The 57,671-nt window shown below is 69.8% G+C and carries 38 protein-coding genes and 1 pseudogene (2 of these 39 cut by a window edge); 21 read left to right on the forward strand and 18 right to left on the reverse strand.

Going from position 1 to position 57,671, the window contains the following annotated elements; all coding sequences use genetic code 11:
• The 3 genes in view from EIZ45_RS10865 to EIZ45_RS10870 are tightly spaced (at most 22 nt apart) and all read left to right on the forward strand, a layout consistent with a single transcriptional unit that may run on beyond the window.
• A protein-coding gene (locus EIZ45_RS10865) for a DUF2334 domain-containing protein (RefSeq protein WP_240690839.1) crosses the window boundary here: on the forward strand, positions 1-377 show its end. 1,306 nt of this gene lie to the left of the window's left edge; 377 of the gene's 1,683 nt are visible here — the last part of the coding sequence; the start codon falls outside the window, past its left edge; it ends in the stop codon at positions 375-377.
• 22 nt (positions 378-399) lie between these two features.
• Positions 400-573: a hypothetical protein gene (locus EIZ45_RS46065; RefSeq protein ID WP_167756405.1), complete on the forward strand. Its 174-nt coding sequence runs from the start codon at positions 400-402 to the stop codon at positions 571-573.
• Positions 570-1,838, forward strand: coding sequence for a glycosyltransferase family 2 protein (locus EIZ45_RS10870; protein WP_134667405.1), 1,269 nt, complete (start codon positions 570-572; stop codon positions 1,836-1,838). Before EIZ45_RS46065 ends, EIZ45_RS10870 begins: the two co-directional genes overlap by 4 nt.
• Positions 1,839-1,844: 6 nt before the next feature.
• Here the strand turns inward: EIZ45_RS10870 and EIZ45_RS10875 are convergent, their stop codons facing one another.
• From EIZ45_RS10875 to pdhA, 3 genes are read right to left on the reverse strand one after another with little or no spacing between them, the layout of a single operon-like run.
• Positions 1,845-3,080: a dihydrolipoamide acetyltransferase family protein gene (locus tag EIZ45_RS10875; RefSeq protein ID WP_134667404.1), complete on the reverse strand. Its 1,236-nt coding sequence runs from the start codon at positions 3,078-3,080 to the stop codon at positions 1,845-1,847.
• Entirely contained in the window at positions 3,080-4,096 is a 1,017-nt protein-coding gene (locus EIZ45_RS10880; RefSeq protein ID WP_167756406.1) for an alpha-ketoacid dehydrogenase subunit beta, read from the reverse strand. The genes EIZ45_RS10875 and EIZ45_RS10880 overlap by 1 nt, the downstream gene beginning before the upstream one ends.
• Positions 4,093-5,193 carry a pyruvate dehydrogenase (acetyl-transferring) E1 component subunit alpha gene (gene pdhA / locus EIZ45_RS10885; protein ID WP_134667403.1) on the reverse strand — a complete coding sequence of 367 codons (1,101 nt, stop codon included), beginning with the start codon at positions 5,191-5,193 and terminating at the stop codon, positions 4,093-4,095. The genes EIZ45_RS10880 and pdhA overlap by 4 nt, the downstream gene beginning before the upstream one ends.
• Positions 5,194-5,333: 140 nt before the next feature.
• Between pdhA and EIZ45_RS10890 the strand changes: the two genes are divergently transcribed.
• Entirely contained in the window at positions 5,334-5,786 is a 453-nt protein-coding gene (locus EIZ45_RS10890) for an Lrp/AsnC family transcriptional regulator (RefSeq protein WP_240690838.1), read from the forward strand.
• A gap of 7 nt (positions 5,787-5,793) precedes the next feature.
• Here EIZ45_RS10890 and EIZ45_RS10895 read toward each other — a convergent pair whose 3' ends face one another.
• The gene (locus EIZ45_RS10895; RefSeq protein WP_106961461.1) at positions 5,794-6,282 is read right to left on the reverse strand and encodes a GNAT family N-acetyltransferase; all 489 of its coding nucleotides are present in this window, start codon (positions 6,280-6,282) and stop codon (positions 5,794-5,796) included.
• 37 nt (positions 6,283-6,319) lie between these two features.
• A complete protein-coding gene (locus EIZ45_RS10900; RefSeq protein ID WP_134667402.1) occupies positions 6,320-7,042 on the reverse strand; it encodes a VOC family protein in 723 nt (240 codons plus the stop codon).
• A 151-nt stretch (positions 7,043-7,193) separates the two neighbouring features.
• Between EIZ45_RS10900 and EIZ45_RS10905 the strand changes: the two genes are divergently transcribed.
• From EIZ45_RS10905 to EIZ45_RS46760, 5 genes are all read left to right on the forward strand, one after another.
• Complete coding sequence (locus EIZ45_RS10905) at positions 7,194-7,880, forward strand: GNAT family N-acetyltransferase (protein WP_134667401.1); 687 nt, start codon at positions 7,194-7,196, stop codon at positions 7,878-7,880.
• A gap of 254 nt (positions 7,881-8,134) precedes the next feature.
• A complete protein-coding gene (locus EIZ45_RS10910; RefSeq protein ID WP_134667400.1) occupies positions 8,135-8,905 on the forward strand; it encodes a thioesterase II family protein in 771 nt (256 codons plus the stop codon).
• Positions 8,898-10,466: an acyl-CoA carboxylase subunit beta gene (locus tag EIZ45_RS10915; protein WP_134667399.1), complete on the forward strand. Its 1,569-nt coding sequence runs from the start codon at positions 8,898-8,900 to the stop codon at positions 10,464-10,466. The genes EIZ45_RS10910 and EIZ45_RS10915 overlap by 8 nt, the downstream gene beginning before the upstream one ends.
• 249 nt (positions 10,467-10,715) lie before the next feature.
• Positions 10,716-10,991 carry a hypothetical protein gene (locus tag EIZ45_RS46755; RefSeq protein WP_167756407.1) on the forward strand — a complete coding sequence of 92 codons (276 nt, stop codon included), beginning with the start codon at positions 10,716-10,718 and terminating at the stop codon, positions 10,989-10,991.
• Positions 10,991-11,167, forward strand: coding sequence for an acyl-CoA carboxylase epsilon subunit (locus EIZ45_RS46760; protein ID WP_255443133.1), 177 nt, complete (start codon positions 10,991-10,993; stop codon positions 11,165-11,167). Before EIZ45_RS46755 ends, EIZ45_RS46760 begins: the two co-directional genes overlap by 1 nt.
• 342 nt (positions 11,168-11,509) lie before the next feature.
• On the opposite strand, the gene EIZ45_RS10925 is transcribed toward EIZ45_RS46760, so the two are convergent.
• The 3 genes from EIZ45_RS10925 to EIZ45_RS10935 are packed head-to-tail and all read right to left on the reverse strand — an operon-like array spanning position 11,510 to position 14,564.
• Positions 11,510-12,163, reverse strand: a complete 654-nt coding sequence (locus tag EIZ45_RS10925; protein ID WP_037810579.1) for a response regulator transcription factor — start codon at positions 12,161-12,163, stop codon at positions 11,510-11,512.
• Positions 12,164-12,186: 23 nt separating this feature from the next.
• Positions 12,187-13,302 (reverse strand): sensor domain-containing protein, encoded by a 1,116-nt coding sequence (locus EIZ45_RS10930; RefSeq protein WP_043836793.1) that lies wholly within the window; start codon positions 13,300-13,302, stop codon positions 12,187-12,189.
• On the reverse strand, positions 13,293-14,564 hold the full coding sequence (locus EIZ45_RS10935; protein WP_134667397.1) for a nucleotide disphospho-sugar-binding domain-containing protein: 1,272 nt from the start codon (positions 14,562-14,564) through the stop codon (positions 13,293-13,295). Before EIZ45_RS10935 ends, EIZ45_RS10930 begins: the two co-directional genes overlap by 10 nt.
• A gap of 235 nt (positions 14,565-14,799) precedes the next feature.
• Here EIZ45_RS10935 and EIZ45_RS10940 point away from each other — a divergent pair, with 235 nt between their 5' ends.
• Positions 14,800-15,732 (forward strand): proline iminopeptidase-family hydrolase, encoded by a 933-nt coding sequence (locus EIZ45_RS10940; RefSeq protein WP_134667396.1) that lies wholly within the window; start codon positions 14,800-14,802, stop codon positions 15,730-15,732.
• Positions 15,725-16,684, forward strand: coding sequence for an ACP S-malonyltransferase (locus EIZ45_RS10945; protein ID WP_043836787.1), 960 nt, complete (start codon positions 15,725-15,727; stop codon positions 16,682-16,684). The genes EIZ45_RS10940 and EIZ45_RS10945 overlap by 8 nt, the downstream gene beginning before the upstream one ends.
• On the opposite strand, the gene EIZ45_RS10950 is transcribed toward EIZ45_RS10945, so the two are convergent.
• Positions 16,677-16,922 carry a phosphopantetheine-binding protein gene (locus EIZ45_RS10950; protein ID WP_037810574.1) on the reverse strand — a complete coding sequence of 82 codons (246 nt, stop codon included), beginning with the start codon at positions 16,920-16,922 and terminating at the stop codon, positions 16,677-16,679. The two genes, EIZ45_RS10945 and EIZ45_RS10950, sit on opposite strands and share 8 nt — an antisense overlap.
• Positions 16,923-17,156: 234 nt before the next feature.
• Between EIZ45_RS10950 and EIZ45_RS10955 the strand changes: the two genes are divergently transcribed.
• From EIZ45_RS10955 to EIZ45_RS10985, 7 genes and pseudogenes are all read left to right on the forward strand, one after another.
• Positions 17,157-18,653, forward strand: coding sequence for an AMP-binding protein (locus tag EIZ45_RS10955; protein ID WP_134667395.1), 1,497 nt, complete (start codon positions 17,157-17,159; stop codon positions 18,651-18,653).
• 199 nt (positions 18,654-18,852) lie between these two features.
• Complete coding sequence (locus tag EIZ45_RS10960; RefSeq protein ID WP_240690836.1) at positions 18,853-20,322, forward strand: AMP-binding protein; 1,470 nt, start codon at positions 18,853-18,855, stop codon at positions 20,320-20,322.
• Positions 20,319-21,533, forward strand: a complete 1,215-nt coding sequence (locus EIZ45_RS10965) for a decarboxylase (RefSeq protein ID WP_037810570.1) — start codon at positions 20,319-20,321, stop codon at positions 21,531-21,533. Before EIZ45_RS10960 ends, EIZ45_RS10965 begins: the two co-directional genes overlap by 4 nt.
• Entirely contained in the window at positions 21,530-22,006 is a 477-nt protein-coding gene (locus EIZ45_RS10970) for a cobalamin B12-binding domain-containing protein (RefSeq protein WP_037810569.1), read from the forward strand. The genes EIZ45_RS10965 and EIZ45_RS10970 overlap by 4 nt, the downstream gene beginning before the upstream one ends.
• Complete coding sequence (locus EIZ45_RS10975; protein WP_134667394.1) at positions 22,003-23,271, forward strand: methylaspartate mutase; 1,269 nt, start codon at positions 22,003-22,005, stop codon at positions 23,269-23,271. Before EIZ45_RS10970 ends, EIZ45_RS10975 begins: the two co-directional genes overlap by 4 nt.
• Entirely contained in the window at positions 23,268-24,464 is a 1,197-nt protein-coding gene (locus EIZ45_RS10980; protein WP_037810567.1) for a cytochrome P450, read from the forward strand. The genes EIZ45_RS10975 and EIZ45_RS10980 overlap by 4 nt, the downstream gene beginning before the upstream one ends.
• A 135-nt stretch (positions 24,465-24,599) precedes the next feature.
• Positions 24,600-40,340 (forward strand): annotated as a pseudogene (locus EIZ45_RS10985) (SDR family NAD(P)-dependent oxidoreductase); the annotation flags it as partial.
• A gap of 64 nt (positions 40,341-40,404) precedes the next feature.
• Here the strand turns inward: EIZ45_RS10985 and EIZ45_RS46765 are convergent.
• The 3 genes from EIZ45_RS46765 to EIZ45_RS11005 all read right to left on the reverse strand — a co-directional run bounded on the left by EIZ45_RS46765 (position 40,405) and on the right by EIZ45_RS11005 (position 43,094).
• A complete protein-coding gene (locus EIZ45_RS46765) occupies positions 40,405-40,893 on the reverse strand; it encodes a hypothetical protein (RefSeq protein WP_240690835.1) in 489 nt (162 codons plus the stop codon).
• 431 nt (positions 40,894-41,324) lie between these two features.
• On the reverse strand, positions 41,325-41,594 hold the full coding sequence (locus tag EIZ45_RS11000) for a hypothetical protein (protein ID WP_200864450.1): 270 nt from the start codon (positions 41,592-41,594) through the stop codon (positions 41,325-41,327).
• 231 nt (positions 41,595-41,825) lie between these two features.
• On the reverse strand, positions 41,826-43,094 hold the full coding sequence (locus EIZ45_RS11005; protein WP_134667392.1) for an HNH endonuclease signature motif containing protein: 1,269 nt from the start codon (positions 43,092-43,094) through the stop codon (positions 41,826-41,828).
• A 288-nt stretch (positions 43,095-43,382) separates the two neighbouring features.
• Between EIZ45_RS11005 and EIZ45_RS11010 the strand changes: the two genes are divergently transcribed.
• Both EIZ45_RS11010 and EIZ45_RS11015 read left to right on the forward strand, forming a co-directional pair.
• Complete coding sequence (locus tag EIZ45_RS11010; protein ID WP_134667391.1) at positions 43,383-45,971, forward strand: LuxR family transcriptional regulator; 2,589 nt, start codon at positions 43,383-43,385, stop codon at positions 45,969-45,971.
• Positions 45,968-46,168, forward strand: a complete 201-nt coding sequence (locus tag EIZ45_RS11015; protein ID WP_134667390.1) for a LuxR C-terminal-related transcriptional regulator — start codon at positions 45,968-45,970, stop codon at positions 46,166-46,168. Before EIZ45_RS11010 ends, EIZ45_RS11015 begins: the two co-directional genes overlap by 4 nt.
• A gap of 53 nt (positions 46,169-46,221) precedes the next feature.
• Here EIZ45_RS11015 and EIZ45_RS11020 read toward each other — a convergent pair whose 3' ends face one another.
• The 4 genes from EIZ45_RS11020 to EIZ45_RS11035 all read right to left on the reverse strand — a co-directional run bounded on the left by EIZ45_RS11020 (position 46,222) and on the right by EIZ45_RS11035 (position 50,836).
• Positions 46,222-47,181, reverse strand: coding sequence for an NAD(P)-dependent oxidoreductase (locus EIZ45_RS11020; RefSeq protein ID WP_037810563.1), 960 nt, complete (start codon positions 47,179-47,181; stop codon positions 46,222-46,224).
• Between the two features lie 15 nt (positions 47,182-47,196).
• Entirely contained in the window at positions 47,197-48,489 is a 1,293-nt protein-coding gene (locus tag EIZ45_RS11025) for a nucleotide sugar dehydrogenase (protein WP_134667389.1), read from the reverse strand.
• A gap of 64 nt (positions 48,490-48,553) precedes the next feature.
• Positions 48,554-49,237, reverse strand: a complete 684-nt coding sequence (locus EIZ45_RS11030) for a PIG-L deacetylase family protein (RefSeq protein ID WP_043836772.1) — start codon at positions 49,235-49,237, stop codon at positions 48,554-48,556.
• Positions 49,238-49,582: 345 nt separating this feature from the next.
• Positions 49,583-50,836 (reverse strand): nucleotide disphospho-sugar-binding domain-containing protein, encoded by a 1,254-nt coding sequence (locus tag EIZ45_RS11035; protein ID WP_051172841.1) that lies wholly within the window; start codon positions 50,834-50,836, stop codon positions 49,583-49,585.
• A gap of 221 nt (positions 50,837-51,057) precedes the next feature.
• On the opposite strand from EIZ45_RS11035, the gene EIZ45_RS11040 reads away from it, so the two are divergent.
• The gene (locus EIZ45_RS11040) at positions 51,058-56,394 is read left to right on the forward strand and encodes a type I polyketide synthase (protein WP_240690834.1); all 5,337 of its coding nucleotides are present in this window, start codon (positions 51,058-51,060) and stop codon (positions 56,392-56,394) included.
• Positions 56,395-56,494: 100 nt separating this feature from the next.
• Here the strand turns inward: EIZ45_RS11040 and EIZ45_RS11045 are convergent, their stop codons facing one another.
• Entirely contained in the window at positions 56,495-56,755 is a 261-nt protein-coding gene (locus EIZ45_RS11045; RefSeq protein ID WP_063697782.1) for a hypothetical protein, read from the reverse strand.
• A 109-nt stretch (positions 56,756-56,864) separates the two neighbouring features.
• Positions 56,865-57,671, reverse strand: the 3' portion of a protein-coding gene (locus EIZ45_RS11050) for a thioesterase II family protein (RefSeq protein ID WP_134667388.1). It continues 9 nt past the right edge of the window; only the last 807 of its 816 coding nucleotides appear in the window; its start codon lies beyond the right edge, outside the window; its stop codon occupies positions 56,865-56,867.

The raw sequence follows: 57,671 nt of genomic DNA on the forward strand, positions 1-57,671 counted from the left end.
CGGGCCGGGTCTTCCCGATGCGGTACGACCGGGGAAGCTACTACGCCGGCCAGTGCGACGGCGGCCATTGTGGACGGACCGACGTGTCCTATCGCGAGGTATACGGCCAGTTCTTCCCGTATCCGGTCCGCGACGTCTACGGGACTGTCGTGGTGCCGGAGAACGTCGGGAACGTGGCTCCGGCCAAGTTCAACCAGCACGCCGCCCGCACCGCCGACGACATCCTGGCCGACGCGAAAACCCATCGCGTGGTGACCGACAGCGTCGTCAGTTTCTACTATCACTCGTTTCTCGGCATCGGCGACCTCCGGAAGGTGGTCGAAGGCATCGAGGGGCTCGGCTATCGCTTCGTGTCCCCGGCCGCCGTCGCTGCTTGAGTTTGTTCTGGAAGGAAAAGAAATGTCTGTCACCCGGGTCGCTCCTGCCGTCGTGTCCGCCGCCGCGATCGGTGTCGCGCCGTTCCACGGGGTGCTGTGGTTTGTCCTGTCAGCGGCCGGATTCGTCGCGATGGCGTTCACCGTCCGTTCGGTCCGGCTGCGTGCCAGCGGTTCCCGGGGCCGGCACACGGCATGACGCAGCCGTGGTGGTTCGTGCTGCTGCTCTGCTGGTGGCCGGTCCACAACCTGGTACTGGCGGCCTTCGCCTGGCGCGCACCGCGGCCCGCGACTGAACGCGCGTCGCGTCCGTTGCTGTTCTGGATCGTTATTCCGGCGTTGAACGAAGAACGCGTTATCGCCAACACGGTGCGCAACGCGTTACGGCTGGGAACGCCCGAAACTCCGGTGCGAGTGCTGGTGATCGATGACGGATCTGATGACGCTACGCCAGAGGTCGTCGCGGGCATCGCTGATGATCGGTTGCATGTGCTGCGGCGTGACTTGCCGCAGGCGCGACGCGGAAAGGGCGAAGCGCTCAACGCGGGTTATCGCTACATCGACGCCATTGCCGAGCGGGAGGGCACGGTTTCCCAGACTGTCGTGGGCATCATCGACGGTGACGGGCGCGGCAGCGCGGGGCTGCTCACTGAGGTGGCGGCGATGCTGCGCAGCCGCGGCGTCGGTGCGGTGCAGTGTCGGGTGCGAATCCACAATAGACACCGGTTGCTGGCGTTGTTGCAGGACTTGGAATTCGGCGCGATCGCGGATGCTTCGCAGTCGTTGCGGGACGTGCTCGGCAGTGTCGGGATGGGCGGCAACGGGCAGTTCACGCGACTGTCCGTGTTGCGGAAGTTCGGGCCGTCTCCGTGGAGCGACTGCCTGGTCGAGGATCTTGAACTGGGCCTGCGGCTGCACCTGGCCGGAGTGCGGATCCGGTACACGCAACGGGCTTGGGTGACCCAGCAGGGGCTGGAAGACGCGCGCCGCCTGCTTCGGCAGCGGACCCGGTGGGCGCAAGGGAATCTTCAGTGTTCACGGCATTTGCGCAGTCTCGCGACCTCTCGATTCATTGCCGGGACCGGATTGTTCGACTTCCTGGTCTACCTGGTCGTGCCGTGGCTGACTGTTCCGCTGTCGTTGATCGCCGCGGGGCTGCTGGTGATCGTGCCGGCGGCGTTGCTGACCGGGAACACGTTCGGCGGGTTGGTCGCGGAGACCGGGAACCTGGCGCAGGCGGTGGCGTGGTGGCTGGCTGCCTTGCTGCTGCCCGGGATCATGTGGGCGATCGTCTACTTTGTCCGGTTGCGCGACGAACCCCTGCATCGGGCGTTGCTGGCCGGGTTGTGCTATCCGGCGTTCCTGTTGCTCGGCGTGCTGGCGACGTGGCGGGCGGTGTTCCGGATCGTCTTGAAGCGGAACGTGTGGGCGAAAACGGAAAGGCTGGCAGAGTTGCCAGCCTGACCGTCCTCAGAGAGTGCGCAGCAGTCGCACGGGGTTTTCGATGCAGTCGGCGACGAAGCGGAGGAATCCGCCCGCGGTGCCGCCGTCGCAGACGCGGTGGTCGAACGCCAGCGTCAGCTCGGTGATCTTGCGCGCGGTGACCTGACCGTCCACAATCCACGGCCGGTCGATGATGCGGCCGATGCCGAGGATCGCCACCTCCGGGTAGTTGATGATGGCGGCCGAACCGTCCACTCCGAACACGCCGTAGTTGTTCACGGTGAACGTGCCGCCGGTGAGGTCGGCAGGAGCGAGACGTCCGGCGCGGGCCTGTTCGGTGCGGTCGGCGAGCGCGGCGGAGAGGTCTTCCAGGGTGTGCTGGTGCGCGTTCTGGACGACCGGGACGACCAGACCGCGGTCGGTCTGCGCGGCGAATCCGAGGTGTACCGCGGACGGGATGACGATCTCGTCGCCTTCCAGATGCGCGTTCAGCTCGGGGAATCGGCGCAGCCCCGTGACGGCGAACCGGCCTATGAGCGCGAGCAGGCTGATCTTCGGGGCGTGCGGATCGCTGTTGAGCGCGGTGCGCAACTGAAGCAGTTCGGTCGCGTCGACATCCACCCAGACGGTCGCCTCGGGGATCTCGCGGCGGGAGCGGGCGAGTTTGTCGGCGACGGTTTTGCGCAGGCCGCGCAGGGGGATTCGTTGCTCGTCCGAGGTGGTGGCTGCTGGGGTTTCGGTGGCGGCGATCGCGCGTTCGACGTCGGCGCGGCTCACGATGCCGTCGGTGCCGGTTCCGGTGAGCGTGTGAAGGTCTACTCCGGACTCGCGGGCGAGGCGGCGGACCAGCGGCGACACGACACGAATACGGTCCGAAGTGGACTTTGGCGCAAGAACCGGTGCGGTCGTCGGCGCCTTGGTGCCGCGCGGCCGCCGCGCGCGCCGAGTGCGGGTTTGGCTGGTGCCGTATCCGATCAGGACGTTCCCGCTGCCCTCCGGCGTCACGACGCCGGGTTCGGTGAAGTCCGCGGCACTGTCCACTGTGATCAACGGGCTGCCGACAGTCAGTACTTCGCCCGCTGCTCCGTGCAGGGTCGCGACTCGGCCCGCGAACGGCACCGGAACCTCGACGCTCGCCTTCGCGGTCTCGACCTCCACGACGGTCTGGTCCACGGTGACGGTGTCGCCGACCGCGACGTGCCACGCGACGATCTCCGCCTCGGTCAGGCCTTCGCCGAGGTCCGGCAGTTTGAAGACGGCCATCACTTCTCCCCGTCGAGCGGTGCCGCGTCGTCCCACTGGAGGCGTTCGATCGCGTCCAGGATCCGGTCGACGCCCGGCAGGTGGTGCTGTTCCAGATTCGGTGCGGGATAAGGAATGTCGAATCCGGCGACGCGCAGCACCGGCGCTTCCAGGTAATGGAAACAGTGCTCGGAAAGCTGCGCGGCGACTTCGGCGCCGTAACCGCAGAATCGGCTCGCCTCGTGCACCACGATCGCGCGACCGGTGCGCTGCACGGACGCGGCGACTGTTTCCAGATCGAATGGCGCGAGGCTGCGAAGATCGATTACCTCGGCGTCGTAGCCTTCTTCGGCGGCCGCATCGGCAGCTTCGAGCGTGGTGCCGAGTGCGCCGCCGTAGGAAATGAGGGTGACGTCGCTGCCCGCGCGGCGAATCACCGCTTTGTCGAGACCGGGCGAACGGCGTTGCGGGTCAACGGTTCCCTTTTCCCAATACCGGCGCTTGGGTTCCAGGAAAATGACCGGGTCCGGGCTGTCGATCGCTTCGCGGAGCAGGGTGTAGGCGTCGTCCGGCGTGGCCGGGGTGACGACGCGCAGGCCGGCCGTGTGCGTGTAGTAGACCTCGGACGAGTCGCAGTGGTGCTCGACGCCGCCGATGCCGCCGCCGTAGGGCACGCGGATCACCACGGGCAGTTCGACCTGGCCCTTGGTGCGGTTGCGGAGTTTGGCGAGGTGGCTGGTGATCTGCTCGAACGCGGGGTAGGCGAACGCGTCGAACTGCATCTCGATCACCGGGCGCAGGCCGTTCATCGCCATCCCGATCGCGGTGCCGACGATGCCCGATTCGGCGAGCGGCGAGTCGAAGACGCGAGCGTCGCCGAAGCGCACGGCGAGTCCGTCGGTGACGCGGAAGACGCCGCCGAGCGTGCCGACGTCCTCGCCGAAGACGAGCACGCGTTCGTCCTCGGCCAGTGCGTCGGCGAGCGCGCGGTTGAGCGCCCCGGCGAGCGACAGCGTCGTGTCCAGAGTGGCGGTCATGCCTGGTCCTCGGTGTTCTCGTGCGCCAGTTCGGCGGCCTGCTGGCGCAACGCGGCGGTCGGTTCGGCGTAGACGTGCCGGAAGAGGTCCGCCGGGTCGAGCTCGGTGTCGACGTTCATCCGCTCGCGCAGCGCCGCTGCTTCTTCTTCGGCGCGTGCGTCGATCTCCTGCTGCACCTTGTCGTCGAGGAGGCCGCGGTCGGTGAGGTACTGCTTGAGGCGGCTGATCGGGTCGCGCGTGAGCCACTGCTCCACTTCGGCCTTCTCGCGGTAGCGCGTCGCGTCGTCGGCGTTGGTGTGCGACTCCATGCGATAGGTGACAGCTTCGATGAGCGTCGGTCCTTCGCCAGCCGCGGCGCGTGCGACAGCCTGCTCGACGACAGCGTGTACGGCGGCAGCGTCGTTGCCGTCAACGAGCACGGAGGGCATGCCGTAGCCGACGCCCTTGTACGCGAGCGAAGGAGCGGCGGTCTGCTTCTCGAGCGGGACGCTGATGGCGTAGCCGTTGTTCTGTACGAGGAAGACCACCGGTGCCTTCCAGACAGCGGCGAAGTTCAGCGCTTCGTGCGTGTCGCCTTCGCTGGTGGCACCGTCGCCGACGAGAACGAGCGAGACCGTGTCCTCGCCCTTCACACGCGCCGCGTGCGCGAAGCCGACCGCGTGCAGCGTGTTGGTGGCGAGAGGCGTGCACTGCGGGGCGACGTTGGCGCGGTACGGGTCGTAGCCGCAGTGCCAGTCGCCGCGCAGCAGCGTGAGCACCTCGACCGGGTCGACGCCGCGCGCGACGACGGCCATCGAGTCGCGGTAGGTGGGGAAAAGCCAGTCCTGCGGGCGAAGCGCGAGGATCGAGCCGATCTCGGCGGCCTCCTGCCCGCGCGCCGACGGGTACACCGCGAGCCGGCCCTGTTTGGTGAGCGCGGTGGCCTGGGTGTCGAAGCGGCGTCCGGAAACCATGCCGCGGTAGAGGCGGAGGAGGACGTCGTCCGCGGGCATCGCGAGCGCCGGGTCGGGCGCGGGCGTGCCGTCGGCGGTCACGAGGCCGAGCGGCTCGTCGCTGGGCAGGAAACAGGACGCGGCAGTGCGTTCCGTAGTGGTCACCGACAGCTCCCATCGACAAAGACGAGTAGGCCCTGATACTCGCTGTCGGGCGATCAGGGATCCAGACTTGACGGAGAACTGTGGAATGATGGCCTGGATGGCGGGTTGTAGTTGGACGATTGGCTTGCGAGGTAGCGCGGATGTCCCAGCCGAGTGGACAAATGGCAGCGGCGCTGGACGAGGTCGACCTGAAACTCATCGCTGAGCTGAAGAAAGACGGCCGTGCCTCGATGCGCGCCCTCGCCGAGCGCGCGCACATTTCGCGGGCCGGTTGCTACACGCGAGTGGAGCGGCTGCACCGCGAGGGCGTGATCACGGGGTACGCGGCGGTCACCGATCCGCGCCGGATGGGGCAGGGCCTGGCGGCGTACGTGTACTTGAAGGTCACGCAGAACTCGTGGCGCACGGTGAGCGCGGAGCTCAAGCACATCCCGGAAATCGAACACGGCGGCCTGGTGTCCGGCGACAACGACCTGATCCTGTTCGTGCGGACCCGCGACGCGGACAGCCTGCGGGACTTGGTGTTCGAACGGTTGCAGAACATGCCGGACGTGCTCTCGACGCACACCGTGCTGGTCTTCGACGAGCTGTGAGCCTTCGTCAGGCCGGTTTCACCAGGTAGACGGCGAGCTGGTAGACCCCGGTGGCTTCGAACGGCATCGGCGTGCGGCGGTATCCAGCGCGTTCGTAGAGGGCGATGTTGCGTTCGCTGGACGCACCGGTGAAGAGGACGAACTGCTTCGTCTCCGGCGGAGCGTGCCGCTCGGCGTGTTCGAGGAGGAGCCGCCCGAGGCCGCGCCCGGCGAGATCGGGCGCGACCATCAAACGGCCGATCTCCCAGCCGCCGTCCTCGACGGTGCGGGCGCGGACCGCCCCGACGAGCCGGTGTCCCTGTCGGACGATCCAGCTGCGCCAGGTCTTGATCGCCTCGCGGACCTCGGCGAGGTCCTCCCTCAGTGCGGGATGCTCCAGGGTGTTGTTGAGCAGGGCTTCCTGCACCCAGCAACACCGCTGGAGCACCATCAGCTCAGCGGCGTCGTCGGGGGTCGCGGGGAGCAGGGTCGCGCCGGGGAGGGTTTCGAGGTCCACCTGTTCTGTTCTAGCACCGGTTCAGGGGAGTCGGGGTTCACGAGCCAAGAACGAACTCCGTGCCGAACGGATCCTTGATGGTCACCATGCGTCCGTAGGGGCTGTCATGTGCCTCGACGACCTCTCCGCCGTGCTCGACCGCCCGTGCGCCTGCCGCGTCGGCGTCGGTGGCGAGGAGCAGGGTGCCCCAGGCCGGTGCCGCGGTGGACGGGTCGCCGAAGACGCCGCCGATTTCGTGGCCGTCCGGGCGGCGGAGGAAGGTGAAGTCGACGCCGGGCAGGTCGTCGTTGCCGTCGAGGGTGAAGGCGAAGACCTCGCAGTAGAAGTCGCGTGCTGGTTTGGGGGCTGGCGTGACGAGGTCGTTGCGCAGCAGAGTGCTGGGTTCGTTGACGAGGCGGGCACCGGGGAGCTCGCGGCCTTGCCAGAGCCCGAACCGCGCGCCGGTCGGATCTTCCGCGAGGGCGACGCGGGCGTGCTCTCCGTCGTCGTGGGGTTGGTCGAGGAGCTTGCCTCCCGCGTTGGTGACGGTTTTGGCGGTGCCGTCGCAGTCGTCGGTCGCGAAGTAGACGGTCCAGGCTGGTCGCGGGTCGGTTCCTTGGCGCAGGCCGGCGACGGGTAGGTCACGCAGCAGGCAGTGGTCGCCGTCGAAGGTCCAGCCGAGGACAGCGCCGTAGAAGCGCTGCGCGCGGTCCAGGTCTGGCACGGCGAGGTCGATCCAGGTCGGGGTGCCGAGCGGCTGGTTGCGGTCGACGGTGCTCATCGGGGTCCCTTCGTCGGTGATGGCGGCGACGCTAGGGCCGATCGCGGACAGCTGCGGTCCTCGGCCGCTCACCATGTGAGAGGCAGTGGCCGCGCCCGGCCCGGGGCACGCATTCTGGAGGGGCACCCCGGATCTGGAATGGCAGGCGAGAATGAGCACGTCCCCGCTCGAAAACCCCGCTTGGGCCGCGTTGAGCGGCCCGCACGCTTCGTTCGCGGAGCAGAAGGGGCAGGTGCTGCGGTATCCGGTGGATGTCTCTCCGTTCCTCGCCGTGCCGGACCAGCCGGACGAACACGTGTGGCACGACATCGCCGACCTCGTCGGACCGGGCGCGTCGACGGTCGTGGTCGGGAAGGTCGGGACGCCGCCGCCCGCGGGCTGGACGGTGGAGTCCGAGATCGCCGGTGTGCAGATGGACGGTTCGGCCGCCCCCGCTGCCGCCGACCCGGAAGCGGTGCGGCTGACCGAGGCGGACGTGCCGGAAATGCTCGACCTGGTGTCGCGGACGAAGCCCGGCCCGTTCCTGCCCCGGACGATCGCCCTGGGCGCCTACCTGGGCATCCGCCGCGACGGTGCACTGGTGGCGATGGCGGGCGAGCGGCTGCACGTGCCGGGGTGGACGGAGATCAGCGCGGTGTGCACCGACCCGGCGTTCCAAGGACAGGGCTTGGCGGCCCGGCTGGTCCTCGCGGTGGCCGCGGGGATCCGGGAGCGCGGCGAGCTGCCGTTCCTCCACGCGGCCGGGACGAATACCGGCGCGATCCGGTTGTACGAGAAGCTGGGGTTCCGGCTTGCTCGCGGGATGCAGTTCGGCGTCTATCGGGCTCCCTCGCTGTAGTTGGCGGTTCCGGCGGGCGGTGCAGTTGGTCGCGGTGGCCGACCTGCACCAGGTTGGCGTGCGTGATGCCAGCCATCGCTGACGGTTCTTCGGCGGAGACTCCTTTCGGCCTAGGGGCGGACCTGACTGTCCATTGTGGATCTAGGGGGAGTTAGGGGTCGTTGCGCGCGGTGGGCGCGGTTACCGTGGGTCGGCGAAGAAGGATCCGTGGCCGGGTCGTCCCGGCGCAGACGTCGGAAAGGCGGTGGGACGACATGACGGGTAGCGCGAATTCCGACGAGGACAGCTGGTTTCGCCGCTTCCACACGTCGCCCGAGGCGAAGGCAAGGCTGGTGTGCTTGCCGCACGCCGGAGGTTCGGCTCCGTTCTACTTCCCGGTTTCGCGGGCGCTGACGCCGGACATCGAGGTGCTGGCAGTGCAGTACCCGGGCCGCCAGGACCGGCGGCACGAACCGTTCCTGACCACCGTCGACGCGCTGGCCGACCGGATCGCCGAGCTGCTGCGCGGCCGCGACGACCTGCCGCTCGCGCTGTTCGGGCACAGCATGGGCGCGATGATCGCCTTCGAGGTGACCCGGCGGCTGGAGGCCGCAGGCACCGAGGTGCACACGCTTTTCGTCTCCGGACGCCGGGCCCCGACGCGGCTTCGCAACGAGAACGTGCACACCCGCACCGACGACGGCGTGATCGACGAACTGCGCCGGTTGAGCGGCACCGAAATGGACCTGCTCGGCGACGACGACGTCGTGCGGATGATCCTTCCCGTGGTGCGCAACGACTATCGCGCCGTGGAGACCTACCAGTACCAGCCGGGCGCACCGCTCGCCGCCCCGGTGGTCGCGTTCACCGGCACCGCCGACCCGGTCGCCTCGGTGGACGAGGTCCGGTCGTGGAGCGAGCACACTTCGGCGGACTTCGAGCTGGTCCCGCTCGCCGGCGGGCATTTCTTCCTGACCCGGCACCAGGACGTGATTCTCCGGCACTTGACCGATCGGCTTGTCGACAAGGGGCGTGCACATGTCTGAGGCACTGGCGGTCGGATTCGACAGCAAGCTCGAGGAACTGCGGGAGATCAAGGAGGCCGCGCGCCGCGGTCCGGACGACGTTGCGACCGCTCGGCAGCACGACCGCGGCAAGTTGACCGCGCACGAGCGCATCGAGCTGCTTCTCGACCCAGGTTCGTTCACCGAGATCGAGTCCTTGCGCCGGCACCGCGCGACGGCTTTCGGTCTCGAACACCGCAAACCGTACTCGGACGGCGTGGTGTGCGGCTGGGGAACGGTGTACGGACGCACGGTTTTCGTGTACGCCCACGACTTCCGCATCTTCGGCGGCGCGCTCGGCGAGGCGCACGCGCAGAAGATCCACAAGGTGATGGACCTCGCCGCGACGGCCGGGGCTCCGTTGGTGTCGCTGAACGATGGGGCCGGTGCGCGGATTCAGGAGGGCGTGACGGCGCTCGCCGGGTACGGCGGGATTTTCCAGCGCAACACCCGGTCTTCGGGAGTCATCCCGCAGATCTCGGTGATGCTCGGCCCGTGCGCGGGCGGTGCCGCTTATTCGCCCGCGTTGACGGATTTCGTCTTTATGGTGCGCGAAACCTCGCAGATGTTCATCACCGGCCCGGACGTGGTGCACGCGGTGACCGGTGAAGAGATCACCCAGAACGGTCTCGGCGGCGCGGACGTGCACGCCTCGACATCGGGGGTCGCCGCGTTCGTTTACGACGACGAGCCCAGCTGTCTCGAGGATGTGCGGTACCTGATTTCGTTGCTGCCGTCTAACAACAACGAGGTGCCGCCGGTGGAGCCGACGGCCGATCCGGTGGATCGCCGCACGGACAAGCTGCTCGATGTGGTGCCGACGGACGCGGCTCGCGCGTACGACATGTGTGCGGTGATCGAGGAAATCGTCGACGACGGCGAGTTTCTCCAGGTGCACGCCGGTTGGGCGACGAACGTAGTGTGCGCCTTGGCGCGCCTCGACGGGCACGTGGTCGGGATCGTGGCGAACCAGCCGGCGACGCTCGCGGGGGTGCTCGACATCGAGGCGAGCGAGAAGGCCGCGCGGTTCGTGCAAACCTGCGACGCGTTCAACATTCCGCTGGTGACGCTGGTCGACGTGCCGGGTTTCCTGCCCGGGGTGGACCAGGAACACGGCGGCATCATCCGGCACGGTGCGAAGCTGCTGTACTCCTACTGCAACGCGACGGTGCCGCGGGTGCAAGTGATCCTGCGGAAGGCTTATGGCGGCGCGTACATCGTGATGGACTCGCGTTCGATCGGCGCGGACGTTTCGCTCGCGTGGCCGACTAACGAGATCGCGGTGATGGGTGCCGAGGGCGCGGCGAACGTGATCTTCCGCCGCGAGATCAACGCTGCCGACGACCCGGAGGCGGTGCGGCGGCAGAAGATCAAGGAATACAAGACCGAGCTGATGCATCCGTACTACGCGGCTGAACGCGGACTGGTCGACGACGTGATCGAGCCCGGCCGGACGCGGGAGATGTTGATCCGGTCGCTGTCGATGTTGCGGGCCAAGCACGCCGACGTTCCGGCGCGCAAGCACGGGAACCCGCCGATGTGATGGCGGCCCGGGTCGCGCGGTTAGGGACGGGGGATGTGATGGGGGCGGCGGAGTTGGAGGTTCTTGCCTCGGTTGGCGAGTCGGGCGGTGCGCGGAAGGGGTCCGGCGGGGTGTCGGGTGGTTCTGGGTCGGCTGCTGGGACGCGCGGTGAATGGTGCGAGGGGATGGCAGTGGGTGCAGGTGCGGCCAGGACGAGGCTTCCTGCGGTGTCGCGGGGAGCTGCTGGCTCGGGGTTCGATTCTGCGCGTGATGGACGGCGTGATTCGCTGGCAGCGGCTGCGGATGTGGCGGCCGGGGAGCGCGATGGACGGCGTGCTGCGGTGGCGGCGGCTGCGGGTGTGGCTGGCGGGGAAGCTGTTGGGGTGCGTGGTGGACGGCCTGCCCCGGTGGCGGCGTCTGCGGGTGCGGCTGACCGGGAAGCTGCTGGGGTGCGTGGTGAACGGCGTGCCCCGGTGGCAGCGGCTGCGGGTGCGGCTGGCGGGGAAACTGCTGGGGCGCACGGTGAACAGCGCGCTGCGGCGGTAGTGCCCGCAGTACGTGTAGTGCGTGGGAATCCGGATGACGTTGAAGTGGCTGCGTTGATGGTGGCGTTGGCCGCTGCCGGTCAGGCTGCGGGGGCTGGGTGCGCGGAAATTGCTGTGCCGTCACCTCGGCGACCGTTGGCAAGGTTTGTTCCGGCGACGAGCTGGCGGGCGCGGTAGCTCGGCTCGTCCAGGGCGTGAGGGAGCGAGGCCCGTATCGGCGCAGGGCGATGCGGGCTTTTCGCAGTGCCGCGGTTCCGGCTTGGGTGGCCGCGCGGAATGCGGGTCTTCGAAACAGTCGGCTCGGGCGAAAAGCCAGTCTCGAAGGCAAGAGCGATCGGCGGCGGGTGACAGCAGTGCGCGTGGCAGCAGCGCCCGCATCACCAGCGCGAGTGCCAGAAGCCTTGCGCCACAACAGAATGACTACCTCGTCCACAACGGACGACAGGGGAACAGGTCCAAGATCCATATCCCCAAGTTACCGCCGCCGCTCGAACATCTGCACGGTATCGATCCGGTGAATCAGGCGTGCACTGCGGTGCTGTCCAGGTAGGTCAGGACGGCGCGGATGCGGCGGTTCTGGTCCCGGCTGGCTTCCAGGCCGAGCTTCGCGAAGATGTTGCTGATGTGGTTTTCCACTGCTCCCTGAGTCACCACCAAGGCCTTGGCGATGGCCGTGTTCGACAGGCCTTGTGCCATCTGGGCGAGCACCTCGGTTTCCCGCGCGGTCAATGCCTCCAACGGATCCCGGCTGCGGGAAAGCATTTGGGCGACCACGTCCGGGTCGATGGCTGAGCCGCCGTCGGCGACGCGGCGGACTGCTTCCAGGAAGTCCGCTACGTCGGCGACTCGTTCCTTCAGCAGGTAGCCGACACCGGACGTGCCTTCCGCGATCAGGTCTACCGCATAGCTTCCTTCGACGTACTGCGACACCACCAGCACCGGCAGGCCGGGGATTTCCTTGCGGGCGGCCAAAGCCGCGCGCAGGCCCTCGTCGGTGAAGGTCGGGGGCATGCGGACGTCGGCGATCACCAGGTCGGGGCGGTGGTCTCGGATGGCCACCAGCAGATCGTCGCCGTTGTCGACCGCGGCGGCGGTTTCGATGCCTACGTCCGCGAGCAGGCTTTGCACCCCGGCGCGCAACAGTACCGAGTCTTCCGCGATCACGACGCGCATTTTCCTTTCCTCCACAACAGGATTCACCAGCGGACGGGCAGATCGGCCCGCACGACGGTGGGGCCGCCGGCGGGGCTGACGACGGTGAGCACGCCGTCGATCGTGGCGGCGCGGTCGGCCAATCCGGCCAAGCCGCCGCCGGGTCGCATCGACGCGCCGCCGTGGCCGTTGTCGGTGATCTCGACGACCACGGTGTCGTCGTCGCGGGTCACTCGCACGGACGCGCGGTCGGCGCCGGAATGTTTGGTCACGTTGGTGAGCGTTTCGCTCACGATGAAATAAGTCGTCGTCTCGACGGGTGCGGGCGGACGGGGTTGTACGGTAACCTCGACCTCAATAGGGATAGGCATTCTTGCGGTAAGAGAAGACAACGCCGCGTCCAGGCCGCGATCCTGGAGCACCGGCGGGTAGATGCCGCGCGCGAGGTCGCGCAACTCCGAGACAGCGAGTTTGGCGTCGGCGTGCGCGGCTCCGATGAGTTCGCGGACCGCGGTCGGGTCGTCGAGGTCGAGCTTGAGCTGGGCGCGGCCCAGGCTCATCGCGACGGACACCAGCCGCTGCTGCGCGCCGTCGTGCAGGTCTCGTTCGATCCGGCGTCGTTCGGCCTCCACCGCGTCGACTCCGCGCGCTCGCGAGTTCTGCAGCTGCTGCGTGCGCGCTTCCAGTTGCGCGGTGCGGTTCGGGCCGAGGAACGACGTCGCCAGTTCGCCGTGCACCGCCCCGATGCGCGGTGCCACGAAAATACCGAAAGGAGGTACTGCGATGGATACGACGCCCGCCACGAATTCCACGATTCCCAGCGGAAAAGCGATGAGCACGAACGCGAACTCGTGCCAGGTGGCGGCGTCGAGCAACCGTGCTTGCCATACGGCGAGCATGCCCGGTCCGGCTGGCTGCCGACGGACCGGCTCGGCGACGGTGACGCCAAGCATCTGGCGTGCCCAGCGTCGTTCGAAGGCGCAATACGAACGCATCAGCGAGGTCGCGACCAGCAGGACGGGAATGCCGATCCAGAGCATCGTCGTCGCGACGCCGACCAGCATGGTCACCAGGATCAGCACGAACGCGACGAGCCGGATCGGGAGGCTCAGCACGAGAAACCCGATCGCCCGCATGGTCGGCGGCCGCGTCACGGGCATAGCGCCATCCGTTCCAGTTCCGGTACGAGGTCGTCGAGAGTGGGTGTCGCGAGCATCTCGTCGCGCACCTCGAGCGCACATTCGCGAAAGGACGGTTCTTCCAGCAATCGGCACACTCCCGCCCGGACCCTCGAAGGGGTTGCGTTCTCGAGGTCCACCAGCAAACCGTTGCCGCGCTTCGCCTGCGCAACCGCTGAGCAGCGTTCGCTCCACGTGGTGCCTGGGATGACCAGCTGCGGGACGCCGTTGACCGCCGCGTTGCTGATCGTCGCGCCGTCGCCTTGGTGCACAACAGCGGAGCACGTGGCGAGGAGTTCGTTCATCGGCGCGGAATCGACTGCGCGGACGTTGTCCGGGATCGCGCGCACGGACGCGAGCTGGCTTGCGTCCGCCGTGGCGATTACCTCGATGTCGAGGTTGGCGAGGCCGTGCAGCAGGTCTCCGATGGAGGGCTGCTCGATACCGGAAGTGTGGCGGTCCGAGCTGCCGAGAGCGAGCAGCACCCGCGGCCGCGTCGGTTGCTCCAGCATCCACGAGGGGAGGGGCATCGGCTTGTCCTGCGGCACGAACCGGGCCGGGAGGTAGTCGACGTCCACGCCGTCGTACCGCAGATACGACGGATGGCAGTCGATGGTCCGCATGCCGTAGCGCAGGGTTTCGTCGTAGTCCGCGCCGAACCGGCCGACCGCGGCGGACATCCACGTCACGAACGGGTCCGGCGACGTGTCGGAGGTGTTTTCGGGGCGGCTGGCTCCGCGGTCGCGGTACTGCGCGCCGAGGCGGGCGGTCTGGTCGGCGGCGTCGATCATCCGCAGGTGCGGCACCCCGAGGGCATGCGCGACGATCGGCGCGGCGTAGACCACCGGGTCCCACACCACGAGGTCCGGCTGCCAGTGGCGGGCGAAGAGCACGAGTTCGTCGAGCAGCGAGTCCGGCGTGGTCCAGCGGAACACGTCGACCCAGTGCTCGTACACGTTGCGCACGTACTCGTCGGTGTAGCACTCGGGACGGCTTTCGGAGATCCGGAAGTCGCCCTGCCTCGCGGTGTTGCCGTCGACCTGGAGCCTGCGGTGCCGGGCGAGGTCGAGTTCGTCGCCGAACCACATGGCGTCCAGCCCGGTCTCGGCGAACGGCGCGACCTCGCGCGGGTTGCGCTGCCCGACGAAGCGCACCTCGTGTCCTGCCGCGGCCAGCGCCCAGCCCACCGGAGCCATGCTGTACACGCGCGCCCTCGTCGGGAGGACCATCAGCATCACGCGCATCGCGGCGGCTCCCGGGGTTCGTAGGTGCGGCGGGACAACGGAAACGGTAGGGCCGGGTCGCTGCCCCGCCCACCCGGTAGGGGACCCCTGAATCCGGCGCGGGGAACGCGGATTTGGCTCTGCTTTAGATGCCCCTTAGGGGCTGGTGGCGCGCGGGCGCTGGCGGATAGACAGGTAACCGGATCCGGCCGCGCTGCGCCGGAGAAGGACGAGGGAGGCGAACGAGGTGATGAGCATGGCCGTGGCGCCCACCGCGAAAGGCTGGGTCCCGTTCGGCGAGCACCGCACCTGGTACCGGGTCACCGGGCAACCGGGAGGGGCGGCTCCCGCCGTGGTCGTGGTGCACGGCGGACCGGGCAGCACCCACGACTACCTGCTGAGCCTGACCGAGCTCGCCGGGCACGGATTCCCGGTCGTGCACTACGACCAGCTCGGCAGCGGCGGATCGAGCAGGCTGCCGGACGCCGACCCCGGATTCTGGAACCCGGAGCTGTTCGGCGACGAGCTGGACAACCTGGTGCACCGGCTCGGCATCGAGGACAACTACGTCCTTTATGGACAGTCCTGGGGCGGGCTGGTCGTCGCGCGGCACGCCGCGGAGCGCCCGGACGGCCTGCGCGGGCTGGTGATCGCCAACTCGCCGGCTTCGTACGAGCTGTGGCGCAGCGAAATGGACCGGCTGCGCGCGCTGCTCCCGCCCGGTGTCGACGAGGGCCTGCGGGCGCACGAAGCGGCAGGCACGACGGACACGCAGGAGTACTTCGACCTCATGCGCGTCTTCTACGACCGGCACGTCTGCCGCGTGCTGCCGTGGCCCGCCGACTATCTCGCGTCGTTCATGGAGATGGCCGACAACAACACCGTCTACTCGGTGATGAACGGCCCGAGCGAGTTCACCGTCACCGGCACGCTCGCGGACTACTCGGTGATCGACCGCCTCGACGACATCGAGGCGCCGACCCTGCTCATTTCCGGCGCGCACGACGAGGCCACCCCGGCCACCGTGCAGCCGTATTACGACCGGATCCACGACGTGCGCTGGGAGATCCTCCCGGAATCGAGCCACGTCCCCCATCTCGAGGAACCGCAGCGGTTCCGCGAAATCCTGCTGGGATTCCTGCAGGAAGTCCATTCCCCCGCCGAAAGAGAGGTCGCCAGTCATGGATGACGCCAGCCAGGCCGGATCGGCGGTCGTGTTCCCCGGGATGAGCCCGTGCCGGTTCGTCGACTTCGGCAAGTTCCTGCTCATCAACCCGTTCGCGCGCAGGCTCATCAAGGACGCCGACGACCGGCTGGGCTACTCGCTGGTCGACCGCTTCCGCGAGGCCGAGGGCGACTACTCCGAGTACGCCCAGGTCGGGTTCATGCTCACCTGCGTCGCGCTCGCCGAGTGGGCCGAACAGGAGTACGGGATGAGCCCGGACTACTGCACCGGCCCGAGTTTCGGGGAGAAGCCGGCCAGCGTGTACGCCGGTTCGCTGACTTTCCCGGACGCGGTGTGGATGACCGCGAAGCTCGCGCAGTGCCTCGACGAGTTCTTCGCGACCGAGCACACCGACGTCGTCACGCACTCGTTCGTCCGCACGCCGGAAGAGAAACTGCGCGACGCGCTGACCGAACTGGACGGGCGCGGCGAGTGGTCGGACATCTCCTGCTACATCGACCACGACTTCTACATGGTCTCGGTGCGGGAGCGGAACCTCGATTGGCTCAAGCAGACCGTGCGGGGCATGGGCGGGTTGTCGCTGTACACGATGCGTCCTCCGCTGCATTCGCGCGCGTTCGGCGCGTTGCGGCGCAAGGCCGAGGACGAGGTGCTCGGCGGCCTCGACTTCCATGATCCCCTCCTTCCGATCGTCGCCGACCAGGACGGTTCGGTGCTGCGGACCGGCGAGCAGGTCCGCACGATGCTGCTGGACAGCATCGTCGAGCCGCTGCGCTGGCCCGACGTCGTCTCGTCGCTCGAACAGCTCGGCGTGCGCAAGCTGTGGGTGGCCGGGCCGGACACGCTGTTCGGCCGCGTCCGCGCCACCACCAGCCGGTTCGAGGTGACCACGGTGAACCCGCGGCTCGCGCTGCAGCCGCGGCGGCGCGGCGCGGGTCCCTCGCGGGTCAGCTAGCCGGCTGCAGCTTCGACAGCGTCGTCCAGAGGCGTCCGGGGTTCTCGAACGTCTCCAGGTTCAGCGCGTCGTCGGAGAACCGGACGTTGTACTTCTCCTCCAGCACCGCCAGCAGTTCCACCGTGGCGAGCGAGTCGAGGCCGTACTCCTTGAGCGGGGTTTCGGCGGTCAGCGCCTCGTCGGCGGGCAGGAACGGAAGGTACGGGCGGAGGGCTTCGTCGAAAGAGCTGTCCCACATGGCTACTCCGGTGGCTGGGTCGGGCACTTCGCCGGGCAGGGAAACCGACCGCCCGGTTCGGTTTTGAACCTTACCCCGCGCCGCCGCTTCCGGGCGACGCACCGGCACCCCTATTACCGATCCGGCCGAAAGCGGCCCGACCCCCGACCCGGCACGGAACCGTTGCCGCGAAGCCGCCAGGCCGTGACTGTGGTCGGGTCAGCAGCGATCGGCACAGCAACGCGGAGGACCACGATGGACACGACGACCACCTCGGGACTGCATGCGCGGTTTCTGCGCGGGCTGGCCCGTTCCGAGTCCCGGCCGGCGGTCAGCGTCGGCGGGCAGACGCTGACCTACGGCGAACTGCACGAGCGCGCGTTGCTGTGGGGCGGCGCGCTGGCGGAGTCCGGCGCCCGCACGGTAGGGGTGCTGGCCGGCAAGGGCGTCACCGCCTACGCCGGGATTCTGGCCGGGTTGTACGCGGGGGCGACGGTCGTCCCGCTGCGGCCGGACTTCCCGGCGGCCCGGACCGCGCAGATGGTCGAGGCGGCGGAGGTGGACGCGCTCATCGCCGACGAACGCGGCCTGACCGTGGCTCCGCCGGTGAAGACGCTGCTGGCTCCGGAGGCCAGCCCGAAACTGCTGAAAGCGGCACGCGCGCTCAGCGAGCCGAGGAAGGTGCGGCCGGAGGACTCCGCGTACATCCTGTTCACCTCGGGCTCCACGGGGCGGCCGAAGGGCGTCCGGATCGGCCACGGCTCCACCGAGCACTACTTCGGTCTGCTCGACGCGCGGTACGACTTCACCCCGGACGACGTCTTCTCCCAGACGTTCGACCTGAACTTCGACTGCGCCATGTTCGACCTCTTCTGTGCATGGGGCGCGGGCGCGGAAGCGGTGGTCCTGCCGGGAGCGGCGTACCGGAACGTGCCGGCGTTTGTGGCGGAGCGCGGTCTCACCGTGTGGTTCTCCACGCCGAGCGCGATCGATCTGGTGCGTCGCACCGGACGGCTCACCCCAGGCGCGATGCCGGGCCTGCGGTGGAGCTTCTTCGCTGGGGAAGCACTGACCGTCCGCGACACCGCGGACTGGCGGGCGGCGGCGGGCAACTCCGTGACCGAGAACCTCTATGGGCCCACGGAGCTCACCATCACCGTTGCCGGGTACCGGTGGGACGACGAGGAAACCCCGCGGATCGCGGTGAACGGCGTGGTGCCGATCGGCGCGGTGCACGAGGGACACGAGTACGTGCTCATCGACGAGAACGAGGCGGGAGAGGGCGAGCTCGCCATCGCCGGACCGCAGCTGACGCCGGGATACCTCGACCCGGCGGACGAGAAGGGCCGGTTCCTCAACCGCGACGGGCAGCGGTTCTACCGCACCGGCGACCGGGTGCGGCGGCTCGGCGGCGACGATCTCGCGTACCTGGGGCGGCTCGATTCGCAGGTGCAGGTGCTCGGCTGGCGCGTCGAGCTCACCGAGGTGGAGCACGCGCTGGAGACGTGCGGGGTGCAAGCGGTGGCGCTCGGCGTCCAAAGGGACATCGGGACGGAGCTGTTCGTCTTCTACACCGGTCCGCGGCGGCCGGTGATCGAACTGGTGCGGGCGTTGCGGGCGGTGCTGCCCGAGGGCGTGATCCCGCGGCGGTACGAGCACGTCGAGGAGTTCCCGTTGAATTCCAACCGGAAGATCGACCGGAAAACGCTCGCCGCGCGGGCCGCGGAGCTGCTGAGCCCGGTCCCCGCCTAGTCGTCGGTTAAGGACGCCGTGAAGGGCTCCTTGAGGGAATCCAATTCCCTCAAGGAGCCCTTCACGGCGTTTGGCCGGAGCGGCAGAGTGCCAGCTAGGGGCCGTTAGGGGTGTGGATCACCGGCCGCGCGCGGATAACTTTCCGAACGTCGGGGAGCGATCCCGCGCAGGCACGGTGATTCTACGAATCCTTTCGGGAGTGGCAGTCGTGAACGAATCCGGTTCTCTCGTCCATGCCCTGCTCGACGCGGCGGCGGCCAGTGCGCCGGACGCCGCCGCGGTGCGCGACCGGGCGGGGGTGTGGACGTATGCCGAGCTGGCCGCTTGGAGTCACGCGGTGGAGGCGGTCCTCGCGCGGCGCGGGGTCGGGCGCGGCGATCGCGTCGTGGTGCAGTTGCCGACGGACAGGGCGCTGGTCGCGCTCTTCCACGGGACTTCGCGGCGGGGTGCGGTGTTCGTGCCGATCAACCCGGCGATGAAGCAGTTCCACTTCGATTCCGTCGTCGAGAACGCCGAGCCGGTGCTGATTCTCCAGCCGGACGAGTTCGCTCCACTGTGGACGGAAGTCGAAGAAGCTCACCGCGAGCAGGCCCGCGTCGAGCCGACTGAGGTCGAACTGGACGACGTGGCGGTGCTCGTGTACACCTCCGGCAGCACGGCCGCGCCCAAGGGCGTCATCGGGCCGCACCGGCAGGTCACCTTCGCGGCGGGCGCGATCCAGGCGGTGCTCGGCTACCGCCAGGACGACGTCGTCTTCTGCCGGTTCCCGATGTCCTGGGACTACGGCCTGTACAAAGTCCTCCTCTCGACGCTCGGCCGCAGCGAGATCGTGCTCGCCGACGCCGAATCCGATCTTCGCTTGCTGCAACGGATGCGCGAGGTCGGCGCGACGGTCGTCCCGATCGTGCCTTCGCTCGCCACGATGATCGCCACCCTTGCCGAGCGGGAGCAGGGCGAATCGGCTCCGGTGCGGCTGTTCACCAACACCGGTGCGGCGCTGCCGGACTCGACGATCGCGAAGCTCCGCGCCGCTTTCCCCGGCGTCCGCGTCGTCCGCCAGTTCGGGCAGACCGAGTGCAAGCGGATCACCGTCATGCCGCCTGAGGAGGACACCGAGCGCCCGGGTTCGTCGGGTCTTCCGCTGCCGGGGACGACCGTGCACATCCTCGCCGCCGACGGCACTCCGTTGCCCGCCGGGGAAATCGGCGAGATCGTGGCCGCCGGACCGCACGTGATGCCCGGTTACTGGCGCGCCCCGGAGCTGTCGGCGCGAGCGTTCCGCCGCGACGAGGCGACCGGCGAGCTCCGCCTGCACACCGGCGACTACGGCCGGCTCGACGAGGACGGCTACCTCTACTTCGAGGGCCGCCGCGACGACATGTTCAAGCGCAAGGGAATCCGGATGTCCACGTTGGAGATCGAGGCCGCCGCGATGGACATCCCCGGCGTGCGCGCGGCGGGCGCGATCCCGCCGAGCGAGACCCGGGACCTGGCGATCTGCGTGGAGAGCGACCTGCCGCCGACCACGGTGCTCAAGGAACTGGCGCAGCGGCTCGAGCCGCAGAAGGTGCCCGCGCTGTGCCACGTCGTGGACGAGTTCCCGCTCACCGCGCACGGCAAGAACGCGACGAAGGAACTCGCCCTGCTGGTGGAAGGTGCCCGCAAATGAGCAAGTACGACGAGCTGGCCGCACGGTTCGGCACGCCGGCTTACGTGTACGACCTTGACGTGACCGCGCAGTCGCGCGATCAGCTGTTCGGCTTGCTGCCGGAGGGGTTCGCGGTCTATTACGCGCTGAAGGCCAACCCGCATCCGGAGATCGCCCGCGAACTCCGCGAGGGCGGCTGCCGCGCGGAGATCAGCTCGACCGGCGAGCTGGCCAACGCGCTGACCGCCGGGTTCGCGCCGGAGGACATCCTCTACACCGGTCCGGGCAAGACCGACGGCGAACTGGACGCGGCGATCACCGCGGGCGTCCGGCTGTTCTCCGTGGAATCGCTGACCGACCTGCAGCACGTCGGTGCCGCGGCGGAGCGCCAGGACACCGTCGCGCGGTGCCTGTTGCGGATCAACACCACGCAGGGCAGTGCGTCGACCGGGATCCGGATGATGGGCCGCCCGTCGCAGTTCGGCGTCGACGCGGAGACTCTGCCCGAGCTGATGCCGCTGTTCAAGGCGGTCGCCGGGGCGAAGATCGTCGGCGCGCACTTCTTCACGATGAGCAACGCCCAGGACGAGGACGCGCTGCTCGGCGAATACGAGTTCGTGCTGCAGTCAGCCGCGCAGCTGCGTCAGGAGACGGGGCTGCCGCTGGAACTGCTCGACATCGGCGGCGGGTTCTCGTCGCCGTACGCGGTTCCCGGCGAGCGCACCGACTATCCGAAGCTGCGCAACGGTTTGGAGCAGCTTCTCGACCTCTACCTGCCGGAATGGCGCGGCGGCGAGGTCGAGCTGGCCTGCGAATCCGGTCGTTACCTGTCCGGCACGTGCGGGACGCTGCTGGCCGGGGTCGTGAACGTGAAGGAGAGCCGGGGCCACCGGTTCGTCATTCTCGACGCCGGGATCAACGTGGTCGGCGGGCTTTCCGGGATCGGCCGCCTGCTGCCCGCCGCGGTCGGTGTCGACCAGGTCGGGGACAACCCGGGGCAGCTCGTCGGTCCATTGTGTACTCCCGGGGACTCGCTTTCGAAGGCCGCGAAGCTGCCGGAGCTGTCCGCTGGAGATCTGCTGACCGTGCCGAATGTCGGTGCGTACGGCGTCACCGCGAGCCTGATCAGCTTCCTCGGCCGTCCCGCGCCTACCGAAGTCGTGGTCCGCGGAGACGAGGTCATCTCGGTGTCGCGATTGGATTATCAGCGAGCTTATGAGGTGTCGCCATGAGCGAGGAAGTCCACGCGTACAGCGGCAGCGTCATCGAAGAACCCGCCGGGCGCACGGTGATCGTGAGCAGCATGGCGTCGGACTCGCACACCTGGAATCTGGTCTACCTCGAACTTCTCGTGGCGGAACTCGGCTTCGACGTGGTGAACCTCGGTGCGTGCGTGCCGGACGAGCTGCTGGAGTCCGAATGCGTCAGCCGCCGTCCGGCGATGCTGGTGCTGAGCAGCGTCAACGGGCACGGCTACCAGGACGGGCTGCGGGTCGTGCAGCGGCTTCGCGCACAGCCGGAGCTGCGCCGGCTGCCGATCGTCATCGGCGGGAAGCTCGGCACCGGCGGACCGCTTTCGGACGAGCAGACCGCGGAACTGCTGTTCGCCGGGTTCGACGGAGTCTTCGACGAGCAGAACGCCGCCGCCTTCCGGCATTTCGCGGCCACGCTTCCCGGCGGCGTCAGCCAGTTGGAGGAGGCGTGAGCTTCGAGCGGTTCGTCGCGCAGCGGCACGCGGCCGGGGAATTGGTCGTGCAGCCGCGCATGGGCTTCGACAGTCCGGCCGCGATGCGCGCCGGTCTGGTCGCGACGAAACAGGCGAACGCCGCGACCGTCGGCACGCTCACGCTCGACAGCTACACCCGCGTCCGCGACACCGATTCCGCGGCACACGCGTTGCGCAACGGAATTCCGCTCAATGGCTACCCGATTGTCAACCATCCGCCCGAGGTGACCCGGGCGATGCTCGACGGTCTCGAGGGCCCGGACTTCCCGGTGCAGGTCCGGCACGGTTCGGCGCGGCCGGTGGACATCTTCCGCGCGATGATCGCCGCCGGTCTGCACGCCACCGAGGGCGGCCCGATTTCCTACTGCCTGCCCTACAGCCGCACGCCGCTCGACGAGTCCGTGCGGAATTGGGCGTATTGCTGCGATCTGCTGGTCGACGCCGAACATCCGGGCGGCCGTCCGCATCTGGAGACGTTCGGCGGCTGCATGCTCGGACAGCTGTGTCCGCCGAGCGAGCTGGTGGCGATCAGTGTCCTGGAGGCGTTGTTCTTCTACCGCAAGGGCCTGCGCAGCATCTCGGTGAGCTACGCGCAGCAGACGAATCTGCACCAGGACCGCGAAGCCGTCGCCGCGCTGCGCCGGTTGTGCGCCGAGCTGTTGCCGGAAGCGACCTGGCACGTGGTGATCTATGCGTACATGGGCCTCTTCCCGCGCACGCCCGACGGCGCGATGCTGTTGCTGGGCAAGGCCGCTGAGCTGGCGATGAGCACCGATTCGGAGCGGTTGATCGTGAAGACCGCCGCCGAAGCGCACCGCATCCCGACCGTCGCGGAGAACGTCACCGCGCTCGAACACGCGGCTGCGTCGGCGAGGGGGATCAAAGCCATTGTGGACGAGGACAACCAGGTCTACCGCGAGGCCTACGCCCTGGTCGACGCGGTTCTGAACAGTCATGCCGATCTCGACCGCGCGCTCGTGGTCGCCTTCAAACGCGGTCTGCTCGACGTGCCGTACTGCCTGCATCCGGACAACGCGGGACAGGCGCGCAGCACGCTCGACGCGGACGGCAGGCTCGGCTGGTCCGAGCTCGGTTCGCTGCCGTTGCGCGGGATCGCCGAACGCGCGCCGAGCGGCCGGATCACCTCGTCGACGCTCATGTCGGCGCTTTCCTACGTCCAGCACACCCATGACACCCAGGCATTGGAGCAGCCGATGACCGCGATCGGAGGGGAACCGCGATGAGCACTCGCCGGACTGTCCGGGCGTATCCGTTCGACATGCACGAGACGTCCGTTTCCGAGACCTACCACCAGTTGCAGCGCGACGAGCCGATGAGCCGGGTCCAGATGCCGTTCGGCGAACAGGCTTGGCTGGCGACGAAGTACGCCGACGTCAAGCTGGTGACCGCCGACCCGCGGTTCAGCCGCGAACTGGCACAGGGTCTCGACCAGCCGCGGATGCGTCGCCAGCAGATGGGCGACGGCATCATGGGGATGGACCCGCCGGACCACACCCGACTGCGCCGCCTGGTGATGAAGGCGTTCACCGCGCGCCGGCTGGAGGCGATGCGCGAGAGCGTCCGCACCCTGGTGCACCAGCTGATCGACGAGATGATCGAGAAGGGCGCGCCCGGCGACCTCGTCGAGGATCTCGCCCGGCCGCTGCCGGTCACGGTGATCTGCAAGCTGCTCGGCGTGCCGAAGGAAGACCACTCGATCTTCAGCGAGTGGACCCAGGCGCTGGTCGGCGACGCGACTGCGAAAGGCGACGTGCTCGACGTTTACGGCGACAAGCTGGATAACTATGTGGCCCAGTTGGTCGCGCAGCGCCGTGAGGAACCGACCGACGACCTGCTCGGCGCGCTCGTCTATGCCCGGGACGCCGGTGACAAGCTCACCGAGAACGAGCTGATCGCGATCGCGGGCGCGGGGCTGCTCACTGGTGGCGTGGAGACGGTTTCCACGGCGCTGCCGAGCTTCATCTTCACCCTGCTGACGCAACCGGAATTGCTCGCACAGCTGCGGGCGCAGCCGGAGATCATGCCGACCGCGGTGGAAGAACTGCTGCGGTGGGTGCCGATCAACACCGCCGCGATGTTCGCGCGTTACGCCACCGAAGACATCCGGATCGGCGACGTCGTGGTGCGGACGGGCGACCCGGTGCTGCCCGCGCTGCACGCGGCGAACCGCGACCCGGAGGTCTTCGCGAACCCGGACGTCATCGACCTGACCCGCAGCCCGAACCCGCACGTCGCGTTCGGGCACGGCCCGCACCACTGCATCGGCGCGCAGCTGGCGCGGCTCGAACTGCAGGAGGGGCTGAAAGCGATTCTGGAGCGGTTCCCGGAATTGCGGCTCGCGGACGGGCGCGAGGGTGTGAAATGGGAGTACGGGGTGATCGTGCGCGGCCCGTCGCTGCTGCGCGTCGCCTGGTGATTTCCCGCCCCTAACAACGTTTTCTGGGGATCCGGCGCGGCCCGAGTCCGGCCTACGATCCGATCGACGACCCATGAATGCTGCCTGGCTACCGCGGTGGAGTGCGCAATGCGTGAGAGTGACAAGAATCGGGAATCCGGCTTCGCGGAGCGGCTGACGCTTCTGCCGCCGGCGGACCGCGCGGGGTTCCTCGCCGACGTGGTCCACGACGCGACGCGGGCGGCGCTGCAGGCCGCGCTGCCTGAGGTTCCGGCCGTCCTCGACCCGGAGAAAGCGTTCTCCGACCACGGTTTCGACTCGCTCGCGGCGGTGGAGCTGCACGCGCAGCTGACCGACGCGACCGGGCTGGAACTGCCGGTGACGCTGGCCTTCGACTATCCGACCCCGGCCGCGGTCGCCCGGTTCCTGCACGCCGAGGTGTTCGGCGCGGAGGAGTCCGTCGCGGCGCTGGCCGGCGGTGCGGCGGACGACGAACCGGTCGCCATCGTCGGCATCGGCTGCCGCTACCCGGGCGGCGCGGTGTCGCCGGAAGCGTTGTGGCAGCTGGTCGCCGACGAGGTGCACACGATCTCCGGCTTCCCGACCGACCGCGGCTGGGACCTCGACAGCCTGTACGACCCGGACCCCGACAAGCCGGGCAGCAGCTACGTCACCTCCGGCGGATTCCTGCCCGGCGCCGGGGAATTCGACGCCGGGTTCTTCGGCATCGCGCCGCGCGAAGCGTCCGCGATGGACCCGCAGCAGCGGCTCGTGCTGGAGACCGCGTGGGAAGCGTTGGAGCGGGCCAAGATCGACCCGTCCGCGCTGCGCGGCACCCCGGCGGGCGTGTACATCGGCGCGGAGGCGCAGGAGTACGGACCGCGGCTGCACGAAGCTCCCGACGGCCTCGACGGCTACATGCTCACCGGCAACGCGCCCAGCGTCGTCTCCGGTCGCGTCGCTTACGCGCTCGGTCTGGAAGGGCCGACGCTGACCGTCGACACCGCTTGCTCCGGTTCGCTGGTCGCGCTGCACTTGGCGGTGCAGGCGTTGCGGCGCGGGGAAACTCAGCTCGCGCTGGCCGGTGGTGTCGCGGTGATGGGCGCGCCGGGCACGTTCACGGCTTTCAGCCGTCAGCGTGGTCTCGCGGAAGACGGCCGGTGCAAGGCTTTCGCGGCCGCCGCGGACGGCACTGGGTTCGCCGAAGGTGTCGGTGTCCTGGTGCTGGAACGGCTTTCCGACGCAGTCGCGAATGGACACACGGTGCTCGCGGTGGTCCGCGGGTCGGCGATCAACTCCGATGGCGCGTCGAACGGCCTTACCGCGCCGAACGGTCCGTCGCAGCAGCGGGTGATCAAGCGTGCGCTGGCTGACGCTGGTCTGGAAGCGTCCGATGTGGACGCTGTTGAGGCGCACGGAACCGGCACCCGGCTCGGCGACCCGATCGAGGCGCAGGCGCTGCTGTCCGCCTACGGTCAGGACCGCGAGACGCCGCTGCTGCTCGGGTCGATCAAGTCGAACATCGGCCACACGCAGGCCGCGGCGGGTGTCGCTGGCGTGATCAAGATGGTCGAGGCGATGCGGCACGGCGTGCTGCCGAAGACGCTGCACGTGGACGAGCCGACGCCGCACGTCGACTGGACCGCGGGTTCCGTCGAGCTGCTGACCGAGCGGCGGGAATGGCCCGCGAACGAACGTCCGCGCCGCGCTGGCGTTTCGTCGTTCGGTGTCAGCGGGACCAACGCGCACGTCATCATCGAGCAGGCTCCGGCTGTCGAGGCTGTGGAAACTACCAGCGACGAGCTGCCGGTCGTGCCGCTCGTTGTCTCGGCGCGCAGCGAGGAAGCGCTGAAGGCGCAGGCTGCCGCGCTGGTGTCCACTGTGGAATCCAGCAATCTGACTGACCTCGGCTTCTCGCTTGCCACCACCCGCGCCGCGCACGACCAGCGCGCCGTGGTCGTTGCGGAGAATGTCGCCGAGGCTGTGCGCGGGTTGCAGGCGCTGGCGGCGGGGGAGCAGGACCCGAACGTCGTCCTCGGCGAACGCACTCCGGGCAAGCTCGCGATGCTGTTCACCGGACAGGGCTCGCAGCGCCTCGCGATGGGGCGTGAGCTGTACCTGGCGTACCCGAAGTTCGCCGAGGTCTTCGACGAGGCTGTCGATCACCTCGACGTGCAGATGGAAACCCCGTTGCGCGACGTCCTCTTCGGTGACAACGCCGAGGAACTGAACGAGACGCAGTACACGCAGTGCGCGCTGTTCGCGGTCGAGGTCGCGCTGGCGCGGCTGCTCGAATCGTGGGGCGTGCGGCCGGACATCCTGCTCGGCCACTCGATTGGCGAACTGGCCGCCGCGCACATCGCGGGCGTGTGGTCGCTAGCCGACGCGTGCCTGGTCGTCGCCGCTCGCGGAAGGCTCATGCAGGCCTTGCCGGAAGGCGGGTCGATGGTCGCCATCGCGGCGACCGAGGACGAGGTCCAGCCGCTGCTGGGCGACCAGGTCAGCCTGGCCGCGGTGAACGGTCCGACGTCGGTCGTCGTCTCCGGCGAGCGCGAGGCGGTGGAAGCCGTCGTGTCGGTCTTCCGCATGCAGGGCCGCAAGATCAGCGAGCTGCGCGTTTCGCACGCGTTCCACTCGCCGCTGATGGAGCCGATGCTGGCCGAGTTCCGCGAGATCCTCGAGGTGGTCGAGTACGCGGCCCCGGCGATTCCGGTCGTCTCGAACGTGACCGGCCGGATCGCGACCGCCGAGGAACTCTGCTCGCCGGGATACTGGCTGTGGCACGTCCGCCGCGCGGTGCGGTTCGCCGACGGGGTCCAGGCGCTGGTCGACGCGGGCGTGACGACCGCGATCGAGGTCGGTCCGGACGCCGTGCTGTCCGCGATGGCCGCGGGCACCAGCGACGCCATCGCGTTCACTCCAGCGCAGCGCCGCGACCGGCCCGAGTCCGTCACCCTCGCGACCGCGCTCGGCCGTCTGCACACCCGGGGCGTGGCGATCGACTGGACCGCGTTCTTCGGCGAGGCGCAGATTGTCGACTTGCCGACGTATGCCTTCCAGCACAAGCACTACTGGCTCACCGCGCCGACCGGCCACGGCGACGCGGCCGACCTCGGTCAGCTGGCTTCCGGACACCCGCTGCTCGCCGCCGAGATCGGCTTGGCCGGCGACGACGGCCTGGTCCTCACCGGTCGCGTCGCACTCCGGACGCACCCGTGGCTGGCCGACCACGCGATCGCCGGTACCCCGGTCCTGCCGGGCACCGCGTTCGTCGAGATGGCATTGCACGCCGCCGCGCAGGTCGGCTACGGCGTGGTTGACGAGCTGACGCTGCAGGCCCCGCTCGCGCTGCCGGAGACCGGTGGTGTCGCGCTGCAGACGCTGGTCGGCCCGGATGTCGACGGCCGCCGCACGATCGAGTTCCACTCCCGTCCCGACCACGACGCCGACGCGGCCTGGACCCGGCACGCCGTCGGTGTCCTCGCCGCCGGTCCCGTGGTCGAGCCCGCGCCGCGAAGCGAATGGCCGCCCGCTCGTGCCGAAGTGGTCGCGACGAACGAGCTGTACACCGAACTGGCCGAGCAGGGTTACGGCTATGGCCCGCTGTTCCAGGGCTTGCGTACCGCATGGAAGCGCGATGACGTCGTGTTCGCCGAGGTCGCGCTGCCCGCGACTGGGCGCGACGCGGCGTTCGGCGTCCACCCGGCGCTGCTCGACGCGGTTCTGCACGCCACGGACTTCGCCCCGGGCGAGGCGCGCGAGCCGGACGAGATTCGGCTGCCGTTCGCGTGGACCGGCGTGCGGCTGCACGCTTCGGGCGCGACCGAGGTCCGGGTGCGGATCACGTCCCCGGCCACCGGCGGCGTCTCGATCGACGTGACGGACGTGGCCGGTACGCCGGTGCTGTCCGTCGAGTCGTTCCGCTCGCGGCCGGTCCGCGAGGCCGACCTCGGCACCCAGGCGCGCGACCTGCTGTACACCGTCGAGTGGACCCCGGTCACCGGTGCGGCCGAGCTGCCGTCGCTGGCTTCGCTGGGTTCGATCAGCGGTTTCGACGTTCCGGTGGTCGACTCGCTGGTGTCGCTGGTCGAGGTGCCCGAGGTCGTGCTGCTGCCGGTTTCCGTGCCGGGCAACAACATCGCCGCCGCTGCCAAGCAGACCGCGCACCGCGTCCGGACTGTGCTGCAGCAGTGGCTGGAAGGCGACCGCTACGCCGGTGCGCGCTTGGTTGTCCTGACCCGCGGCTCGCTGGCCGACTCCGCCGTCCGCGGGCTGGTGCGTTCGGCGCAGGCTGAGCATCCCGGTCGCGTGGTCCTGGTCGAGGGCACCGCCACGGCGGCGACCCTGGCCACCGCGCTCGGCTCGGGCGAGCCCGAACTGCGCATCGACGGCGACACGGTCTCGGCCGGTCGGATGGTCCGGCTCGTGGCCGAGGCCGGGGAGTCGACCTGGCGTTCGGACGGCACCGTGCTGATCACCGGCGGTACCGGCGGTCTCGGTGCCCAGGTCGCGAAGCACCTCGTGACGAAGCACGGCGTCCGCAGCCTGCTGCTGCTCAGCCGTCGCGGGATTGACGCACCGGGTGCGGCGGAGCTGGTCGAAGAGCTGGCCGAGCTGGGTGCGACCGCGAAGGTGGTCGCCTCGGACGTCAGCAAGAAGCGTTCCCTGTCGGCGGCGATCAAGAAGGCCGAGCACCCGCTGTCGGCCGTCGTGCACACCGCTGGCGTGCTCGACAACGCGATGATCGGTTCGCTGACCGCCGAGCAGCTCGACGCGGTGCTGGCCCCGAAGCTCGACGCGGCGTGGGCGCTGCACGAGCTGACCGCGGAGCTGGACCTGTCGGCGTTCGTCCTGTTCTCCTCCTCGGCGGGGCTCGCCGACGGTGCCGGGCAGGCGAACTACGCCGCTGGCAACACCTTCCTCGACGCACTGGCCGAGCACCGGCACGCCGCTGGCTTGCCCGCGACGTCGCTGGCGTGGGGGCTGTGGGCTCCCGACGCCGGTCAGGCGATCGGCATGGGCGCGACACTGTCCGAAGTGGACCGCAACCGCATCGCGCGGCTGGGCCTGGCTCCGTTGACCGTGTCGGAAAGCCTTGCCGCGCTTGACGCCGCGCTCGGCACCGGGGTTCCGACGGTGGTGCCGACCCGCGTTGACCGCGCTGCCCTGCGGTCGCGTGGCGAGGACGTTCCGGCCGTGCTGCGCGGGCTCGTACCCGCCGGCCGCCGCCGGATCGCGGTCGCCAGTGGGGAGGTCACGCCCGAGCAGCAGTTCGCCGAGCGGTTCGCGCACCTCGCCGAGGCCGACCGCGACCGCGCGCTGCTCGACCTGGTCCGCACGCACGTCGCGGCCGTTCTCGGCCACGACAGCGCGGACGCGATCAGCCCGGCCCGCCCGTTCGGCGAGATCGGCTTCGACTCGCTGGCCGCGGTGGAACTGCGCAACATCCTCGACTCGGTCACCGGCATGCGGCTGCCCGCGACGCTGGTGTTCGACTACCCGACGCCGCGCGCGCTCGCCGAGTACCTGGCGTCGCGGCTCGCCGGGCTGGCTCCGACTCGCACGATCACTCCGGTGACCACGGTGGACCCGGAGGAGCCGATCGCCATCGTCGGCATCGCCTGCCGCTACCCGGGCGGCGTCGAGACGCCGGAAGACCTGTGGCGGCTCGTGTCGGAGGGCGAGGAAGCGCTGTCCGGCTTCCCGGTCGACCGCGGCTGGAACGTCGACTCGCTGTACGACCCGGAGCCCGGCAAGCCCGGCCACTCCTACGTCAAGCACGGTGCCTTCCTGCACGACGCGGCCGAGTTCGACGCGGACTTCTTCGAGATCAGCCCGCGCGAGGCGGCGGCGATGGACCCGCAGCAGCGGCTGCTGCTGGAGGTGTCCTGGGAAGCGTTTGAGCGCGCCGGAATCGACCCGGTCGGCCTGCGTGGCAGCGCGACCGGTGTGTTCGCCGGCGTGATGTACCACGACTGGGGCACCCGTCTCGGCACGGTTTCCGACGACATCGCGGGCTACCTCGGCAACGGCAGCCTCGCGAGCGTCGTGTCCGGTCGCGTGTCGTACGCGCTGGGGCTGGAAGGCCCGACGGTCACCGTCGACACCGCGTGCTCGTCGTCGCTGGTCGCGCTGCACTGGGCGGTGCAGGCGCTGCGTCGCGGCGAGTGCACGCTGGCGCTGGCCGGCGGTGTCACCGTGATGTCCACTCCGGACACTTTCATCGACTTCAGCCGTCAGCGCGGGCTTTCCGCCGACGGCCGGTGCAAGGCGTTCGCCGAAGCGGCGGACGGCACCGGCTGGGGCGAAGGCGCGGGCATGCTGCTCGTCGAGCGGCTGTCTGACGCACGTCGCAACGGGCACCCGGTGCTCGCGGTTCTGCGCGGCTCCGCGGTGAACCACGACGGCGCGTCGAACGGCCTTACCGCGCCGAACGGTCCTTCGCAGCAGCGGGTGATCGCCAAGGCGCTGGCTGACGCTGGTCTGCAGCCGTCCGAAGTGGACGCTGTCGAGGGCCACGGCACCGGCACGACGCTGGGCGACCCGATCGAGGCCCAGGCACTGCTGGCCACCTACGGGCAGGACCGTTCCGAGGACCAGCCGCTGTGGCTCGGGTCCATCAAATCCAACATCGGCCACACGCAGGCCGCGGCGGGTGTCGCGGGCATCATCAAGATGGTCATGGCCATGCAGCACGGCCAGTTGCCGCAGACGCTGCACGTCGACCGTCCGTCCACTGTGGTCGATTGGGAGACCGGCGCGGTCCGGCTGCTGACCGAGTCGCGCGAGTGGGACGTTGACCGGCCGCGCCGCGCCGCGGTGTCCTCGTTCGGCATCAGCGGCACGAACGCGCACGTCATCCTGGAGCAGGCGCCGGCGATTCCGGTCGAGCGGCCTTCGGAGACGCAGACGATCGTTCCGGTCGCGCTGTCCGGCCGGTCCGCCGCCGCGGTGCGCGGACAGGCGGCGCGGCTGCGTTCTTGGCTGGCTGAAGGCGTTTCCGTCGCGGAGATCGCGCGTTCGCTGGCGGCGACGCGTGCCTCGCTCGAACACCGCGCGGTGGTGGTCGCCGAGACCGCCGGAGAACTCGCCGACGGACTCGACGCGCTGGCCGGCGGAGACGCGCCGACCGGTCAGATCGTGGACGGAAAGCTCGCCTTCCTGTTCTCCGGACAGGGCGCGCAGCGAGTCGGCATGGGACGCGAGCTTTACGACGCGTACCCGGCCTTCGCGACCGCGTTCGACGCGGTGTGCGCGGCAATCGATCCGCTGGTCGACGTGCCGCTGCGGGACGTCGTGTTCGGCACCACCGAGCTCGCCGACCGCGGCCTGCTGGACCAGACGCAGTACACCCAGACCGGGCTGTTCGCGGTCGAGGTCGCGCTGTTCCGGCTCGCCGAATCGTGGGGCTTCCGGCCCGACGCGCTCGCCGGGCACTCGATCGGCGAGCTGGCCGCGGCTCACGTCGCGGGCGTGCTTTCCCTTGCGGACGCGGCAAAACTGGTCGCCGCACGCGGCCGGTTGATGGGTGCGCTGAACGACCGTCGCGGCGCGATGGTCTCGCTCGCCGCGACCGAAGAGGCGGTCCGGGAACTGCTGCGCGGCCACGAGGACGAGGTCAGCATCGCGGCGGTGAATGGTCCGGCCGCCGTGGTCGTCTCAGGCGACGCGGACGTGGTCGCCGAGATCGAGCGAGCCGCTGGCGATGTCCAAACGCGACGGTTGCGCGTGAGCCACGCGTTCCACTCGCCGTTGATGACGCCGATGCTCGACGAGTTCCGCGAGATCGCCGCCGGGCTGACCTACGAGGCGCCGAAGATCCCGATTGTCTCGACGGTTACTGGGAAACTCGCCACCGACGACGAACTGCGTTCGCCGGAGTACTGGGTCAACCATGTCCGCGAGACCGTCCGATTCGGTGCCGCGGTGACGACGCTGGCGGAGAGCGGTGTCCAGACGTTCCTGGAGATCGGGCCGGACAGCGTGCTGTCCGCGCTCGGCCAGCAGAGCGTCGACGCGGAGTTCGTCCCGTTCGGACGGCGCGACCAGGACGAGGTGCGCACCGCGCTCACCGCGGCCGGTCGCCTGCACATCCGCGGCGCGGTGAAGCTCGGCCCGCTGCTGGGCGACGGTCCGGTCCGGCTCGACCTGCCGACGTATGCCTTCCAGCACAAGCGTTACTGGCTCGACGCGACACCGTCCGGCGATGTCACTTCGGTCGGTCAGCAGCCGCTGGCGCACCCGATGCTGGGCGCGGTCGTGGCACTGTCCGGTTCGGACACCACTGTCCTCACTGGACGGTTGTCCGCCTCGTCGGTGCCGTGGGTCGCCGACCACGTGGTGAAGGACGCGATCCTGGTGCCTGGCACCGGATTCGTCGAGCTCGCGGTCGCCGCCGGTGACCAGGTGGGTCACCCGACGGTGGAGGAGCTGACGCTGCAAGCGCCGCTCGTCCTGTCGCCGGACGGCGCGGTCGCGCTGCAGGTCGTGGTCGGCCCGGCGAACGGCGACCGCCGCCCGGTCACCGTATTCTCCCGCCCGGTCGAATCGGACGGCGACTGGACCCAGCACGCGCTGGGCACGCTGTCCGCGGCTGCCCGGCCGGAACCCGCTGGCCTCACCGAATGGCCGCCGGCGGGCGCGACCCCGATCCCGGTCGAGGGCGCGTACGAGCGGTTGAACGAGCGCGGCTACGGCTACGGCCCGGCGTTCCAGGGGCTCACCGCCGCGTGGCGACGGGGCAACGAGGTGTTCGCCGAGGTCGCGCTGCCGGAACCGGCCGCGTCCACGGCGGGTTCCTACGGCCTGCACCCGGCGCTGCTCGACACCGCGATGCACGCCGACCTGCTCGGCGACCCGAGCGGTTCGACGCTGCTTCCGTTCGTGTGGAACGGCGTCACGCTGCACGCGGTCGGCGCTTCGGTGCTGCGGGTGCGGATCGTGCGGCTGGACGGTGACGAACTGTCCTCGATCGAGGTCGCGGACGGCGAAGGCAACCCGGTAGCTTCGGTGGAATCGCTGGTCTCGCGGCCGGTGCGGACCGAACTGGCCGCGCAGGCGGAGATCACGGACGGTTCGCTGCTCAAGATCGGCTGGCAGTCCGTGCCGGTCCCGGCCGCGGAGCCGGGCGACGTCGTCGCGATCGGCCGTGGCCGAGTCGGCGTGGCTGCCACTTACAGCGGGTTCGCGGACCTGCTCGGAGCGGTGGACCGCGGCGAGCCGGTGCCCGGTCTCGTGACGCTCTCGGTGCCTGCCGCGGAGGGCGCGGTGCCGGAAGCGGCACGGGCCAACGCGACCTGGCTGCTCGCCGAGATCCAGGCGTGGCTGGCCGAAGCACGGCTGACCGACACGAAGCTCGCCGTCATCACGCAGTCGGCGGTCTCGGCGGGTGAGTCCACTGTGGACGTCACCCAGGGCCTGCTGTGGGGCCTCGCCCGGGCGGCGCAAGCCGAGCACCCCGGACGCGTGTTCCTGATCGACGCGGATGCGGACACGAAGGTCGAGACGATCGCCGCGGTGGTCGCCTCGGGCGAGCCGGAGTCGGCGATTCGCGCTGGCTCGGTGCTCGCTCCGCGCTACACCCGCACCGAATCGACCGGCACCACGGCGTGGGACGGCACCGTCCTGATCACCGGTGGCACCGGCGGTCTCGGCAGCCTGCTGGCGCGCTACCTGGTGGCCGAGCACGGGGTGCAGAGCCTGGTGCTCACCAGCCGTCGCGGGCTTGACGCACCGGGTGCCGCGCAGCTGGCCGAAGAGCTGACCGACCTGGGCGCGACCGTCCAGGTGGCGGCCTGCGACGTTGCCGACCGCGAGGCGGTCGAGCAGCTGATCAACGGCCTGCCGGACCTCGGCGCGGTGGTGCACGCCGCCGGTACCGCCGACAGCGGCGTCTTCGACTCGCTCACCGCGGAGCAGCTTGCCGCGGTCCTGCGGCCGAAGGTCGACGCGGCCTGGCACCTGCACGAGCTGACTGCCGACCGGCAGCTGTCCGCGTTCGTCATGTTCTCCTCGGCGGGCGGCCAGGTGCTGCCGGCCGGGCAGGCGAACTACGCGGCGGCGAACGCGTTCCTCGACGGGCTCGCCGAACACCGGCGCGCGGCCGGGCTGCCGGCGACCGCGCTGGCGTGGGGTCTGTGGGCAGAGAACACCGGTCTCGGCGGCGACCTCGCCGAAGCCGACCTCGCCCGGATGGCCCGCCTCGGCCTGCCCGCGGTGACCGCGGAGCAGGGGCTCGCCCTGTTCGACGCCGCCGTGGCCACCGAAGACGCGGTCATCGCGCCGCTTCGCGTGGACGTTCCGGCACTGCGGGCGCGCACCGACGAACTGCCCGCGCTGCTGCGTGGTTTCGTGCCGCCGAAGGCGCGTCGCGTGGCGAAGGCGGCCAAGGCGGCGGACAACGCGCTCGCCGACGAACTGGCCGCGCTGGTCGAAAGCGAACGGGACCGGGTGCTGCTCGACCTCGTCCGCACGCAGGTGGCCACCGTGCTCGGCTACGCGGACAAGTCCGAAGTGGACGGAACACGGGCGTTCAAGGAGCTGGGCTTCGACTCGCTCGCCGCGGTCGAACTCCGTAACTTGCTCGGCACCGCGACCGGCCTCACGCTGACCGCGACGCTGATCTTCGACCACCCGACCGCCAAGGCCGTCGCGGACTTCGTCAAGGGCAAGCTGCTCGGCGCGGTCGCGAAGACCCCGGCGACGACGGCCCGGACGAACGCGTCGATGCAGGAACCGATCGCGATCGTCGGCATGGCCTGCCGCTACCCCGGCGGCGTCCGGTCGCCGGAGGACCTGTGGCAGCTGCTGGTCGACGAGGTCGACGCGGTCTCCGGCTTCCCGACCAACCGCGGCTGGGACATCGAAGGCATCTACGACCCGGAACGCGGCAAACGCGGCAAGACCTATGCCAACCAGGGCGGCTTCCTGCACGACGCGGCGGAGTTCGACCCGGCGTTCTTCGGCATCGGACCGCGCGAGGCGATGGCGATGGACCCGCAGCAGCGGCTCCTGCTGGAAACCGCGTGGGAGGCCATCGAGCGCGCCGGGATCGACCCGACCGTGCTGCGCGGCAGCCTGACCGGCGTCTTCACCGGCGCGATGTACGACGACTACGGCAGCCGCGCCCCGGGCGCTCCGGCCGACGTCGCCGCCTACATCCCGAACGGCAGCTCCGGTGCGGTCGTCTCGGGCCGCATCTCCTACCTGCTCGGCCTCGAGGGCCCGAGCATGACGGTCGACACCGCGTGCTCGTCCTCGCTGGTCACGCTGCACCTCGCGGTGCAGGCGCTGCGGGCGGGGGAGTGCGGACTGGCGCTCGCCGGCGGTGTCACGGTGCTGTCGCAGTCGGATCTGTTTGTCGACTCCAGTCGCCAGGGCGTGCTTTCGCCCAACGGACGGTCGAAGTCGTTCTCGGCGGCTTCCGACGGTGTCGGCTGGGCTGAGGGCGCGGGTCTGCTCCTGCTGGAGCGGCTGTCCGACGCACAGCGCAACGGCCACGAGGTGCTCGCGGTGGTCCGCTCCAGCGCGGTCAACCAGGACGGTGCGTCCAACGGTCTGACCGCTCCGAACGGCCCGTCGCAGGAACGCGTGATCCATGCGGCCCTCGCCGCCGGTGGTCTGCAGCCGTCCGATGTGGACGCTGTCGAGGCGCACGGTTCGGGCACGAAGCTGGGCGACCCGATCGAGGCGCAGGCGTTGCTGGCCACCTACGGCCAGGACCGCGACCGGCCGCTGTACCTGGGTTCGGTGAAGTCGAACATCGGACACGCGCAAGCGTCCGGTGGTGCGGCTGGCGTCATGAAGGTCGTGCAGGCGTTGCGGCACAACATGTTGCCGAAGACGATGCACGTCGACGCGCCGTCGCCGGTCGTCGACTGGACCACGGGCAATATCGAGCTGCTCACCGAACCGCGGCCGTGGGTGCGCAACGGTCACCCGCGTCGCGCCGGCGTCTCGTCCTTCGGCATCAGCGGCACCAACGCGCACATCATCATCGAGGAGGCACCGCCCGCTCCGGCCACCGAAACCCGGCGCACCGCACCGGAACTCCCGGCGATCCCGTTGCCGCTGGCCGGTTCGGTCGCATCGGCGCTCGCCGACCAGGCCGCCCGGCTGGCTGCGCACCTGCGGGCCAACCCGGACGTCAGCCTGACCGACATCGGCTACTCGCTGGCCACCGGTCGCGCCGCGCTCGACCACCGCGCGGTGGTCCTGGCGGCCGACCGCGAAGCGGCGCTCAAGGCGCTCGACGGACTGGCCGACGGCCGGACCCCGGCGGGCACCGTGGCCGGGACGGTCAGCGCGGCCGACCTGACGGCGTTCCTGTTCACCGGACAGGGCGCGCAGCAGCCGGGCATGGGACGCGGGCTGTACGAGGCGTTCCCGGCCTTCGCCGGAGCGTTCGACGAGATCTGCGGGCTCTTCGACGCCGAGCTGGAAACCCCGCTCAAGCAGGTGATCTGGGAAGACTCGCCGCTGCTCAACCAGACCGCGTACACGCAATGCGCGCTGTTCGCGATCGAGGTCGCGCTGTACCGGCTGGTCGAGTCCTGGGGTGTGACGCCGGATTACGTCGCCGGGCACTCGATCGGCGAACTCGCCGCGGCACACGTCTCCGGAGTGTTCTCGCTGGCCGATGCCTGCTCGCTGGTCGCCGCTCGCGGCCGGCTCATGCAGGCGTTGCCGGCCGGAGGCACGATGGCGGCGATCGCGGCCACCGAGGACGAGGTGCGCGCCTCGCTGCCTGACGGGGTCGACATCGCGGCGGTGAACGGACCGCGTTCGGTGGTCATCTCGGGTCCGGAAGCGGCGGTGCTCGCCGCCATGGCGACCTTCTCCGACGCTGGTCGCCGGACGAAGCAGCTGGTCGTGTCGCACGCGTTCCACTCGTCGCTGATGGAGCCGATGCTGACCGAGTTCTCGGTGGTGGCGGAGAAGCTCACCTACTCCGCGCCGTCGATCCCGGTGGTGTCGAACGTGACCGGCAAGATCGCGACCGCCGCCGAGTTGTGCTCGCCGCACTACTGGGTGGGCCACGTGCGGGAGGCCGTCCGGTTCGCCGACGGCGTCAGCACGTTGCTCGCCTCGGGCGTGACCCGGTTCGTTGAACTGGGTCCGGACGCAGTGCTCACCGGGATGGCCCGCGAATGCGACACCGCGGTCGCCGACCGGCCGGACCGGGTCGTCCAGGTGCCCGCGATGCGCCGCGGCCGGGCCGAGGTGCCGACCGTGTTCACCGCGCTGGCCACGCTGTTCTCCCGGGGCGGGAAGATCGACTGGAAGGCGCTGTTCGCCGGCCAGGGTGCGTTCACTGTGGACCTGCCGACCTACGCGTTCCAGAACAAGTCGTACTGGCTCGACGCGACTAAGCCGACTGGTGACGTCACCACTTTGGGCGCCCAGTCCGCCGGACACCCCCTGCTGGGTGCGCTGGTGGAACTGCCCGATGGCGGCGCGGTGCTGACCGGACGGCTGTCGGTCGCGACGCAGCCGTGGCTCGCCGACCACGTGGTGATGGGGCGGACGATGCTGCCCGGCACCGCGTACGTCGAGCTGGCGATGCACGCCGGCGACCAGGTCGGTTGCGACCTGCTGGAGGAGCTGACGCAGCAGGCACCGTTGTTGCTGCCTGAGGACGGGGTCGACCTGCGCGTGGTCATCAGCGCGCCGGACGGCAGCGGTCGCCGGGAGCTGTCGGTGCACTCGCGGACCGAGGCGGGCTGGGTTCAGCACGCGGCGGGCACGTTGGCCAATGGCGCGGCTGCGGACTTCTCGCTGAGCGAGTGGCCGCCGTCCGGTGCCGAATCGGTTGACCTGACCGGGTTGTACGACGACCTGGCCGACCTCGGCTTCGGTTACGGGCCGACGTTCCGCAACCTGCGGGCGATCTGGCTGCGCGAAGGCGAGGTGTACGCCGAGGTCGCGCTGCCGGAAGGCACTGCGGCGAACGAGTTCGGCCTGCACCCGGGCCTGCTCGACTCGGCGCTCGGCGCGACGGACTTCCTGATCCCGGGCGGTCCGAAGGCGTTGACCGAGACGACGATCCCGTTCGCGTGGAACTCGGTGTCGCTGCAGGCCAGCGGCGCGACCGCGCTGCGGGTACGGGTACGGAAGACCGAGAGCGGTTCGTCGCTCGACCTGGCTGACGCCGCTGGTGCTCCGGTCGCTCAGATCGCTTCGCTGGTCACGCGGCCGGTGTCGGAAGGCCAGCTCGGAACGAAGGTGCCGGACTCGCTGTACCGGATCGAATGGCAGCCCGCTTCGGGCGTGCGGCTGGTGCCTTCGCTGGACGGCTGGGCTGTGCTCGGCACCGACGATCTCGGTCTGGGCGTGCCGCTGAAAGCCGAGCCGGTCGATGCGGAGGTGCTGGTGCTGCCGGTCGGCTCCGGTACCGGTTCTGTTCCGGCGCAGGTGCACCAGATCGTGCAGGACACGTTGCGGCACTTGCAGAACTGGCTGTCGATCGGGGACGGCAAGCTGGTCGTGGTCACTCGCGATGAGCTGGTGCAGGCTCCGGTGTGGGGTCTGGTGCGGGCTGCGCAGGCGGAAAACCCGGGCCGGATCCAGATCGTGGACCTCGACGCTTCGCCTGCGTCGGCCCGGGCACTGCCCGCGGTCGTGGCCTCCGGCGAACCCGAAGCCCGGTTGCGGAACGGCGAGGTGCGCGTGCCGCGGCTGACCCGGGTCACCGAGGTTGGCGAGCCGGTCGACTGGGACCCGAACGGCACGGTGCTGATCACCGGCGGCGCGGGCCTGCTCGGCGGACTGCTGGCCCGGCACCTGGTCGCACGCGGTGCCCGTGACCTGGTCCTGACCAGCCGCCGCGGTCTCGACGCGGCGGGGGCGCGGGAACTGGTCGACGAACTGGCCGGCGAGGGCGCGAAGGTGACGGTCGCCGCGTGCGACGTCACCGACCGGGACGCGCTGGCGAAACTGCTCGACACGCTGCCGCGGCTCACCGCCGTGGTGCACGCGGCCGGGCAGATGGACAGCGCGGTGCTGAGTGCCTTGACACCGGAACAGGTCGAGAACGTGTTGCGGCCCAAGGTCGACGCGGCCTGGAACCTGCACGAGCTGACGGCAACTCGGGACCTGGCGGCGTTCGTCCTGTACTCCTCAGCGGGCGGTCTGCTGCTCGCTGCCGGACAGGCGAACTACGCGGCGGGCAACGTGTTCCTGGACGCGCTGGCCGAGCACCGGTCTTCTCTCGGCCTCCCGGCGACGTCACTCGCGTGGGGCCCGTGGGAAGGCACCGACGGCGAAGTCGACCTGGCACACATCGCCCGGTCCGGGGTCGCGGAACTGTCGGCGGCTGAGGGTCTGGAACTGTTCGATGCTGCCCTAGCTGCTTCGTCGGCGGCATTGGTGCCGGTGAAGCTCGACCTCAAGGACGCGGACCGGGCGTCGGCCCTGCTGAAGGGCCTCGCCACTAGCGCCCCGCGGCGGGCAGCGGTTGCCTCGTCGGCGTCGGCACAGCCGGAGGCCGGGTTCGCTGACAAGCTCGCCACGCTCCCAGCGGACGAGCGAGACTCGGCGGCGCTGGACTTGGTGCGCGAGCACACGGCGGCGGTTCTCGGGTACGACGACGCTTCAGCGGTCGGGGTTGAGAAGGGCTTCACCGACCTGGGCATCGATTCGCTAGCCGCGCTGGAGCTCCGCAACCGGCTCGGTGCCGCGACTGGACTGCGGCTGCCTGCGACGTTGATCTTCGACTACCCGAGTCCGTTGCCGCTGGCTCGGCACCTCCTGGAGGAGCTGGCACCTGCTGCTGCGGAGGAAGCCGTCGAAGAACTGAACGGCACTGACGAGGCGGCAGCTGCGGTGGCTTCGATGGATCTGGCCGACCTTGTTCGGTCCGCGATGGGTGGTGCCGAGGAGTCGGGTGAGTCTCAGTGATCGGTAGGTGCGCTTCTTTGGCTGGGCCGGTTGTCGCGCTGCTGTGGCTGGTTGGGGTGGATAGCTAACGGTTCTGTGCGGCCAGTTGGTGCTGGTTGTCTGGCAGCCCGTGTCGATCGAGGTGATCGGCACGGGCTGCTGGCGTTCCTGGCGGGGCGCGACCTGCCTGGCTTGGGGCGACCTGCCAGGTCTGGCCTATCTTGCCCTGCATGGTCCGCTCGAACGAAGGCGGTTTCCTTTGCGCGGCTCTCGATTCCGAGCCGGAGTTCTTCGGCATCAGCCAGCGTGCGCTAGAACCAGCCATTCTCCGACGTGGCGACACGTGCACGCGTCGTCCGGCGTGCGCGCGGAACTCGTTCTTCGGGTCGGAAACCTCGACGTAGCCCGCGACTTTGTCCGGCTGCTCCGCCTCGTAATGCATCGGGACCGCGTACTGGGCGACGAGGATTTCCGCGGCTGCGGCGGCCTGCATCGGGTCCATCGCAGCGGGCAGCGGACTCGGCGGCTGGAGGTGCGGCGCGTCGACCACCGCGCCGTTGGCGGGAATGAACACCGCGTCGAACGGGCTGAACCGGCGTGCGATGAGCCACCAAGAACCGTGGAAGATTGTGTCGCCGCCGTGGAAAACGGGTTGCCGTCGGCCTCGACTGCCCAGTTCAGCTGCGGGTCGCCCAATCCGTCGACCGCGAGGAGCGCGGTGACGCGGAACGGCTGCGCGCGGTCTGCGCCAAACTCGGTGGCCTGTCTGGAAGAACCGCTGCTTCCCGGCGGCTGCCTGATGACTGCGGCGCTCACCGAGTACGACGGTCGTCCCGGCCGGGGCCGCGCGATGCGGTGGCCGAGGTGTGGTCGCGCTGGCGGGAACAGTTGCGCGCCGACTTGACCGCGGCAGTGGCGAGCGGTGAGTCGCCGGGCGCCGGGAGGGGGCGTTCGGGTCGGAGGGCTGAGCTGCGGATCGGCCCAGGCCAGCTCAGGCCTCGCCGGTTACGACTCGGTGGCCATGCCCAGGGAGCACAGGGAGCCGGCCAGGGCGATCAGGTCGTAGCGGGTGTCGTCTTCGTTCGTGTGCCACAGGGCGGAGAGGGTGCTTGCTGCCCGGTCGACGTCGCCGTTGTGCTGTTTCAGGGCGATCCACATCGCAGCGGCTACCGGCTCGCACTCGATGTGGCGGTGGGAGGTGCGGCAGGTGAGCTCCAGGTGGCCGTTGGAGAGCATGCGCTGGGTGACGCCGGGGGCGGTGGTGATTGCCATCATGATGGCCTCCTGGTTGAGAGGGGGTGTTTCCTTGATGTACCTAGTTTCTCGGAAGGGGGCTGCCGGGACCATGGGGTGTGCTCCTGAAGCTTCCCTGGGGTTTACCCACCCTTATCCCCGGTAGATCCCTGGTTGTCAGCGGGTCAGGGTTGTGGTGTGCGGGCGCGGCAGGGGCACCCGGGCCTTGGTGGGCGGGTGGGAGCGGTGGCTTCATCGCCCTCGCGCGCGGGCTCATGCTGTGGCTCGCAAGGGGGTGGGCGGCGGGTTGTGGGCGGTATTGCGGAGCGGTTTCTGCTCCGGATCGAGGAGGGACGGCGGGATCCAGTGGACGGTGCCGTCGTGGAGGGCGATTTTCCAGCCGCTGTGGTGGAGGAGGCGGTGGTGGCGTTCGCAGCACGAGGCTAGGTTGTCCAGGTCGGTGGGGCCGCCGTGGGCCCAGTGGACGATGTGGTGCGGGGTGGTCCACTTTGGACCGCGGTCGCAGCCGGGGAAGGTGCAGCCGCGGTCGCGGATTGCCAGGGCCCGGCGCTGGGCGTTCGTGGCGGTGCGGGCGGAGCGGCCTAGGTCGAGGACCTGGCCTTCGGTGCCCAGGACCGCGGGGTAGACCTTGGCGTCGCACAGGATTCGGCGCAGGTCGGCGGCGGACAGGACGGATTCGTCTCCTGTCACGACCGTTTTCGCGGTGCCCTGCAGGGTTTCCAAGTCGACCGTCACGGTCGCGACTGCTCGTTCGCCGGCTTTGGCGGGCAAGTCCGGGGTGCGGGCGGCCAGGTCGACGATCGCGGCGAGGGCGTCGCCGTGGCGTTCGGCCGGGGTGCGGGGGTCGGGGGTGTCGGGTGCGGTCGCGGGGTCCGGCGCGGCCAGGGGGACGAGCAGTTGTTCGATCAGGGTGCCGGTTTCGTGGTCTACGTTGCCGCTGAAGCGGAAACGGCCGCTCTGGGTCCACTGCCAGCGGAATTCCCGCCAGGGGCGGGCGGCTTCCTCGGGCCGCGGGTCCGAGTCGGGAACCGAGTCCGGGTCAAGGTCGTGGTCCACATCAGGGTAGGCGGGATCGCTGTCCCAGTAGATCTTCAGCCGGGTCGCGGCGCGGCGGACGATGCTGGGGTTGGCCTGCGTCGCGAGGGTCACCAGGGTGTCTTCGGCGACGGTGTAGTCCTCGGGGGTCAGCCACCTCGGGGCGGCGGCGAGGAATTCGGCGATGACCGCCGCGTGCTGGGCGGTGATTTCACCCGCGGACAGGGCTTTCCAGGTCAGCGGGAGGGTGCCGGTGGCTTGGGCGAGCCGGGAGCGGGCCTCGCGCGCGGTTACGTGCAGGATCGTCGCCAGGTACGACGACGTCGAGGTGTAGCCCTCGGGCAGGGCGCCGCGCGAGTGCAGTTCCCGGATCGTCTCCAGTTGCGCGGCGTAGGCGATGTTCTGCTGTCGTTGGGTGGTCAGGAGTCTGGTGGTCAGGTCCCGGTCTGACAATTGCCAGGCGGGGAGCGTCGCAGTCGTGCTCACCTCACAATTCAATCGAACGCGCGTTCGATTACGCTATAGCTCGAAGTGGTCAACCCGTACTGCCGACGCAAGGCGTCCAAGATCACTTTCCGGAGCCAAAGCCCTGTCGCAGCAGCGGAAATCTGCCACTCGCCTCCAGGCGAAGGCCAACAGAGGCCAGAGCAAAAGCGACGCTTGGTAATCGTGATCACCTGATTGAGTGACTTTAGATCGCGGTTGGCTGGGCTTAGGGGGCGGCTGCGACCGTGGTACCCGCAGGAAGATGACCGTTGGGTCGAGGAGCTTGCGATGGGCGTGAACTGGGGGCAGAACCGCCGCACCGAGCCGAATGAAGCAGTGTCCCTTCTCGAGGGCTTGCTGATCGAATGCGATGCGGGGGCAGGAGACACGGTATTGGTCGGCGGAGGACCGGCCAGCGGGAAAACGCAAGTGCAGAACCAAGTGGTGGCGCGGGCCCGTGAACTGGGCGTTCTCACGCTCACCGCGGCGGGTGCGGCCGACGAGCGCGACGTCGACGGAGGTGTGCTCGACCAACTGCTGGCCAGCCCGGCATTGCCGCGAGAAACACTGGCCGCCGCGGACGGCGAGGACCGGATCGCCGCGTTGTGCAGTGCCTTGCACCGGTTGGCGCGAGAGCGGTCGCTCCTGATCGCGGTCGACGATCTGCAGCACGTGGACGAGACGTCGGCGCGGTTGTTGCTGCGGTTGCAGCGGCGGGCGCGGTCGGCGGGGATGCTGCTGGTGCTGACGCAGCCGGACGGCTGGTATTCCGGCGAGGGCATGACCTTCGCCGCGCAGCCGCACCGGTACGTGCATCTCACGCCGTTCACCGTGGAGGCGATCGCACAGCTGGTCCCGGACCACGGCGAAGCTGAGCGGATCCACGGACTGAGCGCGGGAAATCCGTTGCTGGTCAGCGCTTTGGTCGACGCCCGCCGTAGCTCGGTGGACGACGGACCGGCGTATTCCGATGCGGTGCAACGGCTTCTGCATCGCTACGGTTCGCCGCTGCGGGAGGTGGCGACAGCGATCGCGGTGCTGGACACCGACGTCACGACGGACGCGGTCGCGACAGTCGCGGGCGTGGACCCGGTCGAGGCGGAGACGTCCGCGGGGTTGCTCGTGGAGACCGGGCTGGTCGACGGTGTGCGGTTCCGGCAGCAGCCGGCCGCGGCGGCGGTGGTCGGCGGGTTGCGCGGGTCCGAGAAGGTGCAGCTGCACATCCGGGCCGCTGAGGTGAAGCACGCACGCGGGTTGCCCGCACCGGAGGTCGCGCGGCATCTCGTGGCGGCGGGCGAAGCTCAGGCGGAGTGGGCGTTGCCGGTGCTGGTCGCGGCGGCGGAGCAGGTGATGCTCGGCGACGACGTCGACTTCGCGACCCGTTGCCTGCAACTGGCGGCATCAACGACTACTGCGTCGTGGGAGCAGCAGATGATTTCCCAGATGCTGGCCAAGATCACCTGGCGGGTCAACCCGGCGGCGGCCGCTCCGCATCTCGCGGCGTTGTGCGAAGGCGCTTCGCTCGACCAGTCCGACCGGATCGCGGTGGTGCGCCAGTCATTGTGGTTCGGCGACCGGGAAACCTTCGAATCCGCGCTGGTCCGGCTGGGCGACGACCTCGAGCCGCTGCACCCGCGGACGGCTGCCGAGCTGACCCTCGCCGCGCATTGGCATTACGGCACGGCTCCGGAGTTGTCGGTCGACGCCTCGGATCCCTGGATGCGCACGGCGAAAACGCTCGCGTCGGTCTGGCAGGTCGGTGGCAGCGAAGAGACTTCGGTGTGCGCGGAACGGATTCTCCAGAACTGCCGACTGTCCGACACCTCGCTGGAAGCGCTCTCCACCGCGATTCTCGCTCTGGCATATGACGGCAAGGCCGACCGCGCGGAAGGCTGGTGCACGTCGCTCGCCGAGGAGGCGGAGTACCGCGGCGCGGTGACGTGGAAGGCGATGCTTGACGCGATCGGCGCGAGTCTTCTGCTGCGTCGCGGCGAACCGGCCAGCGCGGCGGAGGCGGCGAGCCGAGCGCTCGCGCTGCTTGACGAACCGAACTGGGGCGTCGCGATCACGTATCCGCTCGCCACGATGCTGACCGCGCACACCGCGGCAGGCGCGTTCAAGGCCGCGGCTGGGGTGTTGCGCCACGCGCTGCCGGAATCGGTGTTCACGACGCTCGGCGGGGTGCGGTTCCTCCGGGCGCGCGGGCAGTTCCATCTGGCCACGAACCGAGGGCTTTCCGCGGTGAGCGATTTCCAGCAATGCCAGCGCATTCTCCGCGAAAGCGACCTCGACCTGCCCGCCGTCGCACCGTGGCGGACCGACCTCGCCGAGGCGAACCTCCGGCTGCGCAACCCGACCCTGGCGGTCGAGCTGGCGAAACAGCAACTGGCGGACACGACGGACTCGTTCTCGCAGGCGGTGGCGCTGCGGGTGCTGGCGTTCGCGGGCGACGCCGGCGCGCGGTCCGGTTTGCTGAACCGGGCGGCGGAGGCGTTCAAGGAATCCGGCGACCGGCTCGAACTGGCCCGCACCGTCCGCGCGATCAACCAGCTCGGCCAGCGCGCGGAACGCTCGGCAGGCCTGGTGAAGCCGGTGCAGGTGCCTCGACAGCCGTTGCGCCCGCTTGCGCCTCGTCCGGTGGCGTCGAGACCGGAGCCGCCGCGCGCGGATCCGGAGGGACCTGCGGCGACCGCGTTGAGCGACGCCGAACTGAGGGTCGCGGAACTCGCGGCACACGGTCGGACCAACCGTCAGATCGCGGAAACGCTGTACATCACGGTGTCCACAGTGGAGCAACACCTGACCAGGGTGTACCGGAAACTCGGCGTCGCCGGGCGGCGGGGGCTGGCGGGCGAACTGGCCGGTGCCGGACAGTGACCGAAAAGCTGACGGAAAGCGTGCCGGAGAGCCTGACCGAATGCGGGGCGAGAGTGCTGACCGAGGTCGAGCTGCGGGTCGCGGAACTGGCCGCGCAGGGCACGCCGGTCGGGGTGATCGCGGAGGTACTGGGAGTGTCCGCGAACACCGCCGCCAGCCACCTTGCCGCCGTCTACGTTAAGCTCCGGAACGCGTGAAGGGCCTCTCGCGCGAGATCCGCGAGAGGCCCTTCACCGGGGGCGGGAACGGGTCAGGATCGGCGGTCGGCGACCACCGCGGCGATGATGTCGTCCAGCGAGCGCGTCGGCACGAAGCCGATCTGGTTGTACGCGCGGGTGCAGTCGGGGATGCGGCGCTGCATGTCCTCGTACCCGTCGCCGTACGCCTCCTCGTACGGCACCTTCGTGATGGTGCTGCTCGAACCGGTCGCGCCGATCACGCGCTCGGCCAGCTGGGAGATGGTGGTCTGCTCGTTGCTGCCGAGGTTGAACACCTTGCCGTACGCGGAATCGTCGGCGAGCAGGTCCGCCAGCGCGGGCACGACGTCGTGCACGTGGCAGAAGCAGCGGGTCTGCTGCCCGTCGCCGAACACGGTGATCGGTTCGCCCGCCAGGGCCTGGGTGACGAAGCGGGGGATCACCATGCCGTAGCGGCCGGTCTGGCGCGGGCCGACCGTGTTGAACGGCCGCACGATCACCGTGCGCAGGCCGTGCTCGACGGCGTACAGGTGGGCGAACGTCTCGTCCAGCGCCTTCGCCTCGGCGTAGGACCAGCGGTTCTTCAGCGGCGACCCGATGATCCGGTCGTCGTCCTCGCGCAGGCCGTCCGCGGTGTTCTTGCCGTAGATCTCGCTCGTCGACGCGACCAGGATCGGCACGTCGTGCCGCAGCGCCGCGTCGAGCATGTTCTCGGTGCCGTGCAGGTTGGTGCGGAGGCTGTCCATCGTCTTGTCGAGGATGGTGAAGACGCCGACCGCGGCGGCGAGGTGGAAGATCGCGTCGATGCCCGCCATGCACGATTCGACCGCGTTCGGGTCGGTGATCGAGCCGCGCACGAACTGGAAACCGGGGTGCCCGGCGACGCCGGCGAGGTTGTCCAGGGTGCCGGTGCTGAGGTTGTCCAGCGCGACGACCTCGTCGCCGCGGGCCAGGAGGTGTTCGGTGAGGTGGGAGCCGATGAACCCGGCGCCTCCGGTGATGAGGTAACGCACGTTAGTGTCCCTTTCTCAGTTCGTGAAGAGCGCGGGGTCGAGGCGGTAGGTGGCGTCGATGACGGTCGGGCAGTCGGCGAGCCATTCGTAGTCGTGGCCCGGTTGGATGGTGTGGATGAGCGCGACGTCCCAGTCCTCGCCGTCGGGCTCGGGGACGGTGTCGAGCGAACCGCCGGTCACGCGGACGTTCGGGACCAGCGGGTCGTAGTAGCCGACCTTCGCGCCCTTCGCGGCGAGCAGGTCGATGATGTCGAGGGCGGACGACGAACGCACGTCCTGCACGCCGGGCTTGTAGGTCACGCCGACTACCAGCACGCGCGTACCCGCCATGCCCTTGCCTTCGCGCGACAGTGTGTTCAGTACGCGGTCGACAACCTGCTTCGGCCGCTCCGCGATGGCGTGCATCGCCTGGGTCACCAACGGCGCGTTGCTCTGCGTCGCGCGCAGCTGCCACAGCAGGTAGTGCGGGTCGCAGGGGATGCAGTGGCCGCCGACGCCGGGGCCGGGGTGGAAGGCCATGAAGCCGTACGGCTTGCTCGCCGCCGCGTCGATGACCTCGATCGGGTCGATCTCGAAGCCGTCGCTGATCTCGGCGAACTCGTTGGCCAGCGCGATGTTCACCGCGCGGAAGGTGTTCTCGTACAGTTTGGTCATCTCGGCCGCCTCCGGCGAGCTGACGCAGTGCACGCTCGGGGTCAGCACGTTGATCACGCGCTGCGCCATCGCCGTGCACACCGGGGTCACGCCGCCGAGCACGCGCGGCGTTTCGGCCTGGGTGTGCGTGACGTTGCCCGGGTCGATGCGCTCGGGGCTGGACGCCACGAACAGGTCGCGGCCGATGGTGAATCCCTTGGCCACCAGCGGTTTCACCAGCAGCCGGTTCGAGGTGCCGACGTAGCTGGTCGAGGTGAGGATGAACGTCTGGCCGCGGCGGGCGTTCGCGACCAGTGCCGTGCACGCCGCCTCCAGCGGGCCGAGGTCGGGCATCAGGTACTCGTCGAGCCCGGTCGGGACGCAGACCAGCACCGCGTCGGCGTCGGCCATCCGCGCGGAATCCGTGGTGAGCTGGAAGTCCTCCTGGTGCACGGCTTTCTCGAGCCGGCGGTGGTCGGCTTCGATGAGGTCGACCTCGCCCGAGCGGATCGAGTCGAGCCGGTTCTGCGACAGGTCGATGCCGATCACGCCGACGCCGCCGGCGTGCAGGCCGAGCGCGGTCGGCAGGCCGACGTAGCCCATCCCGATCACGGCGACCGACGTCAGCTCGTTCCGTTCGGCGATGGTCTCGAATTCAGCGACAGTACTGGTCATTCCTGGTCACCCGTTTCTGGATGGGCAGTGGAAAAGCGAGCGGGAAAAGCGGAGGGAAAACCGGTCATCGGACGGAACGGACGATTTCGAAGGCTTCGGCGAGCCCGGCGCTGACCTGTGAGCCGCGGTATTCGGCCAGTGCGCGGACGCCGCGTTCGCTGCGCGGGTTCGGCCACGGCTCGAGTTCTTTGCCGTAGGCGCGCAGGGCTTCGATTTTGCGCTCGAGGTGGCTTTCGTCGAGAAGCTGCCAGCAGTTCGGCCGGAAGGTGACCGGCAGCCCGGAGGCTTCTCCGACGTCCGTGGCGGAGCGGATCTCGAAGGTGCGGACTTCGCGCACCGGGCCCTTGCCCGGCCGGCCGGCGACTCGCGCGGCGCGGCTGACGAGGGCGTGGTCGGTGCTCAGGTCGCACATGCTGGTGGCGAAGATGGTGTCCGGCTCGAATTCGCGGACCTCGCGTTCGACGACCTGGTTGAGCGCGAGGTGGCTGACGGTGTCGAGCCGGTTGTCGCCGAATTCGTGGACTCGCACGCGTTCGATGCCCAGTGTTTTGGCGGCGAGTTCGATCGCGTCGGTGCGGTTGGTGACTTCGGCGCCGGCGGCTGAACGCGAACCGTCGTCGTTGGTGAGAATGCAAAGCGAAATGGAGACGCCTTCGTCGGCGAGCCGGGCGATGGTCCCGCCCGCGCCGAGCGTTTCGTCGTCGCCGTGGGCTCCCACCACCAGCAGCCTGCGTGTCAACGTGTGCATACGATTCCCCAGTCCTTGTCCGGGCGGTGAAACCCCCAGCGGAAACGAGCCGTGCGAAATGGCTTGGAACGCAAGAAAAATTTGACATCCGGCGGTGCTTGCGACAACCCCTAAAGACCGTCTAAAGCGGACCTTGGCCGCGCGGGAGGACAGGCGCGGCAAGCGCGTTAGGGGTGGTCCAGGCCGCGGGCCGTCGAGGTCGCGGTGATCAGGATCGGGCCGATCCACCGCATGGTGGTGGCGATGCCGAGCAAGGCCGTGGCGAGCACGAGCACGAACGCGACGATGCGGAGGGGGAAGCTCGCGAGAGGAAGCCGATGGTGCGGACGACGCGGGGCCGCTGCGTCACCGGCCTCGAGCGATCCGCTCCAGTTCCGGCACGAGGTCGTTGAGCGTCGGCGTGGCCAGCATCTCGTCCCGGACCTCGAGCGAGCACTCGCGGAAGGACGGTTCCTCCAGCAACCGCTGGAGTCCGTTTCGGACGGAGCCCGGCGTGACCTCCTCCAGGTCGATCATCAGGCCGTTGCCGCGCTTCACCTGTGCGAGCGCGGAAATCCGCTCGCTCCACGTGGTGCCGGGGATCACCAGCTGAGGGACACCGTTGACCACCGCGTTGCCGATCGTCGCGCCGCCGCCCTGGTGCACGATGGCCGAGCAGCTCGCGAGGAGCTCGTACATCGGCACGAAGTCCACCGCGCGCACGTTGTCCGGAACCTTGTCGACCGACGCGAGCTGCTCCGCGTTGAGCGTCGCGATCACTTCGACGTCGAGGTCGGCAAGGCCGTCGAGCAGCGCGGAAACCGAGGTCTCCTCTTCGCCGAGCGTCTGCCGGTTGGAGATGCCCAGGGTCAGCATGACGCGCGGGCGCGACGGGGGTTCGACCACCCAGCGCGGCAGCGCCATCGGCTTGTTCAACGGCACGAACCGCGCCGGGAGGTAGTCGACGTCGACGCCGTCGTACCGGAGATAGGACGGGTGGCAGTCGATGGTTTTGACGCCGTAGCGCAGGTTCTCGTCGTAGTCCGCGCCGTAGCGGCCCACCGCGTCCGACATCCATTCCACGAACGGGTCCGGGCTGGTGTCCTCGGGCTTGCTCGCGCGCAGGTCCCGGTACTGCGCGCCGATCCGCGCGGTCTGGTCGGCCGCGTACATCATCCGCAGGTGCGGGACGCCGACCGCCTGCGCGACGATCGGCGCGGTGTAGACCAGCGGGTCCCACACGACGAGGTCCGGCTGCCAGTGCCGGGCGAACCGGACGAGGTCGTTGAGCAGCGGTTCCGGCGAGTTCCAGCGGAAAACGTCGACCCAGCCGTCGTAAACGGTGCGCACGTACTCCTCGGTGTAGCGCTCCGGGCGGCTCTCGGAAAGCTGGTGCTTGCTGTGCGCGGTGTCGTCGCCGCCGGCGCTGAGCCGCCGGTGCTCCGCGATGTCGAGGTCCTCGCCGAACCACATCGCGTCGAGGCCGGTTTCGGCGAACGGCAGGACCTCGCGGGGATTGCGCTGGCCGACGAACCGCACCTCGTGCCCGGCGGCGGCCAGTGCCCACCCGACCGGGGCCATGCTGTAGACGTGCGTCCTAGTCGGGAAGACCATCAACATGACTCGCACAACGCACTCTCCGATGCCGGGGTCCGGGAAACACTGCTGGGGAAACGGTAATCGCGGCGGGCCGCTCGGCAGACCCGGCATTACGGCCTTAGGGGCCGTTAGGGGTGGGGATTCGCGGGCAGGCGCGAATAGCTTCGGCGAGGTCGTGGTGCGCGCGGGCGACCCGGCCCGCGACGGCAGGTGCCGAGACCGACGAACGAGGGGACTTCCCAGTGACCGGCCACGAGCAGAACACCGCACCGTCCACCGAGCAGATCGTCGCCGCGCTGCGGCAGTCCATGGTGGACAACGAACGGCTCAAGGCGGACAACCAGAAGCTCGCCGCGGCGATGAACGAGCCGATCGCGATCATCGGGATGGGCTGCCGGTACCCCGGCGGGGTCGCCACGCCCGCGCAGCTCTGGGACCTGGTCGCGGGCGGTGTCGACGCGGTCGGCGAGTTCCCCGAGGACCGCGGCTGGGACACCGAGTCGATCTTCGACCCCGCGGGAAGCCCCGGCACGACGTATTCGAAGGAGGGCGGTTTCCTTTACGATGCCGCCGACTTCGAGCCGGAGTTCTTCGGTATCTCCCCGCGCGAGGCTCGCACCCTCGACCCGCAGCAGCGGGTGGTGCTGGAGACCGCGTGGGAGGCGGTGGAACGCGCCGGGATCGTGCCGTCGACGTTGCGGGGCAGCAAAACCGGCGTCTTCGCCGGCGTGATGTACCACGACTACGGCGCGGGCAGCAGCGACGGCAGCCTGATTTCCGGCCGCATCTCCTACACCCTCGGGCTCGAAGGTCCGTCGGTGTCGGTCGACACCGCGTGCTCGTCGTCGCTGGTCGCCTTGCACTGGGCGGCCCAGGCGCTGCGCCGCGGCGAGTGCTCGCTGGCGCTCGCCGGCGGCGTCACCGTGATGGTGACCCCGGACATGTTCGTCTACTTCAGCGAGCAGCAGGGCCTCTCCCCGGACGGCCGGTGCAAGGCGTTCGGCAGCGGCGCGGACGGCGTCGGCTGCTCCGAAGGTGCCGGAATGCTTCTGCTGGAACGGCTTTCCGACGCGCGCCGCAATGGCCACCACGTCCTCGCGGTGCTGCGCGGCAGCGCGGTCAACTCCGACGGCGCATCCAGCGGCATCACGGTTCCGAACGGGCCCGCGCAGCAGCGGGTGATCCGCGCGGCACTGGCGGACGCTGGGCTGAAACTGTCCGATGTGGACGCTGTCGAAGCACACGGAACCGGCACGAAGCTCGGCGACCCGATCGAGGCGCAGGCGCTGATCGCTACCTACGGCAAGGCGGCCACCGCTGATCGGCCGCTGCACGTCGGGTCGTTCAAGTCGAACGTCGGCCACACGCAGGCCGCGGCGGGCGTCGGCGGGGTGATCAAGATGGTGGAGGCGTTGCGACGCGGCGTGCTCCCGCGCACGCTGCACGCCGACGAGCCGTCGCCGCACGTCGAATGGACCGATACCGTCTCGCTTCTCCGCGAGCCGACGCCGTGGCCGGAGACCGGGCGGCCGCGTCGCGCGGGCGTTTCGTCGTTCGGCATCAGCGGGACCAACGCGCACGTGATTGTCGAGCAGGGCGACCCGGTGACGCGTTCTTCGGACGATGGACCCGTGACCTGGCTGCTGTCCGCCAACGACGCGGAGGCCCTGCGGGCACAGGCGGGCAACCTCGCGTCCGTCGCTGCCGAATCGTCCACTGTGGACATCGGATTCTCGCTGGCGACCACCCGGACCCAGTACGAGCACCGCGCCGGGATCGTCGCGGCCGACCGGGCCGCCGCGATCCGCGCGCTGACCGAGTACGCGGCGGGCCGCACATCGGCGGGTGTCGTCGAAGGCGCGGCGAGTACCGGGCGCACGGCGTTCCTGTTCACCGGCCAAGGCGCCCAGCGCGCCGGGATGGGTCTGGAACTGGCCGCGGCCTACCCGGCGTTCGCCGAGGCCTTCGACGCGGTGGCCGCCGAACTGGACAAGCACCTCGACGTGCCGGTGCGGACCGTGCTGGGCTCCGACGAGACCGGGTACACGCAACCGGCGTTGTTCGCCGTCGAGGTAGCGGTGTTCCGGCTGCTCGAATCGTGGGGCGTCACTCCGGATTACCTGCTGGGGCATTCGATTGGCGAGCTGGCCGCGGCGCACGTCGCCGGGGTGCTCTCGCTCGAAGACGCGTGCACGCTCGTGACGGCGCGGGCCCGGCTGATGCAGGCCCTTCCCTCCGGCGGGGCAATGGTCGCTGTCGCGGCGGCTGAGGCCGATGTCGTGCCGCTGCTGACCGAGGGCGTGTCGATCGCCGCCGTCAACGGACCGGCGTCGGTCGTGCTGTCCGGCGACGAGGACGCGGTCCTCGCGGTGGCATCGAACTTCGAGAAGACTTCGCGGCTCAAGGTGTCGCACGCGTTCCACTCGGCGTTGATGGAGCCGATGCTGGCCGATTTCGCTCTCGTCGCCCGGAAGCTGACCTATTCCGAGCCCGCGATCCCGATCGTCTCGACGGTTTCGCCGGACGCCGACCTGACGTCACCGGAGTACTGGGTGAACCAGGTGCGCGACGCGGTCCGGTTCGCCGACGGCGTCCGCACGCTGCTCGACGCCGGTGTCACGACGTTCGTCGAGGTCGGCCCGTCGGCCGTGCTCACCGCGATGGGCCAGCTGTGCCTTGGCGAAGACGACCGGGCGACGTTCATCCCGGTAGCGCGCAAGGACCGGCCCGAAAGCGAGTCGGCTGCCGCCGCCGTGGCGACGCTGTTCACCACTGGGTCCACTGTGGACTTTTCAGCGTTCTACGCTGGCGGGGCACCGGTCGAACTGCCGACGTATGCCTTCCAGCGCAAGCGTTACTGGCTGGAGAACCCGACCGGGGCCCGCGTCCGCGGGGTCGCCGAGGTCGGGCAGGTCGACGCTGCGCACCCGCTGCTGGGCGCGGTCGTGGCGACCGCCGACACCGGCGGCGTCGTGCTCACCGGGGAGCTTTCGCTGCGCGCGCAGCCGTGGCTCGGCGACCACGTCGTGCAGGGGGTTCCGCTGTTCCCCGGCACGGCTTTCGTCGAACTGGCCGTGCGGGCGGGCGACGAGGTGAACTGCGCGCGGCTCGACGAGCTGACGCTCGCGGTCCCGCTGATCCTGCCCGAACACGGATCCGTCCCGGTCCAGGTGACGGTGGGCGCGGAGGACGAGTCGGGCAGTCGCGCGGTGGGCATTTACTCGCGGGCCGCGGACACCGGCGAGTGGACGCACCACGCCAGCGGGCGGGTGTCGCCGACGGCGGACACGCCCGTTGCCGCCGCGGAGTGGCCCCCGGCCGGTGCGGTCGAGATCGACGTGACCAGCCGCTACGACGAACTCGCCGCCCAGGGCTTCGACTACGGGCCGGTCTTCGCCGGGCTCCGCCGGGTCTGGCGCGACGGGAACACTCTCGCCGCCGAAGTCGCGTTGCCGGAGCACACCGACGGTTCGGCCTTCGCGTTGCATCCCGCCCTGCTGGACGCCGCGCTGCACACCATCGGTCTGGCCGGGCTGACCGAGGACAAGCCAGCGCTGCCGTTCGCGTGGAGCGGGGTTTCGCTGCACGCCGCCGGGGCGTCGAACTTGCGCGTGCTGCTCTCCGCAGACGTCGAGAACACCATTTCGCTCACCGCCACCGATCCCGCCGGGGCACCGATCGTGACCGTGGGTGCGCTGGCGCTGCGGCCAATCGCCGACGACGCGTTCGCCCGTCCGGCAGCAGGCGACTCGCTGTTCCGGGTGGAATGGCAGCCCTACAACGGCGATGCCGCTTCCGGCGTTTCGCACGCCGTGCTCGGCGCGGATCCCTTCGGCCTCGGCGGAGAGTCCTATGTGGACCTTGCCGCGCTGACCGACGCGGTGGGGACGGGAAAGGCCGCCCCGGACGTGGTGTCCGTGTCGTTCGAGGCACCCGAGGAGGCGTCGCCCGAACTGGCCCGCGAGGCCGCCCACCGGCTGCTGGACCTGGTCCGGACGTGGGTCAGCGAACCGGCGCTGGCCGCTTCCCGGCTCGTCGTGGCCGCCTCCCATGCCATCGCGACGCGTCCCGACGAAGACGTCGCCGATCTGGTGCACGCCGCGCTGTGGGGCATCGTCCGGTCGGCCGAGCTGGAGTACCCGGACCGGTTCGCCGCGGTCGACCTCGACGGCAGCGAACCACCGCTGGCCACCGTGCTCGGCGCGATCCAAGCCGGTGAGCCCGGTGTCGCCGTCCGCGACGGGGCGGTGCTGGTGCACCGGCTGGCGAAGTTCGCCCCCGAGACTTCGGCACCGTCGCTGAGCCCGGACGGAACTGTGCTCGTCACCGGCGGCACCGGGGCGCTGGGCGCGTTGATCGCGCGGCACCTGGTGACCGACCACGACGTGCGTCACCTGCTGCTCACCAGCCGTCGCGGCGAGGCGGCACCGGGAGCGACGGAGCTCAAGGCGGAACTGGAGGAGCTGGGCGCTTCGGTTTCGCTGGCGGCCTGCGATCTCGCCGACCGGACCGCGGCGGCCGCGCTGGTGGCGGGCGTGCCTGCCGAGCACCCGCTGACCGCGGTCGTGCACACGGCAGGCGTCCTGGACGACGGTGTGCTGCTCGCGCTGACCCCGGAGCGGATGGACGCGGTGCTGCGGCCGAAGCTGGACGCGGCCTGGCACCTGCACGAGCTGACCGCGGAGCTCGACCTGGCCGCGTTCGTGCTGTTCTCCTCCGTCGCGGGCACGTTCGGTTCGGCCGGGCAGGCGAACTACTCGGCCGGGAACGTGTTCCTCGACGCGCTGGCCCACCGCCGGACGGCGCGCGGGTTGCCCGCGGTGTCGCTGTCGTGGGGCCTGTGGTCCGGCGGCATGGCGGGCGCGCTCGGCGACACCGACCTGGTCCGGATGGCGCGGTCCGGCGTGGCCGGGCTGTCGTTCGCCGACGGGCTCGAGCTGTTCGACGTGACGTTCGGCACCTCGCAGCCGGCGCTGGTGCCGGTCCGGCTCGACCTGGCCGGACTGCGGTCCGCCGCGGACCGAGTGCCGCCGATGCTGCGCGGCCTGGTGCGCGCGGGCACGCGGCGGCGTGCCGCGGCCGCCGACGACTCGTGGGCCCGGATCGAGGCCCTGCCCGCCGGGGAACGGGAGCGGGCGCTGCTCGACCTCGTGTGCGGCACGGCCGCGGTGGTGCTCGGGCACGACCGCTCGGACGCGATCGACCCGCGCAAGGGATTCATCGAGCTCGGCTTCGATTCCCTGACCGCGATCGAGCTGCGGAACCGGCTGGACGAGCTGTCCGGTCAGCGCCTGCCCGCGACGCTGATCTTCGACTACCCGTCCCCGAGCGCCGTGGCAGGACTCCTCGGAACGGGCCTGGCGGACCAGCCGTCCATTGTGGACTCCCGGTTGGCCGCTCTCGAATCCGCGTTGCGGGACAACGCCTTGGCCGAGGACGACCGGGAGAAGCTGGTCAGCCGCTTGACCGCGTTGCTGGCGGCATACTCGGCTCCCGAGAAGTCGGCGGACATCGAGAACGCCAGCGCTGAGGACCTCTTCGCGCTCCTGGACGAGGAACTGGACACCAAACCGGTGTGACCCCGCGAGTCCCCGCTGACGCCAAGCCAATGGCGCAGCGGGGACTCGTGCCATGCGGCGGGCAGAGAAGCGCTTCACGACCGCGAGCGGCCGGGGGTGCTCACACCTCGGTGAGAAGTCCGAGGGAGCAGAGGGAACCGGCCAGCGCGATCATGTCGTAGCGGAGGTCCTCGACGTCCGTCTCCCACAGTTCGGCGAGGACGGCACTGGCGCTGTCGATGTCGCCGTTGTGCTGCTTGAGAGCGATCCACATGGCCGCGGCGACCGGTTCGCAGTCCACCTGGCGGCTGCTGCTGACCAGCTCGAGATGCCCGTCGGGGAGCATCCGCTGGGCGACGCCGTGAGCGGGTCTGATGGCCATCATGGCTGCCTCCGAGGGGCGGTGGTCCGGTCTGTTTCCTTGCTGCACCAAGTTTCGCGGACCCGGGCCCTTCCGGCCATGGGGGCGGCACCTGAAAGCGGCCTGGGGTTTACTCCCCCGTCAGCCGCCCGAGATCAGGGGTTGCGGAAGCGAGCGCCTCCTCGCGCCAGTCGCGCAAGCGCGCGGCGACGGTCGTCAGCACCCCTTCGAGCTGGGCGTTCAGGTAGAAATGCCCGCCCGGCAACACTTTCACCGCGCAGCCGCCGCGGGTGTGGCCATGCCACGCTTCGGCCTCGGCGAGGTCGACCACGGGGTCGTCCGCGCCCAGCAGCACCTGGACCGGGCAGTCCAGCGCGAGCCCGGGCTCGTGCCGGTAGGTCTCGACGGCGGTGTAGTCCCCGCGGACGGCGGGCAGCACCAGGCGCAGCAGTTCGTCGTCGCCGAAAACGGCGCTGCCGGTGCCGCTCATCTCCTTGAGGGCGGCGATCAAACCGTCGTCGCCGAGCTCGTGGACGTCCTCAGGCCGCGGCACCGACGGCGCCGGGCACGCGGACGCGAACAGACCGAGCGGCCGGGCGCCCCGCGCCTCGAGCCGGCACGCGACCTCGTACCCGAGCGTCGCGCCCATGCTGTGGCCGAACAGGGCCACCGGCCGGTCGATCCACGGGCCGAGGTCGTCGGCGATGACGTCGGCCATCGCCTCGAGGTCGTCGAAACACTGCTCGTCGCGGCGGTCCTGCCTGCCTGGGTACTGCACGGCGATGACGTCGGCGTCGAGTCCGCCCTCAGCGGCCGCCCGCGAGAACGGGAAGTAAGCGGTGGCCGACCCGCCCGCGTGCGGCAGGCACACCAGTCGCACCGCGGCGTCGTCGGACGCGTGGAATCGCCGGAGCCATCGGCTCGATTTCTCGTTCAG

Source organism: Amycolatopsis sp. CFH S0740, from assembly GCF_004522315.1.
GTDB lineage: Bacteria > Actinomycetota > Actinomycetes > Mycobacteriales > Pseudonocardiaceae > Amycolatopsis > Amycolatopsis nivea.

What these genes read in the sequence shown, in the direction of transcription:
- EIZ45_RS46065 (WP_167756405.1), top strand. Translation starts at nt 400, where the DNA reads ATGTCTGTCACCCGGGTCGCTCCTGCCGTCGTGTCCGCCGCCGCGATC.
- EIZ45_RS10870 (WP_134667405.1), top strand. Translation starts at nt 570, where the DNA reads ATGACGCAGCCGTGGTGGTTCGTGCTGCTGCTCTGCTGGTGGCCGGTC.
- EIZ45_RS10875 (WP_134667404.1), bottom strand. Translation starts at nt 3,080, where the DNA reads ATGGCCGTCTTCAAACTGCCGGACCTCGGCGAAGGCCTGACCGAGGCG.
- EIZ45_RS10880 (WP_167756406.1), bottom strand. Translation starts at nt 4,096, where the DNA reads ATGACCGCCACTCTGGACACGACGCTGTCGCTCGCCGGGGCGCTCAAC.
- EIZ45_RS10890 (WP_240690838.1), top strand. Translation starts at nt 5,334, where the DNA reads ATGTCCCAGCCGAGTGGACAAATGGCAGCGGCGCTGGACGAGGTCGAC.
- EIZ45_RS10900 (WP_134667402.1), bottom strand. Translation starts at nt 7,042, where the DNA reads ATGAGCACCGTCGACCGCAACCAGCCGCTCGGCACCCCGACCTGGATC.
- EIZ45_RS10905 (WP_134667401.1), top strand. Translation starts at nt 7,194, where the DNA reads ATGAGCACGTCCCCGCTCGAAAACCCCGCTTGGGCCGCGTTGAGCGGC.
- EIZ45_RS10910 (WP_134667400.1), top strand. Translation starts at nt 8,135, where the DNA reads ATGACGGGTAGCGCGAATTCCGACGAGGACAGCTGGTTTCGCCGCTTC.
- EIZ45_RS10915 (WP_134667399.1), top strand. Translation starts at nt 8,898, where the DNA reads ATGTCTGAGGCACTGGCGGTCGGATTCGACAGCAAGCTCGAGGAACTG.
- EIZ45_RS46755 (WP_167756407.1), top strand. Translation starts at nt 10,716, where the DNA reads ATGGACGGCGTGATTCGCTGGCAGCGGCTGCGGATGTGGCGGCCGGGG.
- EIZ45_RS10925 (WP_037810579.1), bottom strand. Translation starts at nt 12,163, where the DNA reads ATGCGCGTCGTGATCGCGGAAGACTCGGTACTGTTGCGCGCCGGGGTG.
- EIZ45_RS10930 (WP_043836793.1), bottom strand. Translation starts at nt 13,302, where the DNA reads ATGCCCGTGACGCGGCCGCCGACCATGCGGGCGATCGGGTTTCTCGTG.
- EIZ45_RS10935 (WP_134667397.1), bottom strand. Translation starts at nt 14,564, where the DNA reads ATGCGCGTGATGCTGATGGTCCTCCCGACGAGGGCGCGCGTGTACAGC.
- EIZ45_RS10940 (WP_134667396.1), top strand. Translation starts at nt 14,800, where the DNA reads ATGGCCGTGGCGCCCACCGCGAAAGGCTGGGTCCCGTTCGGCGAGCAC.
- EIZ45_RS10945 (WP_043836787.1), top strand. Translation starts at nt 15,725, where the DNA reads ATGGATGACGCCAGCCAGGCCGGATCGGCGGTCGTGTTCCCCGGGATG.
- EIZ45_RS10950 (WP_037810574.1), bottom strand. Translation starts at nt 16,922, where the DNA reads ATGTGGGACAGCTCTTTCGACGAAGCCCTCCGCCCGTACCTTCCGTTC.
- EIZ45_RS10955 (WP_134667395.1), top strand. Translation starts at nt 17,157, where the DNA reads ATGGACACGACGACCACCTCGGGACTGCATGCGCGGTTTCTGCGCGGG.
- EIZ45_RS10965 (WP_037810570.1), top strand. Translation starts at nt 20,319, where the DNA reads ATGAGCAAGTACGACGAGCTGGCCGCACGGTTCGGCACGCCGGCTTAC.
- EIZ45_RS10970 (WP_037810569.1), top strand. Translation starts at nt 21,530, where the DNA reads ATGAGCGAGGAAGTCCACGCGTACAGCGGCAGCGTCATCGAAGAACCC.
- EIZ45_RS10980 (WP_037810567.1), top strand. Translation starts at nt 23,268, where the DNA reads ATGAGCACTCGCCGGACTGTCCGGGCGTATCCGTTCGACATGCACGAG.
- EIZ45_RS11000 (WP_200864450.1), bottom strand. Translation starts at nt 41,594, where the DNA reads ATGATGGCAATCACCACCGCCCCCGGCGTCACCCAGCGCATGCTCTCC.
- EIZ45_RS11010 (WP_134667391.1), top strand. Translation starts at nt 43,383, where the DNA reads ATGGGCGTGAACTGGGGGCAGAACCGCCGCACCGAGCCGAATGAAGCA.
- EIZ45_RS11025 (WP_134667389.1), bottom strand. Translation starts at nt 48,489, where the DNA reads ATGACCAGTACTGTCGCTGAATTCGAGACCATCGCCGAACGGAACGAG.
- EIZ45_RS11030 (WP_043836772.1), bottom strand. Translation starts at nt 49,237, where the DNA reads ATGCACACGTTGACACGCAGGCTGCTGGTGGTGGGAGCCCACGGCGAC.
- EIZ45_RS11035 (WP_051172841.1), bottom strand. Translation starts at nt 50,836, where the DNA reads ATGTTGATGGTCTTCCCGACTAGGACGCACGTCTACAGCATGGCCCCG.
- EIZ45_RS11045 (WP_063697782.1), bottom strand. Translation starts at nt 56,755, where the DNA reads ATGGCCATCAGACCCGCTCACGGCGTCGCCCAGCGGATGCTCCCCGAC.